The organism is Novosphingobium sp. AAP83 (assembly GCF_001295795.1).
Taxonomy (GTDB): domain Bacteria; phylum Pseudomonadota; class Alphaproteobacteria; order Sphingomonadales; family Sphingomonadaceae; genus Novosphingobium.
This window is the reverse complement of sequence record NZ_LJHY01000016.1, coordinates 510,115-564,969: the sequence shown is the minus strand read 5'-3', so window position 1 is coordinate 564,969 and position 54,855 is coordinate 510,115. Positions and strand designations below refer to the sequence as shown.

General features: G+C 59.7%; 64 protein-coding genes and 1 other RNA gene (1 of these 65 only partly in view). 40 read left to right on the top strand and 25 right to left on the bottom strand.

Features of this window, described 5'->3' with window-relative positions; translation table 11 throughout:
- The 4 genes from rnpA to yihA form a co-directional block, all read left to right on the top strand.
- A protein-coding gene (rnpA, locus tag IP81_RS09560) for a ribonuclease P protein component (protein WP_054107722.1) crosses the window boundary here: on the top strand, positions 1-324 show its 3' portion. The gene continues 69 nt to the left of window position 1, outside the view; 324 of the gene's 393 nt are visible here — the last part of the coding sequence; the start codon falls outside the window, past its left edge; the stop codon is at positions 322-324.
- Positions 321-530 (top strand): membrane protein insertion efficiency factor YidD, encoded by a 210-nt coding sequence (gene yidD, locus IP81_RS19635; RefSeq protein WP_231626310.1) that lies wholly within the window; start codon positions 321-323, stop codon positions 528-530. The genes rnpA and yidD overlap by 4 nt, the downstream gene beginning before the upstream one ends.
- A gap of 66 nt (positions 531-596) precedes the next feature.
- Entirely contained in the window at positions 597-2,393 is a 1,797-nt protein-coding gene (gene yidC / locus IP81_RS09555; RefSeq protein ID WP_054107721.1) for a membrane protein insertase YidC, read from the top strand.
- Positions 2,390-3,064, top strand: a complete 675-nt coding sequence (gene yihA / locus IP81_RS09550) for a ribosome biogenesis GTP-binding protein YihA/YsxC (protein WP_231626307.1) — start codon at positions 2,390-2,392, stop codon at positions 3,062-3,064. The genes yidC and yihA overlap by 4 nt, the downstream gene beginning before the upstream one ends.
- 123 nt (positions 3,065-3,187) lie before the next feature.
- On the opposite strand, the gene ssrA is transcribed toward yihA, so the two are convergent.
- Together ssrA and mscL are read right to left on the bottom strand one after the other, a co-directional pair.
- Positions 3,188-3,556, bottom strand: a transfer-messenger RNA (tmRNA) gene (ssrA, locus tag IP81_RS19630).
- A gap of 44 nt (positions 3,557-3,600) precedes the next feature.
- Positions 3,601-4,044, bottom strand: coding sequence for a large conductance mechanosensitive channel protein MscL (gene mscL / locus IP81_RS09545; RefSeq protein ID WP_054107720.1), 444 nt, complete (start codon positions 4,042-4,044; stop codon positions 3,601-3,603).
- Between the two features lie 177 nt (positions 4,045-4,221).
- Here mscL and IP81_RS09540 point away from each other — a divergent pair, with 177 nt between their 5' ends.
- The 5 genes from IP81_RS09540 to IP81_RS09520 are packed head-to-tail and all read left to right on the top strand — an operon-like array spanning position 4,222 to position 7,742.
- Complete coding sequence (locus tag IP81_RS09540) at positions 4,222-4,863, top strand: LemA family protein (protein ID WP_054107719.1); 642 nt, start codon at positions 4,222-4,224, stop codon at positions 4,861-4,863.
- A gap of 1 nt (position 4,864) precedes the next feature.
- Positions 4,865-5,677, top strand: a complete 813-nt coding sequence (locus IP81_RS20890; RefSeq protein ID WP_054107718.1) for a YgcG family protein — start codon at positions 4,865-4,867, stop codon at positions 5,675-5,677.
- 12 nt (positions 5,678-5,689) lie between these two features.
- Complete coding sequence (locus tag IP81_RS09530) at positions 5,690-6,370, top strand: TPM domain-containing protein (RefSeq protein WP_054107717.1); 681 nt, start codon at positions 5,690-5,692, stop codon at positions 6,368-6,370.
- A 13-nt stretch (positions 6,371-6,383) separates the two neighbouring features.
- Positions 6,384-6,926, top strand: coding sequence for an NUDIX hydrolase (locus IP81_RS09525; RefSeq protein WP_054107716.1), 543 nt, complete (start codon positions 6,384-6,386; stop codon positions 6,924-6,926).
- 36 nt (positions 6,927-6,962) lie between these two features.
- The gene (locus IP81_RS09520) at positions 6,963-7,742 is read left to right on the top strand and encodes an SDR family oxidoreductase (RefSeq protein WP_054107715.1); all 780 of its coding nucleotides are present in this window, start codon (positions 6,963-6,965) and stop codon (positions 7,740-7,742) included.
- Between the two features lie 16 nt (positions 7,743-7,758).
- Here the strand turns inward: IP81_RS09520 and IP81_RS09515 are convergent, their stop codons facing one another.
- From IP81_RS09515 to IP81_RS09500, 4 genes are all read right to left on the bottom strand, one after another.
- The gene (locus IP81_RS09515; protein ID WP_054107714.1) at positions 7,759-7,995 is read right to left on the bottom strand and encodes a hypothetical protein; all 237 of its coding nucleotides are present in this window, start codon (positions 7,993-7,995) and stop codon (positions 7,759-7,761) included.
- Between the two features lie 137 nt (positions 7,996-8,132).
- Entirely contained in the window at positions 8,133-9,398 is a 1,266-nt protein-coding gene (locus IP81_RS09510) for an N-succinylarginine dihydrolase (protein ID WP_054107713.1), read from the bottom strand.
- A 42-nt stretch (positions 9,399-9,440) separates the two neighbouring features.
- The gene (locus tag IP81_RS09505) at positions 9,441-10,475 is read right to left on the bottom strand and encodes an arginine N-succinyltransferase (RefSeq protein ID WP_054107712.1); all 1,035 of its coding nucleotides are present in this window, start codon (positions 10,473-10,475) and stop codon (positions 9,441-9,443) included.
- Entirely contained in the window at positions 10,475-11,680 is a 1,206-nt protein-coding gene (locus IP81_RS09500) for a hydrolase (protein WP_054107711.1), read from the bottom strand. Before IP81_RS09500 ends, IP81_RS09505 begins: the two co-directional genes overlap by 1 nt.
- A gap of 204 nt (positions 11,681-11,884) precedes the next feature.
- Here IP81_RS09500 and IP81_RS09495 point away from each other — a divergent pair, with 204 nt between their 5' ends.
- On the top strand, positions 11,885-14,014 hold the full coding sequence (locus IP81_RS09495) for a malate synthase G (RefSeq protein ID WP_054107780.1): 2,130 nt from the start codon (positions 11,885-11,887) through the stop codon (positions 14,012-14,014).
- Between the two features lie 105 nt (positions 14,015-14,119).
- Here the strand turns inward: IP81_RS09495 and rsmA are convergent, their stop codons facing one another.
- The 4 genes from rsmA to IP81_RS09475 all read right to left on the bottom strand — a co-directional run bounded on the left by rsmA (position 14,120) and on the right by IP81_RS09475 (position 19,767).
- A complete protein-coding gene (gene rsmA / locus IP81_RS09490) occupies positions 14,120-14,944 on the bottom strand; it encodes a 16S rRNA (adenine(1518)-N(6)/adenine(1519)-N(6))-dimethyltransferase RsmA (protein ID WP_054107710.1) in 825 nt (274 codons plus the stop codon).
- Positions 14,941-15,942: a 4-hydroxythreonine-4-phosphate dehydrogenase PdxA gene (pdxA, locus tag IP81_RS09485; protein ID WP_054107709.1), complete on the bottom strand. Its 1,002-nt coding sequence runs from the start codon at positions 15,940-15,942 to the stop codon at positions 14,941-14,943. The genes rsmA and pdxA overlap by 4 nt, the downstream gene beginning before the upstream one ends.
- A 38-nt stretch (positions 15,943-15,980) precedes the next feature.
- The gene (locus IP81_RS09480) at positions 15,981-17,321 is read right to left on the bottom strand and encodes a peptidylprolyl isomerase (protein ID WP_054107779.1); all 1,341 of its coding nucleotides are present in this window, start codon (positions 17,319-17,321) and stop codon (positions 15,981-15,983) included.
- Between the two features lie 130 nt (positions 17,322-17,451).
- A complete protein-coding gene (locus IP81_RS09475; protein WP_054107708.1) occupies positions 17,452-19,767 on the bottom strand; it encodes an LPS-assembly protein LptD in 2,316 nt (771 codons plus the stop codon).
- Positions 19,768-19,872: 105 nt separating this feature from the next.
- On the opposite strand from IP81_RS09475, the gene IP81_RS09470 reads away from it, so the two are divergent.
- From IP81_RS09470 to IP81_RS09450, 6 genes are all read left to right on the top strand, one after another.
- On the top strand, positions 19,873-21,330 hold the full coding sequence (locus tag IP81_RS09470) for a leucyl aminopeptidase (RefSeq protein ID WP_054107707.1): 1,458 nt from the start codon (positions 19,873-19,875) through the stop codon (positions 21,328-21,330).
- Positions 21,331-21,345: 15 nt separating this feature from the next.
- Positions 21,346-21,489: a DUF2256 domain-containing protein gene (locus tag IP81_RS19625; protein ID WP_082356063.1), complete on the top strand. Its 144-nt coding sequence runs from the start codon at positions 21,346-21,348 to the stop codon at positions 21,487-21,489.
- Positions 21,489-21,920 (top strand): DNA polymerase III subunit chi, encoded by a 432-nt coding sequence (locus IP81_RS09465; protein WP_054107706.1) that lies wholly within the window; start codon positions 21,489-21,491, stop codon positions 21,918-21,920. Before IP81_RS19625 ends, IP81_RS09465 begins: the two co-directional genes overlap by 1 nt.
- A gap of 97 nt (positions 21,921-22,017) precedes the next feature.
- Positions 22,018-22,440 (top strand): nucleoside-diphosphate kinase, encoded by a 423-nt coding sequence (ndk, locus tag IP81_RS09460; RefSeq protein WP_054107705.1) that lies wholly within the window; start codon positions 22,018-22,020, stop codon positions 22,438-22,440.
- 216 nt (positions 22,441-22,656) lie between these two features.
- On the top strand, positions 22,657-24,984 hold the full coding sequence (locus IP81_RS09455) for a TonB-dependent receptor (RefSeq protein ID WP_054107704.1): 2,328 nt from the start codon (positions 22,657-22,659) through the stop codon (positions 24,982-24,984).
- A 100-nt stretch (positions 24,985-25,084) separates the two neighbouring features.
- Positions 25,085-25,342 carry a hypothetical protein gene (locus IP81_RS09450; protein WP_054107703.1) on the top strand — a complete coding sequence of 86 codons (258 nt, stop codon included), beginning with the start codon at positions 25,085-25,087 and terminating at the stop codon, positions 25,340-25,342.
- On the opposite strand, the gene purN is transcribed toward IP81_RS09450, so the two are convergent.
- Positions 25,333-25,923 carry a phosphoribosylglycinamide formyltransferase gene (purN, locus tag IP81_RS09445; protein ID WP_054107702.1) on the bottom strand — a complete coding sequence of 197 codons (591 nt, stop codon included), beginning with the start codon at positions 25,921-25,923 and terminating at the stop codon, positions 25,333-25,335. The two genes, IP81_RS09450 and purN, sit on opposite strands and share 10 nt — an antisense overlap.
- Positions 25,916-27,022: a phosphoribosylformylglycinamidine cyclo-ligase gene (purM, locus tag IP81_RS09440; protein ID WP_054107701.1), complete on the bottom strand. Its 1,107-nt coding sequence runs from the start codon at positions 27,020-27,022 to the stop codon at positions 25,916-25,918. Before purM ends, purN begins: the two co-directional genes overlap by 8 nt.
- Positions 27,023-27,185: 163 nt before the next feature.
- Here purM and IP81_RS09435 point away from each other — a divergent pair, with 163 nt between their 5' ends.
- Genes IP81_RS09435 through IP81_RS09420 form a run of 4 tightly spaced genes read left to right on the top strand, consistent with a single transcriptional unit; the run spans position 27,186 to position 30,162 of the window.
- Positions 27,186-28,403, top strand: coding sequence for a heavy-metal-associated domain-containing protein (locus tag IP81_RS09435; protein WP_231626325.1), 1,218 nt, complete (start codon positions 27,186-27,188; stop codon positions 28,401-28,403).
- Between the two features lie 33 nt (positions 28,404-28,436).
- The gene (locus IP81_RS09430) at positions 28,437-29,048 is read left to right on the top strand and encodes a DnaA ATPase domain-containing protein (protein WP_054107700.1); all 612 of its coding nucleotides are present in this window, start codon (positions 28,437-28,439) and stop codon (positions 29,046-29,048) included.
- Positions 29,049-29,074: 26 nt separating this feature from the next.
- Entirely contained in the window at positions 29,075-29,794 is a 720-nt protein-coding gene (gene epsC / locus IP81_RS09425) for a serine O-acetyltransferase EpsC (RefSeq protein WP_054107699.1), read from the top strand.
- Between the two features lie 35 nt (positions 29,795-29,829).
- On the top strand, positions 29,830-30,162 hold the full coding sequence (locus IP81_RS09420) for a DUF2794 domain-containing protein (RefSeq protein ID WP_082356074.1): 333 nt from the start codon (positions 29,830-29,832) through the stop codon (positions 30,160-30,162).
- Here the strand turns inward: IP81_RS09420 and IP81_RS09415 are convergent.
- Genes IP81_RS09415 through pyrE form a run of 10 tightly spaced genes read right to left on the bottom strand, consistent with a single transcriptional unit; the run spans position 30,159 to position 37,609 of the window.
- Entirely contained in the window at positions 30,159-30,581 is a 423-nt protein-coding gene (locus IP81_RS09415; protein ID WP_054107698.1) for a PaaI family thioesterase, read from the bottom strand. The two genes, IP81_RS09420 and IP81_RS09415, sit on opposite strands and share 4 nt — an antisense overlap.
- On the bottom strand, positions 30,578-31,081 hold the full coding sequence (locus IP81_RS09410; RefSeq protein WP_054107697.1) for a PaaI family thioesterase: 504 nt from the start codon (positions 31,079-31,081) through the stop codon (positions 30,578-30,580). The genes IP81_RS09415 and IP81_RS09410 overlap by 4 nt, the downstream gene beginning before the upstream one ends.
- 58 nt (positions 31,082-31,139) lie before the next feature.
- Positions 31,140-31,607, bottom strand: a complete 468-nt coding sequence (ruvX, locus tag IP81_RS09405) for a Holliday junction resolvase RuvX (RefSeq protein ID WP_054107696.1) — start codon at positions 31,605-31,607, stop codon at positions 31,140-31,142.
- Positions 31,604-32,722, bottom strand: coding sequence for a DUF3089 domain-containing protein (locus tag IP81_RS09400; RefSeq protein ID WP_054107695.1), 1,119 nt, complete (start codon positions 32,720-32,722; stop codon positions 31,604-31,606). The genes ruvX and IP81_RS09400 overlap by 4 nt, the downstream gene beginning before the upstream one ends.
- Before the next feature lie 16 nt (positions 32,723-32,738).
- Positions 32,739-33,812 (bottom strand): AI-2E family transporter, encoded by a 1,074-nt coding sequence (locus IP81_RS09395; RefSeq protein WP_054107694.1) that lies wholly within the window; start codon positions 33,810-33,812, stop codon positions 32,739-32,741.
- Between the two features lie 6 nt (positions 33,813-33,818).
- Complete coding sequence (gene lepB, locus IP81_RS09390) at positions 33,819-34,733, bottom strand: signal peptidase I (protein ID WP_369800727.1); 915 nt, start codon at positions 34,731-34,733, stop codon at positions 33,819-33,821.
- Positions 34,730-35,149 carry a holo-ACP synthase gene (gene acpS, locus IP81_RS09385; protein ID WP_054107693.1) on the bottom strand — a complete coding sequence of 140 codons (420 nt, stop codon included), beginning with the start codon at positions 35,147-35,149 and terminating at the stop codon, positions 34,730-34,732. The genes lepB and acpS overlap by 4 nt, the downstream gene beginning before the upstream one ends.
- A gap of 10 nt (positions 35,150-35,159) precedes the next feature.
- The gene (locus IP81_RS09380) at positions 35,160-35,912 is read right to left on the bottom strand and encodes a pyridoxine 5'-phosphate synthase (RefSeq protein ID WP_054107692.1); all 753 of its coding nucleotides are present in this window, start codon (positions 35,910-35,912) and stop codon (positions 35,160-35,162) included.
- Positions 35,909-37,021, bottom strand: coding sequence for a serine hydrolase (locus IP81_RS09375; protein ID WP_054107691.1), 1,113 nt, complete (start codon positions 37,019-37,021; stop codon positions 35,909-35,911). Before IP81_RS09375 ends, IP81_RS09380 begins: the two co-directional genes overlap by 4 nt.
- Positions 37,022-37,027: 6 nt before the next feature.
- Entirely contained in the window at positions 37,028-37,609 is a 582-nt protein-coding gene (gene pyrE, locus IP81_RS09370; protein ID WP_054107775.1) for an orotate phosphoribosyltransferase, read from the bottom strand.
- Positions 37,610-37,876: 267 nt separating this feature from the next.
- On the opposite strand from pyrE, the gene coxB reads away from it, so the two are divergent.
- The 16 genes from coxB (at position 37,877) to IP81_RS09295 (ending at position 50,117) form a co-directional block, all read left to right on the top strand.
- The gene (gene coxB / locus IP81_RS09365) at positions 37,877-38,905 is read left to right on the top strand and encodes a cytochrome c oxidase subunit II (protein WP_054107690.1); all 1,029 of its coding nucleotides are present in this window, start codon (positions 37,877-37,879) and stop codon (positions 38,903-38,905) included.
- A 30-nt stretch (positions 38,906-38,935) separates the two neighbouring features.
- Positions 38,936-40,627 (top strand): cytochrome c oxidase subunit I, encoded by a 1,692-nt coding sequence (gene ctaD / locus IP81_RS09360; RefSeq protein WP_054107689.1) that lies wholly within the window; start codon positions 38,936-38,938, stop codon positions 40,625-40,627.
- Positions 40,628-40,808: 181 nt separating this feature from the next.
- Entirely contained in the window at positions 40,809-41,723 is a 915-nt protein-coding gene (locus tag IP81_RS09355; protein ID WP_054107688.1) for a heme o synthase, read from the top strand.
- Positions 41,723-41,893: a hypothetical protein gene (locus IP81_RS20885; RefSeq protein ID WP_197274580.1), complete on the top strand. Its 171-nt coding sequence runs from the start codon at positions 41,723-41,725 to the stop codon at positions 41,891-41,893. The genes IP81_RS09355 and IP81_RS20885 overlap by 1 nt, the downstream gene beginning before the upstream one ends.
- Position 41,894: 1 nt before the next feature.
- The gene (locus tag IP81_RS09350) at positions 41,895-42,524 is read left to right on the top strand and encodes a cytochrome c oxidase assembly protein (protein WP_054107687.1); all 630 of its coding nucleotides are present in this window, start codon (positions 41,895-41,897) and stop codon (positions 42,522-42,524) included.
- Positions 42,525-42,605: 81 nt separating this feature from the next.
- Complete coding sequence (locus tag IP81_RS09345; protein WP_054107686.1) at positions 42,606-43,427, top strand: cytochrome c oxidase subunit 3; 822 nt, start codon at positions 42,606-42,608, stop codon at positions 43,425-43,427.
- The gene (locus tag IP81_RS09340; protein ID WP_054107685.1) at positions 43,427-43,798 is read left to right on the top strand and encodes a DUF983 domain-containing protein; all 372 of its coding nucleotides are present in this window, start codon (positions 43,427-43,429) and stop codon (positions 43,796-43,798) included. The genes IP81_RS09345 and IP81_RS09340 overlap by 1 nt, the downstream gene beginning before the upstream one ends.
- Positions 43,798-44,367 (top strand): SURF1 family cytochrome oxidase biogenesis protein, encoded by a 570-nt coding sequence (locus IP81_RS09335; protein WP_054107774.1) that lies wholly within the window; start codon positions 43,798-43,800, stop codon positions 44,365-44,367. The genes IP81_RS09340 and IP81_RS09335 overlap by 1 nt, the downstream gene beginning before the upstream one ends.
- 104 nt (positions 44,368-44,471) lie before the next feature.
- Entirely contained in the window at positions 44,472-45,878 is a 1,407-nt protein-coding gene (gene thrC, locus IP81_RS09330; protein ID WP_054107684.1) for a threonine synthase, read from the top strand.
- A 5-nt stretch (positions 45,879-45,883) separates the two neighbouring features.
- Complete coding sequence (locus tag IP81_RS09325; RefSeq protein WP_054107683.1) at positions 45,884-46,771, top strand: class I SAM-dependent methyltransferase; 888 nt, start codon at positions 45,884-45,886, stop codon at positions 46,769-46,771.
- On the top strand, positions 46,768-47,280 hold the full coding sequence (locus IP81_RS09320) for a hypothetical protein (RefSeq protein ID WP_231626277.1): 513 nt from the start codon (positions 46,768-46,770) through the stop codon (positions 47,278-47,280). The genes IP81_RS09325 and IP81_RS09320 overlap by 4 nt, the downstream gene beginning before the upstream one ends.
- Positions 47,277-47,651 (top strand): dihydroneopterin aldolase, encoded by a 375-nt coding sequence (locus IP81_RS09315; RefSeq protein WP_054107682.1) that lies wholly within the window; start codon positions 47,277-47,279, stop codon positions 47,649-47,651. Before IP81_RS09320 ends, IP81_RS09315 begins: the two co-directional genes overlap by 4 nt.
- The gene (locus IP81_RS09310) at positions 47,651-48,415 is read left to right on the top strand and encodes an SDR family oxidoreductase (RefSeq protein WP_054107681.1); all 765 of its coding nucleotides are present in this window, start codon (positions 47,651-47,653) and stop codon (positions 48,413-48,415) included. Before IP81_RS09315 ends, IP81_RS09310 begins: the two co-directional genes overlap by 1 nt.
- Positions 48,416-48,417: 2 nt before the next feature.
- Entirely contained in the window at positions 48,418-49,431 is a 1,014-nt protein-coding gene (moaA, locus tag IP81_RS09305) for a GTP 3',8-cyclase MoaA (RefSeq protein WP_369800729.1), read from the top strand.
- A 4-nt stretch (positions 49,432-49,435) separates the two neighbouring features.
- Positions 49,436-49,672, top strand: coding sequence for a MoaD/ThiS family protein (locus IP81_RS09300; protein WP_054107679.1), 237 nt, complete (start codon positions 49,436-49,438; stop codon positions 49,670-49,672).
- A gap of 1 nt (position 49,673) precedes the next feature.
- Positions 49,674-50,117 (top strand): molybdenum cofactor biosynthesis protein MoaE, encoded by a 444-nt coding sequence (locus tag IP81_RS09295; protein ID WP_054107678.1) that lies wholly within the window; start codon positions 49,674-49,676, stop codon positions 50,115-50,117.
- On the opposite strand, the gene IP81_RS09290 is transcribed toward IP81_RS09295, so the two are convergent.
- On the bottom strand, positions 50,118-50,654 hold the full coding sequence (locus IP81_RS09290; RefSeq protein WP_054107677.1) for a hypothetical protein: 537 nt from the start codon (positions 50,652-50,654) through the stop codon (positions 50,118-50,120).
- 272 nt (positions 50,655-50,926) lie between these two features.
- Between IP81_RS09290 and rplU the strand changes: the two genes are divergently transcribed.
- The 3 genes from rplU to IP81_RS09275 all read left to right on the top strand — a co-directional run bounded on the left by rplU (position 50,927) and on the right by IP81_RS09275 (position 52,327).
- Positions 50,927-51,223 (top strand): 50S ribosomal protein L21, encoded by a 297-nt coding sequence (gene rplU / locus IP81_RS09285; protein ID WP_054107676.1) that lies wholly within the window; start codon positions 50,927-50,929, stop codon positions 51,221-51,223.
- A gap of 24 nt (positions 51,224-51,247) precedes the next feature.
- The gene (rpmA, locus tag IP81_RS09280; protein ID WP_054107675.1) at positions 51,248-51,517 is read left to right on the top strand and encodes a 50S ribosomal protein L27; all 270 of its coding nucleotides are present in this window, start codon (positions 51,248-51,250) and stop codon (positions 51,515-51,517) included.
- Positions 51,518-51,751: 234 nt separating this feature from the next.
- Positions 51,752-52,327: a GNAT family N-acetyltransferase gene (locus IP81_RS09275; RefSeq protein ID WP_054107674.1), complete on the top strand. Its 576-nt coding sequence runs from the start codon at positions 51,752-51,754 to the stop codon at positions 52,325-52,327.
- 308 nt (positions 52,328-52,635) lie between these two features.
- On the opposite strand, the gene IP81_RS09270 is transcribed toward IP81_RS09275, so the two are convergent.
- Positions 52,636-53,520: a metal-dependent hydrolase gene (locus IP81_RS09270; RefSeq protein WP_054107772.1), complete on the bottom strand. Its 885-nt coding sequence runs from the start codon at positions 53,518-53,520 to the stop codon at positions 52,636-52,638.
- Between the two features lie 37 nt (positions 53,521-53,557).
- On the opposite strand from IP81_RS09270, the gene IP81_RS09265 reads away from it, so the two are divergent.
- Positions 53,558-54,145: a TetR/AcrR family transcriptional regulator gene (locus IP81_RS09265; RefSeq protein ID WP_054107673.1), complete on the top strand. Its 588-nt coding sequence runs from the start codon at positions 53,558-53,560 to the stop codon at positions 54,143-54,145.
- Here IP81_RS09265 and IP81_RS09260 read toward each other — a convergent pair.
- Complete coding sequence (locus IP81_RS09260; RefSeq protein WP_054107672.1) at positions 54,129-54,854, bottom strand: folate-binding protein YgfZ; 726 nt, start codon at positions 54,852-54,854, stop codon at positions 54,129-54,131. The genes IP81_RS09265 and IP81_RS09260 overlap by 17 nt on opposite strands.
- Position 54,855 lies beyond the last annotated feature (1 nt).

Sequence of the window (54,855 nt, the reverse complement as noted above, 5' to 3'; positions counted from 1 at the left end):
AGGCCCGGGTTCGTGCTGTTGGTGAACCGCGATATAGTGCCTTCCGCCGAAGCTGATCTGCGCTTCGGGGTAACCGTCACCAAAAAGATCGGCAACGCGGTTGTCCGCAACCGCATGAAGCGTCGCTTCCGCGCGCTGTTGCGCGAAGCGCTGCCCGCCTCGGGCATGCGCGGCGCCGATCATGTGTTGATCGGCCGCGAAGGCGGGGTCGAGCGCGATTTTGCTACTTTGCGTGATGAATTGGCTGTGGCCCTCACCCGCGCGGCAGAGGGCAAGGGCGACCCGCCGCGCAGACGCGCATCGAACTTCAAGCCGCGCAAGTGAAACGCCTGCTCATCCTGATTGCGCGTGGCTGGCAGCTGGGGCCATCGCGGATCTTGCCACCGTCGTGCCGTTACAGTCCTTCCTGCTCGCAGTACGCGATCGATGCGGTTGAAAAGCACGGCGCGATTAAGGGTGGCTGGATTTCGGCTAAGCGGCTATTGCGCTGCCATCCGTGGGGTGGGCACGGCTACGATCCGGTTCCGTAGGCCTCTCCCCTGACGAGAAATTACAGGCTGCCTTGCGCGGCATTTGACTGACAGGACGCGAACACGGTGCAGAATCAGCGTAACATTATTCTGGCCGTGGTGCTCACCGGCCTGCTGCTGCTCGGTTGGGAATCGGCCATGCGCTGGTTCTATCCGCAAGCGGGCAAGCGCCCTGCGGCTGTGGCTACTGCACCTGCCGATCCTGCGAATCCTGCCAAGCCAAGCCGCGAAGGTGGCCTGCTCAATCCCGCAGACGTCGCGCTGGAAAAGAAAGACTTGCGCGCCGAATTGGCCGCCGGTCACCGCGTTGTCATTGATGCGCCGGGCCTCAAGGGATCGATCAACCTCAAGGGTGCGCTGCTAGATGACGTGTCGATGGCCCGCCACCGCGAAACGGTCGACAGGGCAAGTGCGCCGGTGCGGCTGTTCTCGCCCGCAGGTACGCCTGCGCAACACTTCGCGCAGATCGGCTGGGTGGGTGAAGGCGTCGCGGCCCCTGATGCCAAAACGACGTGGACCGCCGAGGGCGCAAAGCTGACCCCGCAAACGCCGGTCACTCTACGCTGGAGCAACACCACCGGACAGACCTATTCGATCCGCTACGCCATCGATGCGGATTACATGATCACCACAACGCAAAGCGTGGCCAACGCCAGCACTGCACCAGTGGTTGTGCGTCCGTTTGCACTGGTCAACCGGACCGAAAAAACGTCGAGCATCGATACGTGGCAGCTTCATTCCGGCCCGATTGGCGCGTTCGACGGTTCGGTGAACTTTGAAAATAATTACTCGACTGTCTCCGAAGCACCCGGTGCCGCCATCCCGCTTAAAGGACTGGCCAACTGGATCGGCTTTACCGACATTTACTGGATGTCGGGGCTCATCCCCGATGCCAATGCCAAAGCGGAATCGGCTTTCCGTGCGCTTGGCAACGGCATTTTCCGCGCTGATCTGATTTACCCTTCGGTCTCGGTCGCTCCGGGCAAAGTGCAATCGCAGAATGTGCGCATCTTTGCAGGCGCCAAGGAAAACGCGGTCCTTGAAAAGTACGAAGCCGCAGGCGTTACCAACTTCAGCTATTCGATCGATTGGGGCTGGTTCTCATGGTTCGAAAAGCCAATCTTCTGGCTGCTTGATTCGATCTTCAACAAGGTCGGCAACTTTGGCCTTGCTATCATCCTGCTCACGCTGGTTGTTCGTGGTGTGATGTTTCCGATTGCGCAACGTCAGTTCGCCTCGATGGCCGCCATGCGTGCGCTCCAGCCCAAGATGAAGGCGCTGCAAGAGCGCTACAAGGACGACAAGCAGACGCAGCAACAGAAGATCATGGAATTGTACAAGGAAGAAAAGGTCAACCCACTTGCGGGCTGCCTGCCGATCTTCCTGCAAATTCCGGTATTTTTCGCGCTTTATAAAGTGCTGACGCTGACCATCGAAATGCGCCATCAGCCCTTTGTGCTTTGGATCAAGGATCTCTCCGCGCCAGATCCTGCGCACGTGCTCAACCTCTTCGGCCTGCTACCGTTTGATCCGCCAAGCTTCTTGGCCATCGGCATTCTGGCGATCTTGCTCGGCATTACGATGTGGCTGCAATTCAAACTGCAACCGGTCGCGATGGATCCGGCGCAACAGCAGATCTTTGCGTTCATGCCCTGGATCATGATGTTCGTGATGGCGCCATTTGCAGCAGGTTTGCTGCTCTACTGGATCACCTCGAACCTGTTGACCATTGCCCAGCAAAAGTACCTTTACAGCAAGCACCCGCAATTAAAGGCGCAAGTTGACAAGGACCAGACGGACGTCACCCGCGCCGTCACCCGCGAACAGAAGGCTGCTTCCACCCGGAAGCCGAAAACACCTTGAACCCAGAAGATATCCGAGCAGAAGCGGTTGACGCCGCCGTTAAGGCTGAACTGATAGAACGCGCGCGCCTGCTTTTTGCAGGGCGCATCGAATTCCTGAAGTCCGCGCCCGCGCTGCACTTCCTGCCCGATCCCGACGTGCCAGAGGTGGCCTTCGCTGGCCGCTCGAACGTCGGCAAATCGTCGCTGCTTAATGCGCTGACGGGCCGCAAGTCCATCGCGCGAACCTCGGTCACGCCGGGCCGCACGCAAGAGCTCAACTTCTTCGAAGTGGGCGATCCCACGCTGTTGCGTCTGGTCGATATGCCGGGCTATGGCTTTGCCAAAGCACCGCCCAAAGTGGTGGAGCAGTGGCGCAAGCTGGTGCGCGATTTCCTGCGCGGCCGCGTCGTGCTCAAGCGCGCGCTGCTGTTGATCGATGCCCGTCACGGTATCAAGGATGTCGATACCGAGATGATGAAGATGCTCGATGAGGCAGCGGTCGGCTATCGCGTCGTGCTGACCAAGGCCGACAAGATCAAGGCCAGTGAACTCGATCAGGTCTACACAGAAACCCTCGCCGCCGCGCGCAAACGTACCGCCGCCTATCCTGAAGTGCTGGTCACCTCGTCGGAAAAGAAAATGGGCATCGAAGAGTTGCGCGCTGCGGTTCTGGCTGACAGCGAAATCTGACTTCTCTCTCTCCAGCCAGATGGTTGGGGAGGGCAGTCAACACCCGCAAAATCACAGGACAGGGGCGATCAGCGATTGAGGGGCAATAGGGCGATTCTGTTGCTAGGCTCGCCCCCAGCCCCCGGTTTCCGATTCTGTTACCCGGTTCGGTCCGAACCGTGCTCACGCTTTATAACTTCAGGGCGTTAGCCCCTAGAATTATGCTGCGAGAGCAAGTGCTTCGTTGTCGTTGGCACTTGTGAGTTGTGAGCCTATAACAGGTTACTCAGCCTGGGCAAAAACAGCGCTTTTCAACACACGTCGATCCTAGTTCGGCCCCATCAACACCCTTGCGACAACAAGGCCAGATTCGATAAAGAACCTGTAGTGATGGTGGAGCCGCCGGGTACCGCCCCCGGGTCCGCTGTGCCTATTGCACGCCGCAGTTTATCACCATAGCCGGTCGAAACCGGCAGAAACTCATATAGGGTGCTTGTGCCAAATGAAAAGGGGCAGGATGTCTCCCGCCCCTTTAATGCCGTTTTTCTGGGTTTGCCCTAGCCCTTGGACTTCAGCGCATCCCTGATTTCCGCCAGCAGTTCGATCTCGCTTGGGCCGGCAGGAGCGGCTGGCGCTTCTTCAGCAGGCTTGGCGATGACCTTGTTCGCGGCCTTGACGATCAGGAACACGACGAATGCGAGAATCACAAAGTTAACGATCTGGGTGATGAAATCGCCATAGCCAATCATCGCGACGCCTGCTGCCTTCAAGTCGGCATAACTGGCGGCATCGCCTTTGAAATCGGCAGGCAAGTCACTCAATTGAATGAATAAGTTAGTGAAATCTTTCCCGCCAGTAATAAAGCCGATCACTGGCATGATCATGCTTTCCGTAAGCGAGGTGACTACTTTTCCAAAAGCTGCACCAATAATCACACCAACTGCAAGATCCAGAACATTTCCGCGTGAAATGAAGGTCTTGAATTCACCAAGCATTCCCATAATTCCCCCTTGGCTTGTTAACCATATTCCGGAACCTTTGTTGCCCTTTGATAGCGATGACAGCAAGCCTCAATCGGTTGCAAAACCGAGACACTCTTGAAGTGCCGTCCGCTTGCGCTATCTCAGGGGAGACAAAGGGACCGTGCGTGCGGTCCCATCCTAAGGGGTACGATGCCGATGGCCGCTATTCGCTTCAGCTCAATCGCGTTTGCAACTGTTGCCGCAGCCAGCCTTGCAGGTTGCGGGATCAATTCGGTCCCAACAGCCGAGGAAGAGGCCAAGGCCCGCTGGGCTGATGTGGAAAGCTCGTATCAGCGCCGCGCCGATTTGATTCCGAATCTGGTTTCCACCGCCAAGGGCGCTGCCGCTTCGGAAACCACGATCCTGACCAACGTGACCAACGCGCGCGCGGCAGCCACCTCGATCAACATCACGACCGATGATTTGTCGAACCCGGCCGAATTCGAAAAATTCCAGAATGCGCAGAACCAGTTGACCCAAGCGCTGGGCCAATTGCGGACTGTGGTGGAAAACTATCCGCAATTGCAGAGCCAGGCGCGTTTTGCCGATCTGATGGTCCAGCTGGAAGGTACTGAAAACCGCATCAACGTGGCGCGCACGCGCTATAACGAAGCAGTGCAGTCCTATAACACCACGATCCGCACGTTCCCCGATGCCATTGGGGCAAAGCTGATCCATGGTGCCAAGCCGATGGTGCCGTTCAAGGCTGCTGCGGGTTCCGAAGTTGCACCTACGGTGAATTTCGATATGAGCGCACCGGCACCTGCCAACCCTGCTCCGGCAGCTTCGGGCAATTGATATGACCGCCCAATTGCGGGCATTCTTTCGTGTGTGCGCGGTGCTGCTGCTGGTCTTTGCAGGAACAGCACACGCCGCCATGCCGCCCAAACCTGCTGGTCCGGTGCTGGATCAGGCGAACATCATTCCCGATGATCAGGAAGCCGCGCTTGCGCAGCGCTTGTCAGCTTATAACGCACAGACCGGGCGCGCGATTGTCGTGGCGACCATCGCTTCGCTCGATGGCGATGATGTGGCAAGCTATGCCAACGCCTTGTTTCGCACATGGGGGATAGGCGGCGCAAAAACCGATCAGGGTCTACTGTTCCTGATAGCTCCGAATGATCGCCGCGTGCGGATTGAAGTGGGTTACGGGCTGGAAGAGTTCATGCCCGACGTGTTGGCCGGGCGGATTATTGCCACGGCAGTCACGCCGCGTTTCAAGGCGGGCGATTATCCCGGCGGGATCAATGCGGGGGTTGAGCAGATACTGACGCAACTCAACCGAAATCCGGCAGACGCCAAAGCCGTTGCGGAAGCGGCGGCGGCATCACAGCGCCAAAGCGGCGACAGCGCAGGGGGCACGATTGGCAGCGCGATCTTCTGGATCGTGCTGATCATCGTTGCCATTGCCATCTTCGGACGGCGCAATCGTGGCTATGGCCAGCGAAGCAGCGGGATCGATCCGGGCATTGTCCTTTGGGGCTTGAGCGAGATTGCCCGATCTGCCTCGCACGGCGGTGGCGGATGGGGCGGCGGGGGCGATTCCGGTGGAGGCTTTGGCGGATTTGGCGGTGGCGATTCCGGTGGCGGTGGTGCCTCCGGTGACTGGTAAGCGGGACTGGTGATGGCGAAACCTACAATGACAGACGCCGATCACAAGCTGGTGTCCGATGCGGTCGCAGCTGCCGAAATGAACAGCGCGGGCGAGATCGTCACTATCGTCACGCCCCGGTCTGACACGTACCGTGATGTCGCACTCGTCTGGGCTGCGCTCACCGCCTTCGCGGCCTTGTGCGCGCTCGAAATAGGATCGGGCTTTTTCCTTCCCCGGATCGAACATCTATTTGGTCTATGGGCGTTCGAATGGACGCCACGCGCGGTGCTGGGCCTTGCGCTTAGTGTGGCGACGATCAAGTTCACCGCGATGTACTTGCTGATGCGGTTCACACCGCTGGGCCTTTGGTTCACGCCGCGCCGTGTGCGCAACGCCCGCGTTCGCGAACGTGCGCTTACCTGCTTTCGCGTTGGCGCAGAAAGCCGCACGGCGGGAGGCACCGGCGTGTTGATCTATCTCAGCCTTGCCGAACATCGCGCTGAAATCATCGCTGATGCAGCCATCGCGTCGAAAGTTTCGCCCGACACATGGGGCCATGCGATGAAGGCGATGCTTGATCCGCTCCGCCAAGGCCAGATGGCGCAAGGCATGGCAGCGGCTGTGGGCGAAGTAGGCAAAGTCCTTGTCGAACATTTCCCGCGCAGCGAAGATGACGTTAACGAACTACCTGATAGGCTGATTGAAGTCTGAATCCGGAGATATCATGAGCCTTGAAGAAGAGTACCGCGACCAGCCTGAAGAAGTGCGCTGGGAGGGCCGCTATATCGCAGCCAAAACGCGCGGACGCTGGGAATATGTCGGCCGCGCGCGCAACATCCGGGCAGCCGTGATCCTTGCGATTGACGATGGCCATGTGCTGTTGGTCGAGCAGTTCCGCGTGCCATTGGGCCGCCCTTGCATCGAATTGCCTGCCGGATTGATCGGTGACGAGGCGGGATCGGAGAACGAGGACGCTGCCATCGCAGCGGCGCGCGAACTGGAAGAGGAAACCGGCTATCGTCCGGGCCGTGTGGAATCACTTGGAGAATTCTATTCCTCGCCCGGCATGGTGACCGAGGCTTTCACGCTGTTCCGCGCGCTCGATCTGGAAAAGGTATCGGACGGTGGCGGGCTGGAGGGCGAGGGCATTACCGTGCACCGCGTGGCCTTGACCGAGATCGTCAGCTTCATCGCGGGCAAGCGCGCTGAGGGTTATGCCATCGATACGCGGATGTTGTTGCTGCTCTCGCCTAGCATCTTGGGCTGATTTCAGGCATGTAAAACTAGAAACTGGAGAGCATCAATGGGCAGAGTAACCGGTAAAAAGGCCCTTATCACAGGCGCTGCCCAGGGTCTTGGTGCGGCTCATGCGTGGATGCTAGCGCGTGAGGGCGCCAAAGTACTGTTGACAGACATAAACGGCATTGGCGCATTGGCTACGGCTGCTGCAATTGACGCCGAAATTGGCACAGGCACAGCCTTTGCCATGCGCCATGATGTGACCAGCCCCGATGATTGGGACAAGGCGCTGGCCATGGCGGCCGAAAAGTTCGGCGGGCTATCGGTGCTGGTCAACAATGCGGGGGTCGGCGTGCGGGGCAACATCGAAACCTGCACGTTGGAGGAATGGCATCGCGGTTTTGCCATAAACGTCGATTCTGTGTTTCTTGGCTGCCAGAAAGCATTGCCATTGCTACGGGACAATCAACCCGCCTCGATCATCAACATCAGTTCCATTGCGGGCCTGATCGCTTCCGATTCTATGCCCGGGTACAATGCCAGCAAGGCCGCAGTATGGATGCTAACCAAATCGGTCGCGCTCTATTGCGCCAAACGTGGCTGGGATATCCGTTGCAACTCGGTCCACCCGACCTTCGTTGATACCCCGATCCTTGATGATATCAGCGCCAATGCGAACCTTGAAAAGTCGGTGGTGATGGGCAAGTTGGCGCGGCAAGTGCCGTTGGGCCGTCTGGGTGTGCCCGATGATATCGCGGCGGGCGTGCTATATCTGGCCAGCGACGAGAGCCGGTTTATGACCGGGGCCGAGCTGAAATTGGACGGCGGAATTTCGGCGATGTGATGGATGTCGCTGGCGGTTATCGAGCAATGGGCATGGCGGCTTCGCGTTCCATGCGCACGGCATCCAAGATCTTTGCCCCGCCGATAAAGACCGCGCCGGTTGCAGCAGCGAACAGTAGCTTGCCGCCCAAGCCGGGATACTGAGTGAGATAGGCTTGGCCGCGTTCGACGGCACCCAAGGACAGTGCGTAGATGATCGCAAACGCCTCAAAGCGGGTTTTGATAGTGAACAGGCGGGCGATCTTGTTTAGCATCCGGGGTACTTATCCTCTATTGCCGACCAGCTTAGCAATCATCGTGCCAGACGCTATTTTGCTGCCTTGTTGTCCGTTAAACTTTCATTCACTGTAAATTGCAGCGACAGGGGTGTCTATGAAGTTTGCCTGATTGATCAGGAAAGCTGTTCAAGACCCAGCAAGTCCAGCAAAGCAGCGCGGGCCGCGATAACCGTTTTGGCCAAAGATTGTGCGCCAATATCTGCGGGATCAATCTGTTCAGGCCATTGTATTGCAACGATTCTCTCGATCAGCGCGACTTTGGCTTCATCGAGCATAAAGCGTGGATCGACAGTAGCAGGATCGGCGACGACGCGCAGGCGCAAACAGGCAGGGCCACCGCCATTGGCCATTGATTGGCGCACGTCGACGGGTAGCACACGGCGTATCGGGCCGTTGGACGCGAGCATTCCATCAAGCCAGCCACGCACAGAGGGCGTCTCCCACGCTTCGAGCGGGATCACGAGGCCCACTTCGCCGGTGGGCAGCGTTAGCAATTGGGCGTTGAACAAATAGCTTTTGATCGCATCGGCAAGGCTAATGGCGCTTGCGGGCACGACGACGATTTCGGCTTCGGGCAACCTTGTGCGGATTGCCGCATATGTGCCATCGGGATCGGCAAAGGCCTGTTCGTGGGTGAACAGTACGCGCTCGTTTGCCACGGCGACAACATCGTTATGGAAAGCGCCCGCCGCGATGGCTTCAGGCGCTTGTTCGATAAACAGGCAGCGTTCGGGGTTCAGGCCGTGCAGGCGGGCGACAGCGCGGCTTGCCTGTTCGTGCTGGCGCGCGGGGAATGCGCCGCCGGTTTTGCCATAGACGAACAGTTCGAGGCCGGGGGCATCGTGGGCTGTGGTCATGCGCATGTGATTGGCCGCGCCTTCATCGCCAAAGCAGGCGGGCACGGCGTCATGCACCGTAAAGTGCGCGGCACTGGCAAAGGCGAGGCGCAACTGGCGCACCGTATCGGGCCATTCCTGCGAGCGGTGGGGCATGGTGACAAGGTTGGCGGCGGTCAGATGGCAGCGCCCGTCGGCGGTATCGGGCGCGGGGCTGACCGTGGCGGCGTTGGCGGTCCACATTGATGAGGCAGACCAAGCGGAAGCGCGCAAACGGCGCTGGGCGGGATCGGTTTCATCCACGGCGTTCAGGCCCAAAGCGCCAAGCAACACCGGATTGGGGCGGGGCAGCGGCGCAAACAACCCTTGCGCAAGGCCCAACCCAAGGTTGTGGCGCATCTTGGCGATACCCTGTAGGGCGGCTGCGCGCGGATAGGAGACTTCGCCTGCATGGCTGGCCGAGGCCAGATTTCCAAGGCTGAGGCCAGCGTAGTTGTGGCTTGGCCCAACAAGGCCGTCGAAGTTGATTTCAACGAGGGGCATCGAGTGTGTCCTGATATTGCATCGAAGAACGGGGTAGGGAGGCTACCTGGTGACGTGCCAGACCATATCGCCCGCCGAAACCTTGAGCGCCGCTGCCGCCATCGGATCGATCAACAAGCCGTCGGGCGTAACTGCCACTCGGGCAAACGTGCAGCGGTAATCGGCTAGGCGTCCGGTGGCGACCAGCGCCTGCACCATACCATTGCCTTCAGCCGGGCGGACTTGCGAAATTTTAGTAGCTTGCGCTTCGCAGATCGAGCGGACGCGGTCGGTCTTGGCGGTCATGGTGGGGCCACCGTCGAAGATGTCGACATAGCCTTCATAGGCAAAGCCTTCTTCTTCCAGCATGCGCATGGCGGCGCGGCCTGATGGGTGGGGCAGGCCGATAGCGGTGCGTGCGGTTTCAGGGAGCATCGCAATATAGATGGGATGTTTGGGCATCAGATCAGCGATGAACTGGTTGCCGTTGATCGCGTTGAAATAGTCCGCTTCCTGAAAGCTCATCCCGAAAAAGCGCCCGGCCACGCCGTCCCAGAATGGCGATCCGCCGCGCTCGTCGATCGCACCACGCAGCTCGGCCAAAATCTTTTCGGCAAAGCGCTGGCGGTGCATGGCGATGAACAGATAGCGGCTGCGCGCCAGCAGCATGCCAAGCCCGCCCGCCCGTTCCGACGGGTGGAGAAACAGCCCGCCAACCTCGCTTGACCCTTCAAGATCGGTAACAAGGCCTAGCATTTCGGCGCGGAAGGTGCGGTTCAGTTCCTTGGAATGCTGGGTGAGCGTGGCTTTGCGATAGGAATAGAACGGCCATTGCCGCCCAACGCTGGTAAAAATCTGGCAGGTGCCGCGCACTTCACCCGTTGCGCTGTCTTCGAGCACCAGTACGAACAATTCGTCCTTCAGATTTTGTGGATCGCCCGCCTCGCTGTTGGCGTAGGCCTGAGACGCGCGGTCCAGCTTGGCGGTGAGCGATTTGCGATCTGCGGGCAGATTGGTGAAGCCACCACCGGTCAGCTTGGCCATCTCATACAGCGGTTGAAGATCACTGGCGCGCGCGGCGCGGATACGGAACGTCATCAGCTTCCCCCGGATAGCCGGTGCAGAACCAGCGCCGATAGCGCGGCGCGTTCTGCCAAAGACGGCACGATCAGATATTCCTGATCCGAATGAATGGCCCCGCCGCGCACGCCCATCGTATCGACGACAGGCACCCCGCATGCGGCGATATTGTTGCCATCGCAGACCCCGCCCGAGGCTTGCCAGCGGATCGGCTGGCCCAGCGCCTGCCCACAATCGCGCACGAGGTGGAACAAAGCTTCTGCCTGCGGGGTAAGCGGTTTGGGCGGGCGGGAGACGCCGCCGTGGAGGTGGATGGAAACGTCGTGCAGCTTTTCGATTACGCGCACAGCTTCGCGCAGCGCTGCTGCAAAGGTGTGAGCCTGTTCCGGCAGGCGCGGGCGCATGTTGAAGCGCAGCACTGCGCGGTCGGGCACGACATTGTTGGCGCTACCGCCATCAATCCTGGCTGGGTTTACCGAGAGGCCCGGTTCCTCCAGCGCCTTCAGCCGCAGCGCCAGATCGGCAGCGGCAAGGATTGCGTTGCGCCCGTCTTGCGGGTTGCGTCCGGCATGGGCGGAGCGGCCGGTGATGATCGCGCTGTAATTCCCGCTGCCGGGCCGTTCACCCGCCAAAGTGCCATCGGGCAGGGCAGAGGGCTCATACGTGAGCGCGGCAGCCTTCCCGCTAGCCAGTTCGGCGATAAGCGGGGCCGATGACAGGCTGCCGGTTTCCTCGTCAGCATTGATCAGCACATCATAGCCCACCGATGCTGCGGCGGGGCTGGCTTCAAACGCGGTAAGCGCAGCGAGGATCACCGCGATCCCGCCCTTCATATCCGCCACACCGGGGCCGTTCAGTGTTTCGGTATCGAGCCATGTCAGTGTCTGGAATGGGTGCGAGGGTGGAAACACCGTGTCCATATGTCCAGTCAGCAGATAGCGCCGCGTTGCATCAGGGCGGATCGACAGGACCAGATGCGCACCATTGGCGCTTTCGACCTCTTGCCCATCGGCGGCGATGGCGGTGGCGGGCGCAGGCTCGATTCTGCGCACGGTGCCCGGTAAAATTGCAAATGCTTCGGCCAACAGGTCCCACTGGCGGGCAAGGCCGGTCAGGTTGCCGGTGCCGGTATTGATCGCGCACCATTGCTCAACCTGCGCTAGCATCGCTGCGGCATCAATTGTGCCTATCAGGTCTAGTTCGGTGGCGGAAATCTGTTGCATGTGTAACCGTGGTAGCGCTTCGCAGGGGCGTGGTGAAGTCCTTGTTATGTGGCTTGCGCGGCGTGGGCACGGCATGACGTTGACGTGATTGCAAAATGCAATGCAATAAGGCATAAGCTGGTTAGTTCCTCCCCAGGTCCAAAAGATTCGACGCGTTGCTTTATCAGGCGTGGACGTTGCAATAAGCGAATGGAAATGGGTGAAATGAACGAACGTATTGAGCGTAGCGGCCTTAAAGTTGACGCCGAACTTAGCCAGTTTATCGATAGCGAAGTGCTTGGGCCGCTTGGGCTGGATGCAAATGCGTTCTGGCAGGGCTTTGCTGTGCTGGCAGGCAGGTTTGCACCCGAAAACCGCGCCCTTTTGGCCAAGCGCGATGCGCTTCAGGCTTTGGTTGATGCTTGGCATCGTGATCGCAAAGGCAAATCCATCGATCTGGGTGAATACCGCGCGTTTCTGACTGAAATCGGCTATCTGGTGGCTGAACCTGAAGCATTCACTATCGGCACGCAAAACGTCGATCCGGAAATCGCGACGATGGCAGGGCCGCAATTGGTTGTGCCGGTGCTGAATGACCGTTTTGTGCTGAACGCTGCCAATGCGCGGTGGGGCAGCCTTTATGATGCGTGGTATGGCACCGATGCGCTCGATGCTCCTGCTGCACGGCCCGGCGGCTATGATGCCGATCGCGGCGCGGCGGTGGTTCGCGCAGGCCGCGTGTTCCTTGATCAGACCTTCCCGCTTTCGGGGATGAGCTGGAACGACTGGGACGGTGACGGCGTGCCACCGCTGGCCGATGCCAGACAGTTTGCGGGCCACAAGCCGGGCAGCGTGCTGTTGCGCAACAATGGCCTTCATGCCGAAGTGGTGCTTGATCGTACGCATCCGGTGGGCAAGGCCGATAAGGCAGGCATCGCCGACATCGTGCTGGAATCAGCGCTGACCGCGATTGTCGATCTGGAAGATTCGGTTGCGGCGGTTGATGCCGAGGACAAGCTGCTGGCCTATCGCAACTGGCTGGGCCTGATGCGCGGCGATCTTGAGGCGCGCTTCCAGAAGGGCGGCCAGACGATGAGCCGTAAACTGGAGGCGGACCGCACATGGACCGCGCCTGATGGTGGGACGCTGACCCTGCCGGGGCGCAGCCTGTTGTTTGTGCGCAATGTCGGCCATTTGATGACCAACCCGGCCATCCTGCTGGCAGACGGCTGCGAGATCCCGGAAGGTATTATGGACGCGGTCATCACTTCGGCCATCGGAATGCACGATGTGAAGGGACTGGGGCCTTTGCGCAACAGCCGCGCGGGCAGCATCTACATCGTCAAACCCAAGATGCACGGGCCGGAAGAAGCTGCTTTCACCAACGATCTGTTTGATGCGGTCGAGGAATTGCTGGGGCTTGAGCGCCACACCGTGAAGGTGGGCGTGATGGACGAAGAGCGCCGCACTTCGGCCAATCTGGCTGCTTGCATCGCAGCCGTGCGTGACCGCATCGTGTTCATCAACACCGGCTTCCTTGACCGGACGGGTGATGAAATCCACACATCGATGCAGGCAGGCGCGATGATCCGCAAGGGCGCGATCAAGGGCTCTGGCTGGATCGCGGCTTATGAAAAGCGCAATGTTTGCATCGGTCTGGCGCAGGGGCTTTCGGGCAAGGCGCAGATCGGCAAAGGTATGTGGGCCGCGCCCGACATGATGCACGACATGATGGAGCAGAAGATCGCGCATCCCCGCACCGGCGCGAACACGGCTTGGGTGCCATCGCCCACGGCGGCAACGCTGCACGCTATGCACTATCATCAAGTCAACGTGTTCAATCTGCGCACTGCGGTGGCGCAAGAGCTCACGCCGGATCTCGATGCGTTGCTGGCGATCCCGCTGGCTGGTAGCATTAACTGGTCGGAAGCCGAAGTGGCCGAGGAACTGGACAACAACGCGCAAGGGCTGCTTGGCTATGTCGTGCGCTGGATTGATCAGGGCGTGGGCTGTTCAAAGGTGCCGGATATCAACGATGTGGGTCTGATGGAAGACCGTGCAACGCTGCGCATTTCCAGCCAGCACATGGCGAATTGGCTGCTGCATGGCGTGGCTACCAACGCGCAAGTGATGGACAGCCTGAAGCGTATGGCGACCAAAGTTGATGCACAGAACGCGGGCGATCCGCTCTATGAACCGATGGCCGGAAATTGGGAGGAAAGCTTCGCCTTCCGCGCGGCGTGTGATCTGGTGTTCAATGGCATCGAACAGCCCAACGGCTATACCGAACCGCTGCTGCACGCATGGCGTTTGAAGAAGAAGGCGGCGCAGGCGAAAGAGGCTGAACTGGCCTAAGCTTTTGACCTGAGAAACCCAGCCCCCAGTCATGTCGAGCGAAGCCGAGACACTTGGACGTGAGGTGTCTCGATTTCGCTCGACATGAATCGGGGGCTGGGGACGTTACTTTGTCAGCACCCGCGCGATGCTGACGAACTCTGCCACGTCCAAAGTTTCCGCGCGGCGCTGGCTATCAATGCCCAGCACTTCCAGCGCATCAATCGCACCCGGCAGGCCCTTCAGCGATTGACGCAGCATTTTGCGGCGTTGGCCGAAGGCTGCTTCGGTCACGCGTTCGAGCATGCGGGCCGAAACGCCTTCAGGCATTGCGGCCGGCTCTACATGGATGATGGCGGACATAACTTTGGGCGGCGGGGTGAAGGCGCTGCGGTGCACTTTCATCGCGATCCGCGGGACAGAGCGCCACTGCGCCAGCACGGCCAAGCGACCATAAGCATCTGATCCGGGGGCGGCGATGATGCGTTCGGCCACTTCCTGCTGGAACATCAGAGTCAGCGATTTCCACTGCGGCGGCCACGATTGGCCCGAAAGCCAGCCAGTGAACAGCATCGTACCGACATTGTAGGGCAGGTTCGCCGCTACATGCCACGGCCCGTTAAACAGCGTTTCCGGCGCGATCTTGGTGGCATCGCCCTGAATAACGGTCAATTGATCGGGAAAGGCTTCGGACAATTCGGCGAGCGCGGGCATGCAGCGCTTATCCATTTCAATCGCTGTTACGTTTGCGCCCGCGCGCAGCAAGGCGCGTGTCAGGCCACCGGGGCCGGGGCCGACTTCAAGGACGTTCTCGCCCTTCAGCTTGCCCGGAACCGTGGCAATACGGCTGAGCAATTGCTCGTCAAACAGGAAATTCTGGCCGAGCGCCTTGGTGGCGATCAACCCGTGGCGGTTTACGATGTCGCGTAAGGGCGGGAGGTTATCGGTCATAGTCCTGCTCTCCGCAGCGCGCATTCGCCTGCCATGCGCAGCGCGGCGACCGTCGGCCCCACGCGCGCGGTGCCCGTTCCGGCGATCGCAAATGCGGTGCCGTGATCGGGCGAAGTGCGGATGATCGGCAGGCCCAGCGTGACGTTGACGCCTTCATCGAAATCCAAGGCTTTCATCGGGATCAGCGCCTGATCGTGATACATGCAGATTGCCACGTCATAAGTTTTGCGGGCCTCTGCATGAAACATCGTGTCAGGCGGAAGCGGGCCGAAGGCGTTGATGCCAGCTTCGCGCAGCAGCGCAACAGCAGGCGCGACAATATCGGCGTCTTCGCGGCCCATCCGGCCATCTTCGCCCGCATGAGGATTTAGGCCTGCCACAGCAAGGCGCGGGTTGGCGATGCCGTAATCGCGGGTAAGCGCGGCGGCGGTGATCGCAGCGCGGTTGCGGATCAGTTCGGTGCTCAGCAAATCGGGTACAGCGCGCAGCGCCACGTGAACGGTAATCGGCACGACCCGCAAGCTTGGCCCTGCCAGCATCATCACCGCGTTTTCGGGCGATATGCCACAGGCTTGCGCAACATATTCGGTTTGGCCGGGGTAATCAAAGCCGATGCGTGCCAAGCGGCTTTTGGCGATGGGGCCGGTGATGAGCGCCGATGCCGCGCCCGAACGGACAAGGCCGGTGGCCGATGATAAAGCATCCAGCGCCAGCGTCGCGCCCGCGTCACACGGCTCACCGGGGGTGTAATCCAGATCGCCGATATCCAGCACCGGAAGGGCATCGGCGAAACACCCGGCCACTTCATCGGGCGATTTGACCGCACAGATCGGTATATTCAACCCACGGCGGCGCGCAGCGGCTTCGACCAAACGGGCTGACCCGACTACGAAAAAGTGCGGCAAACTCTCTGCTGCGCGCAGACACCAAGCGGCTGCGGCCAGCTCTGGGCCGATGCCTGCGGGATCACCGATGGAGAGCGCAAGGGGAAGCGTCATGCGCCTCCCCTAAACGCTTGGGTGCCGCTTGGCGACAATCAGTTGTATTCAATCACCGCATCGCGACGAAGATCGCGCAAATAGGTTTGTGCACGCTTGTTCACGCGGTCATCCTCGATTTGCGACATCAGTTCGTCAAAGCTTGGGCCGCTGGCGACTTGCGGATCATCGCGGCCGCACAGCATCAACACGCGTACACCCTCTTCGATGGAGCCGAATGGAGGCGTAGTCTGGCCGAGTGGCAGGGCGAGCAGGGTATCTTGCAGCGCGCCCGGCAGATCGCGAGCCTTGATCTGATCGTTGGCAACAACCGATGCGCCGATCTTGGTAGCCTGCGTTTCGGCATCGCCGCAGCCCTTGATCGTCTTGACCATGGCGGCAAATTCAGCAGCCTTTTTGCCCGCGGCGTCGCTGCTGAGGCCCTTGGGGAATTCGATCGAGATCTGCTTGAGGCTGAGCAGCGCATCGCGTGGATCGGCCGTAAGCACCTGACGCTTATCAATCAGATAGAGGATTGAAAAACCGCCGCGGATTTCAACCGGACCTGCCAATTGCCCGGGGGCCATGCCAATGGCCGTTGCGCCCAGTTCAGGGGGAAGTTGGGCCAAACGGATCCAGCCAAGATCGCCGCCAACCGCAGCGGTTGAAGCTTCGGAATACTGGCGTGCATAAGCCACAAAGCTGCCGCCTTCTTTCAGCTGTTCGACAATCTTTTCAGCGTTGGCAAAGACTTGTGCTTTGTTAACGTCGCTGGCGGCAAGGAAGATTTCGCCGATGCGGTATTCCTCGGTGCCCTTTGAAGCCTGCAAACGCTGCATCATTTCAGTCACTTCGCCTTCCGCCACATTGACGAATGGCTGGACGTTGCGGCGGAGCAGGTTCTGCCATGCCAATTCGCCCCGGATCTGGCGCTTCAGCGAGGCAGAAGATGAGCCAACGCGGGTGAGGTACTTTTCCATCGCTTCAGGCGATTGACCAAAGTTCTGGGACGCAACGCGGTCATAAGTCGCGTCAACCTGCGCATCATCGACCGGCGCATCAGCGGCCTTCGCCTCTTGAATTTGCAAGGTTTCATCGATCAGGTTGCGCAAAACCTGCATGCGCAAACGGTCAAGTTCTTCGCCATCGACTTTGTTACCATTGGCCGAAACGATCAGGGCCAAGCGGTGTTCAACATCGGTGCCGGTGACGATTTCGCCATTGATGATGGCGGTCGCGCGGCGGACGTTAGGATCATTTTTGCCGAACATCACCGGGTTGGCAGGGATGTTCAGCGGCGAATTCGCGCCTTGCGCCAATACCGGGGTGATAGCCACAGCCGCTATGCCAAAGGCGAGAGCGGCGGTGCCAATCGTGCGGGTGATCTTCAGTTTGGACATCATAATCAGGGTAATCGTCCTGTCGAACTGGCGCTTCAACGGCGGCCTTCTGATACTCTCGGGTTTGTGACCGCACGCGGCTTAACCCAAGATGAGTGGCGCATTGGGCGCAAAAGGGCAAGATGGCGCGCTATTTCACCCCGAGGTTCTTGAGGGAAAGTGAAATCTGGAACGAGTTGCCGCGCACAGCATCGCCAATGTTCACATAATCGCGCCGCCATGTGAATGACAAATCGAGGCAATCATCGGTCCAAGCCACGCCCAACCGGTGGCGCAACATCTGGTATCCATCAGAAGATCCGGTCGGGTCCTCATCACGGTTCGTCAGGTTGACGATGGTTGATCCAAACACCGAAAATGTGCGCGTTATTGGCGTGCGGGCGGCAAAGCGCAGTTCTTCACGGTCTTGCAAATCTTCAAAGCTGCTGGCGATGTTGCGGTTCAGCTTGAGGTAGCCCGCTTCCAGATAGCGGCGATGATTGCCCAGCGTGACGTCAGCTTCATTGCGCCGAAGGGCAAAGCTGTCCTTATCCAGCCGGTAACGATGCGTCAGTTTGACGATATCCCCAAAGCGCACGGTGGTGCGGCCCACAAAATCGGATGTTCGGCGGCTGAGGCCGGTACCTTCGGGCAGGAGCGAGTTCTGGTTGGACAAGCGATAGCTTTGGCCCAGCGTGGTCGTCACGCGCAGGCCGGGACGCTGGAAGCTCCAGTCAAAGCCATAGGTAAAGCGCACGCCGTCTTCGATCCGGTCGTTCCCCGGAAAGCGGTTGAGCGCGAAAAGGTTCGTGTCTTCCAGATCGACCGAGCGTGAATCTTCGTTCGGAATTTCGAAGTTGCGCACGCCGGGGGTGGCTACCACCTGAAAACGCGGGGTCAGCACTTGCGCGCCGCCAAACAGGCCGCCGACGAACGGCCACTTCACATCCAACGCCGCAGTGGCGATGCCGCGCGTTTGCCAGCCGGGTAGCCCGCGATAGGTTGGTGTAGCGGTGAATTCGTTGTCGGAACTGTGATAGACATCGCCGCGCACAAGGCCGGTCAGCGTTACTTCCTGACCCAAACCGGTGATCGTGCGAAAATCCCATTGTGCGCGGGCGAAGGCACGCTGGCTGTCTTGTCCCGCAGTTCGCACGATGGCGAGACTGTTGGCCTGCAATTCGAACTTGCCAGGTAAGCCCTCGATGGTCAGGCGGCGGCGGTAATCGATCGCGGGCAGGGCCAGCGGTACTAATCCTTGCGGATCGTTGACGCGCACGGTTTGGGTGGCCCAGCCTGCGATGCTGAAATAGCTGTCTTTATCGATCCGCTCTATATTCAGCGAAGAGCGCAAACGGTCATCGCGGCTGATGTCATAACGGCGCAGGAACGTGCGGTCAGACGCAAGGCGGCCATAACCGGTTAGGCTCCATTCGGGCGAGAACTGGAGCTTGCCGTTCGCCTCGATATAACCGCGCCATGATTGCTGGCCGGTGGGCGTGGTGTTGATCGGTGCGCCAAGCGGGATCAGCCCGCTTCGCGTGGCATACCCGGTGATTTGGAACGCGCCCAGATTGGTCAGGTGACGATACTTGGCGGTCAACATCGGCAGCGAGCCGGTGTAGAACGTGCCTGTTACGGCCAGATCGCGATTGTCGGCGATACGCCAGTACCATGTCTCGCTGATTTCTGCTCCGTTGGCTGCGCCCAGCCGAAAATCGGGGATCAGCAAGCCGCTTTCCGCGCGGAAATCTGATGTGTGACCAAGCCCCGGCAGCGGCAGGATCGGGATGCCGAACATGCGCAGCGTTGCGCCAAAGTATTTGACGCGCTTTTCCTTGGCATCGAAAAATACGCGGGCGGCGGTGACTTCCCAACTGGGCTTTTTGGCGCAGCCTTTGCCATCTTCGACCGAACAGCCCGAATAGGCCACTTGATCGAGCGTTATGTTGCCTTCGGCATCGCGCGCGCCACTTTCTGCCGCCAACCTGCCACCTGCGCGAAGCACGATCAGCAAATCTTCAATCGCGCCTGCTTTGAACGTGTCGGTCAATTCGACCTTGTCGGTATAGACGATGTTGCCATCCACATCGACGAAGCGGATGTTGCCGGTGGCCATAATCTGACCGGTCTTGCGATCCCAAACCACGTTATCAGCACGCACCGTCTGATCGACATGGCGCAGAACCACACCGCCGTTTGCTGTGACCAGTTCCTGTTCGCTATCGTAGCGTACTTTATCAGCTTCGAACCGGATCAGGTCTTGCGTTGCTGATTCGCTTGCGGGTGAGGCCGCCTTGACTGGCACTGTGGCACTAGGGGCAGGGCTCTCTTGCGCGGATGCCGGTGAGGCCAATAGCGCCGCAAACACGAGCGCGGGCGCGGGCCAAAGGGCTATTCGCGTTGCGTGCGCAGAACGCAAGCGTCGATCAAAGGCTTGCGGCTGCTGCCGCCGGGCGGGTTGCATGCGCTTGCCTATCGCACCAGTGCACCTTAACTGCAATTACACAAATGCCGCTTTGGCCAAGGTTTGCGTCAAAGTGTGTCGTCTTTTTCGACAGGAGTGCCCTTGATGAACGTCGTTTTCCGTACCAGCGATGCCACATTGCCCCGCCTCGTGGCACGGTTGGTTGCAAAAGATGCGCTGCCTGCTGATCTTGATGCGGTATTGCGCGAAGGTGCAGGCGCGGCGCGGTTTTCCGGCAAAACGGGCCAAGTGTTCGAAGCTTTTGTCAGTGGCGATGCCGGTATGGTGCGGCTGGCACTGACCGGAATCGGCAAGGCGAGTGGGGCCGACAAGCTGTCAGCGCTGGAAAAAGCAGGCGCGGCTTTGACCGCAAAGTACCTGACTTCGGGAGAAACTTCGCTGGCGATTGATTTTGCCGGATCTGGCCTTTCGGGCACCGAAGCGGCTGCTTTGCTGCTTGGCGCGCGGCTGCGCAGTTGGCGGCATGATGTCTATCGCACGAAGTTGACCGATGAGCAGAAGGTATCGCTTACCGAAGTGATCGCTGTTAGCGCACCCGAAGGCACGGCTGCTGCCTGGGAGATCGAAAGCGCGGTTGCAGAAGGCGTTGAATTCACGCGTGAACTCGTCGCCGAACCCGCCAATATCATTTATCCCGAAAGCTTCGTTGAACGCGTTAAGGCGCGGCTTGAAGGCATGGGCGTTGAAATTCTGGTGCTGGGCCTTGCCGAAATGACCGCGCTCGGCATGGGCGCTTTGCTAGGCGTGGCACAAGGCTCGGTGCGCGAACCCAAGCTTCTGGCGATGCGCTGGAAGGGTGCAGACGTCGACAAGCCCACTGCATTTGTCGGCAAGGGCGTGACCTTCGATACCGGGGGCATCTCGATCAAGCCTGCGGCCGGCATGGAAGACATGAAGTGGGACATGGGCGGTGCGGGTGCCGTGGCGGGCACGATGCTCACCCTCGCGCGGCGCAAGGCCAAGGCCGACATCATCGGCGTCTGCGGGCTGGTGGAAAACATGCCCGATGGCAATGCGCAGCGCCCCGGAGACGTGGTCACATCAATGTCGGGCCAGACGATCGAGGTTATCAATACTGACGCTGAAGGTCGTCTGGTACTTTGCGATGCGCTCACCTGGGTGCAAAAGGAATATGCGCCCGCAACGATCATCGATCTTGCCACGCTGACCGGCGCGATCATCGTTTCACTCGGTAGCGAGTATGGCGGCATGTTTGCCAATGATGATGCATTGGCGGCCAGCCTTGATGCTGCGGGCAAGACGTGCGGTGACAAGCTGTGGCGCTTCCCGATTGGCCCTGCCTACGACAAGCTGATCGACAGCCCCATTGCCGATATGAAGAACGTCGGCCCGCGCTATGGCGGATCGATCACAGCGGCGCAGTTCATCCAGCGCTTTGTCGATAAGGGCGTGGCGTGGGCGCATCTGGACATCGCCGGTATGGTCTGGGCGGATAAGCCCGGGCAGACGTGGGACAAGGGCGCGACCGGGTATGGCGTGCGCTTGCTCGATCAATACGTCCGCGACGTGTTGGAGGCCTGATCGCCCGTGCCCAAAATGCGGCGCAAATCCGATCTGCCGACGAAGATTTGCGCCGGTTGTGGCTTGCCGTTTGCTTGGCGCAAAAAGTGGGAGCGCGATTGGGACAATGTGAAGTTTTGTTCTGACCGGTGCCGCAGCGGAAAAGGGAAAATGGCCTGATGCGCGTCGATTTCTACCAATTGACCAAGGACTCTGCCGAACAGGTGTTGCCGCAGATTGCGCGCAATACGCTGAAAGCGGGTGAGCGGTTACTGGTGGTTTCAGACGACGCCGCGCAACTGAAGCGCACCAGCGAGGCATTGTGGACGCGCCTGCCTGATACGTTTCTCGCCAATGGCCATGCGGCTGATCCCCATGCCGATCGCCAGCCGATCCTGCTTTCGTCGGAAGTTGCGCCCGCCAACGGTGCAAAGTTCATGGCGTTGGCCGATGGCGTATGGCGCGATGGCGATTTTGCGCGCGTATTCCTCCTCTTTCCGCCCGATCGCATTGATGACGCAAGAGGTTGCTGGCGTATGCTAGGGCAGCGCGAGGGCGTGGAGCGCCGATATTGGCGGCAGGACGGCGGCAAGTGGGTCGAGGGGCCTTGAGGCTGCTGTCTCGTTTCAAACGCCGCATCTTGCACCGCAGCACAAAGACCGCTAGGGGCGCGGCCAACGAAATTCCACACATCGCAAGGAACATCCCATGGCGGTTACCCGCACTTTCTCGATCATCAAGCCTGACGCAACGCGTCGCAACCTGACCGGCGCAGTCGTCAAGATGCTGGAAGAAGCGGGCCTGCGCGTCGTTGCTTCCAAGCGCATCCACATGAGCCGCGCACAGGCAGAAGGCTTCTATGCCGTTCACAGCGAGCGTCCTTTCTTCAACGATCTGGTTGAATTCATGATCTCCGGCCCGGTGGTTGTGCAGGTGCTGGAAGGCGAGAACGCGATGCAGCGCAACCGCGACATCATGGGCGCCACGAACCCTGCCAATGCCGAACCCGGCACGATCCGCAAGGAACTGGCCGAATCCATCGAAGCCAATACCGTTCACGGTTCGGACTCGGATGAAAACGCTGCGATCGAAATCGCGTATTTCTTCAAGCCAGAAGAGATTGTCGGCTGATCGTTTCGTCGATCTAACGTGCAAAAGGGCTGGAGCAGCGATGCTCCGGCCCTTTTTTCTTGTGTGAATGAATGTTGCTTGTTTGCAACGCTATATTAAAATAATTGTTATAGGCTAGAACCGAATTTGTATGGACGGCCTGTCAATGCCATGACCCAGCTGTTCCATTACGAGAACGTGCGGCCCCCACTTCGGGTCTAATCAGAGAGGATACCTGTGAGCACCAACCGTGCATCTGCGCGCCTTTTTTCGCGTGCCAGCATCATCGCAGCGGCAGCCTTTGCCATAGCTCATCCCGCCTTCGCCCAAGAGGCGACTGAAACCGCCGATAACGGCAACGAAATCATTGTGACCGCGCAAAAACGCGCGCAGTCGCTGTCAGACGTTTCGCTTTCTGTGTCCGCTGTCGGCACTGAACAGCTTGCAGCCAATAACACCGTAACGCTTGAAGGCCTGCAAGCCCTGGTGCCCTCGATAAGCTTCGGCAACGATTTCAACTTCGCCAAGCTGTTCATTCGCGGGATTGGCTTGTCGAGCTCGTTGGCAGGGGTTGATCCTTCGGTTGCGCTTCACGTTGATGGCGTCGTGGTTTCGCTCGCACAAGCACAGCTTGGATCGATGTTCGATCTCCAGCGCGTTGAAGTGCTGCGCGGCCCCCAGGGCACGCTTTATGGCCGTAATGCCACGGGTGGCGCAGTCAACCTGATCACGGCCAAGCCAACCGATACGCTGGACGGTTATATCCGCCAGTCGTTTGGCGGCGATGCCCTGCTGATCCAGACTGATGCCGCCATTGGTGGTCCCATTGCCGAGGGCGTTCGTGGCCGTCTTGCAGTGCAGCGCATCAAGCGTGACGGTTTTGGCGTCAACGAATTCACCGGCAACGAGATCGACAACCTGAACCAGTGGTCGGGCCGTGCGCATCTAGAATTTCTGCCTTCGGATTCGGTGAATATTCTGCTGACCGGTGAATACCACAGCGAAGACGACCGTTCGTTGGCGATCAAGTTTCGCGAAGTTTCGTTCCCCGGCGTTCTGAACGATGCGGTTGCGCAAAATGACGGGTTGAGCGCGCTCGGCCAGCGCCGGAACGCCGATGGCAGCCAGGCGAGCTTCTCGACCAATCCACGAAACATCAACACGAACTTTGACCCAATCAATGACCGTGAGCAGTGGGCGTTGACTGCGGCGATCACCGTGGACGCCAGCGATTCGCTGACGTTCAAATCGCTGACCAGCTACCGTGCATTTGACGCCATCTTCTTCCACGATTTCGATATGTCGTCGTATCTTGGTTATGCTCTGGCACAGACCAACGCGTTGCAGAGCAGCGCTAATCACTGGCAGCCTGTGTTCCAGCACCAGTTCAGCCAGGAACTGCAAGCGAACGTCGATACCGACAAGTTCCACGGCGTGTTCGGCCTGTTCTATCTCGACGAAAACGTGCGGACCGAGAACCACATCGGCCTTGATGTGCTGACTAACACCGATCCGTTCCGCATCCAGTTCGATGGCCAGCTTGATATCAAGGCCTATGCGGCATTCGCAAACATGACCTACGACTTGTCCGACAAGCTCTCGGTCAAGGGTGGCGCGCGCTACAGCTGGGAAGAACGCCGTCTGCGCAACCAGACGGGCCTTGGCGCCCCTGCTCTGAACCGGCTGGTGCTTGATCCGCTGCAGTGGGATGCCACCAAGAGCTGGGACGATTTCTCGCCATCGCTTGGCCTTGAATTCCGTCCCAACGATGATCTGATGGTGTACGGTAACTGGTCGCGCGGCTTCAAGAGCGGCACAGCTGAAATCGGCTCAACCCGCCGCCTGTCGCCAACTCAGCCACTACCATTCGTCAATCCTGAAAAGGTTGAGGCGTTCGAAGTGGGCGCAAAGTATGCTGCCGGTGGCCTCAGCGCTAACCTTGCCGTGTTCTTCCAGCGTTTGAAGGATGGCCAGTTTTCGCTGACCCGCCCGATCCCGGCACCGCCGTTTTTCACCAGCACTTTGACCAACGCTGCTGTCTCTGAAGCCTACGGCGCTGAATTCGATCTGCTGTATCGCGCAGGTGCATTCACGCTGTCTGCTTCGGTGAACTATCTCCATTCGGAATTCACCAGCTTTACAGCATCCGATCCGCTTGATCCGCGATTGTTTGCGCCGGGCGCAAATGAAGCGCTTTTGGTCAAGGACTTGTCAGGCAATGCCACGCGCATGAGCCCCAAGTGGAGCATCAATGTCGCCCCGACCTACGATATCGACGTCAGCAATGGCGGAACGGTACGTTTGGGCACCAACGTTGCCTATCGCAGCAAGCAGTTCCACACCGAATTCAACGATGATCGCATGGCGCAGGATGGCTATATCCAGCTTGATGCTAACGTGATGTACCGCCATCCCGGTGACCGTTTCTCGGCCAACTTCTGGATGCGCAATATCACCAACGAGCTGGTCTACGCCGGCAGCTTCGCGATTTCGACCAGCCGCGCAATCGGTGGCACGCTGATGCCGCCACGCACCTATGGCCTAACGCTCGGCTACGAATTCTAATCTACTCCGCCCTTGCGTCGCGGGGAAGGGAATCTCAAGGGCCGCCGGTTTGATCCGGCGGCCCTTTTTGTTATGGGGTCGGCCCAAGGGAGATTCGATCATGCAAGGTATGGGTGCTGGCGCTGGTGGCGAAGATTGCCCCTTCGCGTTCAATTTTGATGCGGCCACGTTCAAGGTTGGTGATGTGGTCAGCTATCGCGTGGTCGGCAACCCTACATTCCAAGACATGCCGTTCGTTGGGGAACTGGTTGAGGTTCACGACGATTTTGTCGTGCTTTTGCCCGATTCCAGCAATCCTGATTTGCGCTATCGCGGCACGCGCGAAACCCGCCCTGAGGTTAGCGCCGATCAGATATAAGCGGTTTGCAGCCTGATCACATGCGCAGCCAGCACGCGCGAATAAAGCTGGTGTTCGGCAATCAGCACACGGGCGGCCAGCGTGTCGCCCGTATCGCCCGGAATGATCGCAACCGGCGTTTGCCCAAGCACCGGGCCATCATCGAGTTCGGCCGTAACAAGGTGGACGGTGCAGCCGCCATGCGGATCACCTGCTTCAATCGCGCGATCATGGGTGTGCAGGCCCTTGTATTTGGGCAGGAGCGAAGGGTGGATGTTCAGCATCCGGCCTTCCCACCTGCTCACAAATTCGGGGCTGAGGATGCGCATATAACCGGCCAGCGCAATCACCCGCGCGCCCGATTGCAGCACTTGAGCCTCCATTAGCGCATCGTGCTCGGTGCGCGGTATGCCCTTGTGCGGCAGACAGAACGTGGCGACGCCCTCGGCCTGCGCCAGTTTCAAACCGGACGCATCGGGATTGTTGGAAAGAACAAGCACGATCTCGTAAGGGCAATCGGCCGCACGGCTGGCATAGAGCAGCGCGGCCATATTGGTTCCGCTGCCTGATACGAATACGGCGACAGGCGTGCGTTCAGCCAAGATGAACAGCTTCCCAAGGCGCGCGGGCTGACCACGTTTCCGTGCTGCCGGTAACCGTGCAGCCCTTTTCGCCTGCAACGATCTCGCCAATGCGGAAGACTTCTTCGCCTGCTGCGGCAAGGTCTGCCGCCAAGGCATCTGCTGTGTCGGGCGAAACCGCCAGCACCATGCCGATGCCGCAGTTGAACGTGCGCGCCATTTCCTCGGGCTCGATATGCCCTTGCGCTTGAAGGAACGCCATCAGGCGGCTCTGTTCCCAGCTATCGGCGTTGATGCTGGCGTGTAGGCCACGGGGCAGCACACGCGGCACGTTTTCGAGCAAGCCGCCGCCGGTGATGTGGGCCAGCGCATTGATCCGGCCAGAGCGGATGAACGGCAGCAACGTCTTCACATAAATGCGAGTCGGCTCGATCAGATAGTCGATCAACAGGCGTTCGTTATCGAACAGGGCGGGGCGGTCCAGTTTCCAGCCTTTGTCAGCGGCCAGACGGCGCACCAGCGAATAACCGTTGGAATGGACGCCTGATGAGGCAAGGCCGAGCAACACGTCGCCAGCAGCCACACGGTCGCCGGTCAATTGCTCGCCACGTTCAACTGCGCCGACGCAGAAGCCCGCAAGGTCATAATCGCCATCGGCATACATGCCCGGCATTTCAGCCGTTTCGCCCCCGATCAGCGCACATCCGGCCATCTTGCAGCCTTCGGCAATGCCCGCAACAACGCGCTCCGCTACGCCATTATCAAGGCGTCCCGTTGCAAAATAATCGAGGAAGAACAGCGGTTCAGCGCCTTGGACGATGAGGTCGTTGACGCACATGGCCACCAGATCGATGCCGATCTGGTCATGCCGGTCATGATCAATCGCCAGCTTCACTTTGGTGCCAACGCCATCGTTGCCCGCCACCAGCAACGGGTCTTTATATCCTGCCGCCTTCAGGTCGAAGAACCCGCCGAAACCGCCGAGTTCCGCATCTGCGCCTGGGCGCGCGGTGGACTTCGCAAGGGGGCCGATGGCTTTCACCAATGCGTTGCCAGCGGCAATGTTCACGCCGGCTTGGGCGTAGCTGTAGCTTTCGGGCTTTTTGTCTTGATCGCTCATGGTACGCGCGCCTAGCGCTTTCCTGCTTGGATTTCCACTTGCCTTTGGGCAAAAGCGCTCGGACAAGCCGCCTTGTCCCCAAGATCGCGGTCATTCTGGTTCTGGAGTTCCCTTGGTCGCATTGCGCCTGCCTTTCGTAAACGCTTGGAATCGTAAAGCTTTGATGCTTGGTCTGGCCCTGCTTACAGGGCTGGGCGGAGTAGCTTTGCTTGCGCAGATCGAAGGTGATCGCGGGATTCCGCCGATTGCCAGCAATGGCGATTTCGAGATTCGCGGGCTGGAAGTGAACGTCAGCGGCGATAATGCTGAAGATGCGCGCACCAAAGGCTGGCGCGAAGCAGCACGCAAAGGCTGGGTTAAGCTGTGGGAATCCAACGGCAGTGGGGGCGCGGCCCCCGGCATTGATGATTCGACGCTTGAATCCATGATCTCGGCGATTGTGGTTGAACAAGAGCAGATCGGCCCACGCCGCTATATCGCGCGACTTGGCGTGATTTTTGACCGCACGCGCGCCAGCGAGCGCTTGGGGATGACCGGCGCCCGTGCACGCTCGGCGCCGATGCTGGTCATTCCGGTGCTCTATCAGGGTGGCGTGGCAACAGTCTTTGAAACGCGCAATCCGTGGCAAAAGGCATGGGCGGAATACCGCACCGGCAACAGCGCCATTGATTACGTGCGCCCCGCAGGTTCTGGCTCTGATTCGCTGCTGCTGACTGCCGGGCAGCTTGATCGCCGCAGTCGCAACTGGTGGCGGGTGATTCTCGATGAATTTGGCGCGGCTGATGTGGTCATGCCCTTGGCGCGGCTGGAGCGGGAATATCCCGGAGGCCCGGTGCGGGGCACGTTCACCGCGAGGCTTGGCCCGGATAACCTGTTCCTTGGCAGCTTTACGCTGACCGCGCGCAACGAGGCCGAAGTGCCCAAGATGCTCGAACAGGCGATCGGCAAGATGGACCGGATGTTCAGCGATGCTTTGGCAAACGGGCTATTGCGTCCTGATCCTACGTTGAATATCGCGCCGCAGGTTGATCCGGCATTGATCGACCAGTTGATTGCCGCTGAAGGCCCCGCGCGCTCGGATTCAGGCACGCAGGCAGGCCCTGACGCTGGCCCAACTGTTGCGGCCACGACTGCGGCTGTGGTGACATCGACCATCATTGTCCAGTTTGCCACGCCTGATGGTGCGGCGTTTGATGCCGGGATTGGCGCTTTGCGGGGCCTGTCCGGCGTGAAAAGTGCGATCACGACATCCACTGCAATCGGAGGAACCTCTGTCATGCGTGTGACCTATGCGGGCGAGATTGACGCCTTGGCAGCAGCGCTCAAGGCGCAGGGGTGGCGGGTGAGCGCGGGTGCCGATGCGCTTTCGATCCGCAAGTAACCAATTTCTGATTTCAAGCATATAACTGCCCAGATGTCGCAGATTGCCCTTCCGTTGGTTACCGCGCGCGGTGCCGAGACTGTTGTGCTCGGCCCATCGCTTGTGCCCGTGATCGAGGCGCTGCAAACGGCGGAACGCTGGCCGTTTCGCACGGCAATTCTGGCAGGCCCTGCGCGTTCGGGCAAAAGTCTGCTCGCGCGCTGGTTTGCCGAAAGCGGCGCGGGCGAGGCGATTGACGATGCGGATACTTGCCCCGAGCATGATCTGTTCCACCGCTGGAACCGCGCACAGGCTGATGACCGCCCGCTGCTGCTGGTGAGCAATCGCGCGCCGGGAGCTTGGGAGATTGCGCTTCCTGATCTGGCATCGCGGCTGGGCGCGGCGCTTCTGATCGAAATCGGCGCGCCCGATGATGATCTGGCTGCGGGCCTGATTGCCGAACATGCTACACGGCGCGGGCTGAATTTGAACGATCAGGTCTTGGCATATCTGCTGCCACGGCTTGAGCGCAGCCACGCCGGAATCGAGTCACTTATTGAAACAATTGACCGGCTGTCTCTTGAGCGTAAAGCACCCGTCACCATATCCCTTGTGCGCGACGCTTTGGCCGAGCGTTCCGGGGAATTCCAACCGCGCTTGCTTTAAGCGGTTGAAAGAGAGAGAACTGGGGCATGTTTAACGGCCTTATCGCATATCTGGATTCGATCCGCTCACGCGATCCCGCACCGCGTTCGCGTTGGGAAATCCTGCTCTATCCCGGGCTTTTGGCTGTGGGGTTGCACCGCATTGCGCATTGGTTGTTTGAAGCGAAGCTCTTTTTCCTTGCCCGCGCCGTCAACCACTTTTCACGCTTCGCCACCGCCATCGATATTCATCCCGGTGCCAAAATCGGCAAACACCTGTTTATCGACCACGGCTTTACCGTGATCGGTGAAACGGCGGAAATAGGCGATAATGTTACTATTTATCAGTGCGTTACACTGGGTGGCACCAATCCGGCCAATGGCGTTCCCGGTAAACGTCATCCCACCTTATGTGATAACGCCATCATCGGTTCAGGCGCACAGATTCTTGGCCCTATCACCGTCGGCCCGCGTGCGCGCGTTGGTGCAAACGCTGTGGTCACCGATGACGTGCCCGAAGGCGCCACGATGATCGGACTGAAAGCGCGCTCGACGCTGGTTCCGGCAGAAACGTGGCTCAAGGAATTCATCCCCTATGGCACGCCCTGCAAAGAGCCATGCGAGCCGCAAGGTGGCAACCGCGTAGATGATCTCGAAGCCGAAGTGGCAACGCTTAAGGCACAGGTCGCTGCACTGATCGCCAAACATACGGCTGAGGATGACCCAACGCCCGCACCACCGCCATCCAGCCGGAGGACGCGCAGCTGAGCGTGAGCAGCTCTGATCCGGGCACGCCGGGCACGATCCTGCCGTTCCCCCATGCGCGCCTGCCATCACAGGTAGCGTTTGACCGCCCCGAACTGATGCGCATCCTTGATCTCTACGGCCGCAGGGTCGCCGCCGGGTTCTGGCGCGATTATGCGATGGACTTCGGCAAGGACGCCGCCAGCTTCGCCGCCTTCAAACGCACCGCTGAACGCCCTACCGCGCGTATCGAAAAGCGTCCGTCCTTGCGCGGTAAACAAGGTATGTGGGCACTGTACGGTGAGGCTGGCCAAGTGCTCAAGCGCGGGCACGATCTCGCAGGGGTGCTATCCCCTCTGGAACGGCGGCTGATGAAGGTGGTGGAGGATTAAGCGACTTTCGGCTTGAGCAGAAAGTTCATCCAGCTGCTGGCCAAGGGTTTGTCGCGGTCGGTCTGCCAGGCTTCGGCACGGACATTTGCGATGCGGCGTCCAGCGCGGATCACCTGGCCGATGGCAAAGGTTTGCACCATCACGCCGCCGCGCAAATACTCGATCGATACGTTGACCGGCTTGATCCGCGTGGCCTTACCTTCATCCCCCAAATCGGCACGCAGGGCGATGATCGAGGCGATTTCGAGCAAGCCGCCAATTGCGCCGCCATGGATAAAGCCGGGGCGACCCACCGTGCGGTCGGAGAAATCCATCGTCAGGATCGGTACGCCATCAATGATCTGATCGATCCGCATTCCCATGGTCACCGCATAGGGCGGGAGCAGGCTGCTCAGGCGCGTGTGCAGTGCATCGCTCATGTCGAAGCCTCTTGCGCGCGCGCCGATGTTTCTGGTTCCACCTGAATGAATATTCCCGCCACGTTGGCCACAGGGTCGTTGATGTCACCATCATGCGCGATACCCCGCACAAACGCCATGGAACGCTTGATCTGGTAACATTCGGCCCAAGCGATCAGGTCTTTGCCCGGCGTTGCCGCGCGCAGATAATCGACGCGCAAATCCAGCGTCACTTGCGGCTGGAATGTTCCGCGCTTGGCCCAGACAGACATTGACGTGGTGTTGTCGAGCAGGCTGATAATCGGCCCCGTTGCCAAAACGCCGGTTTCAATATCGCCCACCAGATCTTCACGCCATGGAATGGCCATCTCGAGCCAGTTGGGGCCGTGTTTGCGATATGTCATGCCGATAAAGCCGCTATGGCTTTGCAGCGATACCATGCGATCGAAATGCGACGGATCAAACGGCATGCCCGGCGCAAGGGTGAAGCGTTCGCTGGTATTTTCAGATGGAGTGGCCATTGCGGTGCAGTGCCGGTCCGGTGCATGAATTTCAAGTGTTTTAGGTGAACGGTTAATTCTAGAACGCGCTTCCCGCTAGCGCATCAATAGCCCCTTGCAGGATCAGCGCGGCGGCATGCGAATCGATCCGTTCAGCCCGTTTGGCGCGGCTGAAATCCTGTTCGATCATCGCGCGCTCGGCTGCTTGCGTGGTCCAGCGTTCGTCCCACATCAGAATGGGCAGACCCAAATCTTCCAGATTGCGCGCCATCGCCCGCGCGCCTTGTGATCGCGGACTGCCTGATCCGTCCATGTTCAACGGCAGGCCGATCACCAGCCCTTTGACCTGTCGTTCGGCCACGAGCGCCTGCAATTGCGTCTTGTCAGCCGCAAACTTGGTGCGCCGGATGGTCTTGCCCGCTGTGGCAAAGCGCCAGAGCGGATCGCACAGCGCCAAGCCGATGGTCTTGGTGCCCGTATCGAGGCCCAGCAACACGCCGCCTTCAGGCAGGGCCGCGCGCATATCAATGACAGAATCGCAGATCATGGTTGGCGCAATGCTTCCCAAGCCTGCGTGCGCCGCGCCACATCAGCGCGAAGGTTAATCCAGAATAGCGGGATGTCATAGATGTGGTAATTGTTGCCGGGCAACACATATGGCCCCAGTTCCGGCGGGTCACCCAGCATGAGCAGGCCGGTCGTGTCATCGCAACGCGCTGGCACGGCTTTGGGAATGATTTCCCCGCTGGGGGCATCGTTAGAAGGGCGAAGTGTGCCCAGATTTGCCGATGCCGGAGCACTGCCGCCGGTGCGCCCGGTCAACGGATTGGTGCAAAGCACGGCTTGCGTGCCCTTTGCCTTGCCATCCAGTGCCGGGCGTGCACGATAGGCATCAAGTATCATCGCCGGGTCTGCCGGTTCTGCAAAGCTGCTCCATGACATGATGCACCCTTTTTGATCGGGGGCATTGCAAGATGGCAGGCCCATGACCGGAAGATCGTGTTCCACCGAAATGGGCCAGCCAATCGGGTACGCTGCCACAACGCGCGCAGCCAAGGGTTTGCCCGCAATACGATCTTTCAACAGATGCATAAGGTGCAACGCGCCCTGGCTATGCCCCGCTAGCACAATCGGTGCATCTTGTGGCGCCGCCGCAAGGAACGCATCAAACGCCACCAGCACATCGGCATAGGCCACATCCTGCGCCTGCTGGGCTTCGGGCTGGTCTGTCAGGAAAGTGCCAAACGCAGCCTGGCGATAGCGTGGTGCCCAAACTTGCGCCTGCCCGTTAAAGGCCGAAGCCATGGCGTTGACGAAGTAATCGGCGCGGCGCGCGCTATCGGGTTCGGTGACAGGAGCATTCCAGAAAGCGCGGGCAAGGTAGGATGATGGGTGGATGAAGAAGACAGCGGCCTTGCCTTGCTGGCGCGCGACACCTTGCGGTGCCCATTGCGCAGGGTCCTTCGCGCCGATATCGGGCCGTGAAATCCACATTGCCCGATTGGCATAAGCGCCAGTCGGCAAGGGCTCTTGCTTTTGAAATACCACTTGCGGCACAAAGGCATAGCGCGTCAGCTCGGTTGACCAGACGCGCAACACAAACAGCACTGCCAAGGCCAAAGCGATCAGGATCGCGACGAGATACAGGAACTTGCGCGCCACAGTTTGGCCCCCTTGATCAATCCGTGACGCGATTGGCGTCGTTGCGTGCGGCTTGCCGTTCTAGCGCGATCTTGATCATCGCGACAATCGGATCAGCCAGCATCAGCCCCAAAATTCCAAACAGCAGACCAAATACCAACTGCGCGCCCAGTACCAGCGCGGGGGCCAAGTCTGCCGTGCGCTTGGCTACCATCGGCACGATAATGTTACCATCCACGGATTGCACGATTATATAGACTGCGATGCAATAAAGCCCCATTTCCGTACCGCCGGAAAAGCCCACGATAACCATGAGCAGTCCCGAAATTGGCGCGCCAATGTTGGGCAGAAAGGCAAGCAAACCGGTCAACAGCCCTAGCAGTGCGGCCATGGGCACGCCCCACCAGGCCAGCATCGCCCATGTCGCCACACCTTCAACCGTCATGCCCAGCAAGCGCCCGAACAGCAACATGCGCAAGGCGCGGCCCATCCGCACGGCCATGCCTTCAAAGTGATCGCGGCTCTCTTCAGGCAGCATCCACGCAAAGCCGCGCCGGTACAGATCGGGTTCGATCACAAAGTAGATCGACAGGATAAAGATAAGGAAGGCGGTGGTGAAGCCGCCAAACAAGCCGCCCAGTGCGCTGGTCACTTGCCCCACACTGCCCAGCACCTGGCCTGCCACTTGCTGCAAGTTGAAGTCCTGCATCGAAAAGCCGTGGCTTGCGGCCCAGACCATCAACCGGCCAAGTTGCGCCTCGACAAGCGCCGGAAATTCAGCAGCTTGGGCAGCGATCTGGCCGCCTGCAAATGTTACCAGCCAGACAAAAAAGGACAGCGCCCCCAGCAATACCATCGTGATACGCACGCCGCGCGGCAGAAAAGGCGCAACCCTTGCGATCAGCCGCTGTCCGCCATCAATCATCGCGGCAAAGACGATGCCGCCGATAATCACCATGATCGGCTGCGCAAGGATCACAACGAGAGCGAACAGCCCGGCAACGCTCAGCCACACAGCGGCCTTTTTGGCCTCGCGCTTGATCAGGCCGTCGGAAATATCGCTGGGGCCAGCGTGCGCCCCTGTATGCAATGTGGTTTCAGGCTGATCCATTCCGGTTCAACGCTCTGCAGGGACAGGGACAGGGGCAGGGGGACGGCGCAGTTCGGGGCGCAATCTGTTCCAAGCGCGCCCGCCGCGCAAAGCCGACCACCACGTGAGCGGATTCCATGATTCGCTGCCGTCGAGCGAGAATGTGATGAATTCGGCGCGACCGCCGACATTGGCCAATGGTACCGGCCCGCCCAATCCGCGCTCTTCAATCGAAGCGCGGCTATCGGCAGAGTGATCGCGGTTGTCGCCCATCAAGAACACATGGCCTTCGGGAACGCGTGTTTCGGGGTAATTGTCGAGCACCTGATCCGTGTGATCGATAATCACATAGCTGGCTCCATTGGGCAGGATTTCGCGGAAAGCGGGAAGCTCATAGACTTCGCGCCCATCGGCCAGCCGCGTGCGATATCGCTCGAATACGTCGTAACACGGCGCGTCATCGCAGGAAATTTGCGGATCGGCGGGGATTTGTACCGGCGGCTCCACCTGTTGCGGCACAAGCTTGCCATTGAGGATGATCTGACCGTGAATCACCGCAATCCGGTCTCCCGGCAATGCGATCACCCGCTTGATGTAATCCTCGTCGCGATCCGGCGGGACTGCGATCACCACATCGCCATATTGCGGCGTGGCGGGAAGAATCCGCCTGTCGCCGCGCGGTAGCACGTGGAACGATGCCGAGACCCACGACCAGCCATAGGGGTATTTTGATACGATCAACCGGTCGCCCACCAGCAGGTTGGGCATCATCGAGATCGAAGGGATGTAAAACGGTTTGGCAATGAAGCTGTGGAACAGAACCACAGCCACCAGCATCGCCAAAAGCCCGCGAATTTCTCCCCACCAGTCAATCCCGCTTTCAGGCGGTGGTGGAGGAGGGGACAAGTCTTCCGTGGGCGGCAGGGCGTCAGGTTCGGTCAAGATGTCACTATTCCGGCAAGAGGGCGGGCCTCAATCACCACGAAAGCCTGCGCCCAGGGGTGATCATCGGTCAGCGTAAGGTGGACGAAGGCTTCATGGCCTTCAGGCGTGATCGCGGCAAGCCGGGCTGCTGCGCCGCCGGAGAGTGCCAGCGTCGGCGCACCCGACTTTGCGTTGACCACGCCGATGTTTTTCATGAACACGCCTGCCTTGAACCCTGTTCCAACCGCCTTCGAAAAAGCTTCCTTGGCGGCAAAGCGTTTGGCCAGTGTGCCCGCTTTGGTAAACGGGCGACGCTCTGCCTTGGCTTTCTCCACCTCGGTAAACACGCGGTTGAGAAAGCGTTCGCCAAATCGATCAAGCGAGTTCTGGATACGCTCAATGTTGCAGAGGTCTGATCCGATGGCGATGATCATGCAGGCGAACTCACCGCGCCTCGTCCATCAGATCGCGCATCCGCCGCACGGCTGATTCCAGCCCGACAAAGATGGCCTCGCCGATCAGATAGTGGCCGATGTTCAATTCGGCCAGTTGCGGAATCGCAGCAATCGGCTGGACGTTTTCATAGGTCAAGCCATGGCCTGCATGGGGCTCGATGCCATTAACCGCTGCCAGCGCCGCCATATCGGCAATGCGCTTGAGTTCGACGGCAACCTGCTCACCTTCGGCATGGGCATATTCACCAGTGTGCAGTTCCACCACCGGTACGCCCAGCTTCAGCGCGGCTTCGATCTGGCGCGGTTCCGGCGCGATGAACAGGCTGACGCGGATGCCAGCATCGGTCAGGCGCGAAACGATGGGCGCAAGCCGGTTGTGCAAGCCAGCCGCATCCAGCCCACCCTCGGTCGTGCGCTCCTCGCGGCGTTCGGGCACAATGCAGGCCGCATGGGGCATATGGCGCAGCGCGATCTCGACCATCTCGTCGGTCGCCGCCATTTCAAGGTTCAAGGGCAGATTGGTCGCCGCCTGAATGCGCGCCAAGTCCTCATCGCGAATGTGACGGCGATCCTCACGCAAGTGCGCGGTGATGCCATCGCCGCCCACGCTGGCGACAATTTCTGCTGCGCGCACCGGATCGGGATGATCCCCGCCGCGTGCGTTGCGGATGGTGGCGACGTGATCGATATTCACGCCCAGCCTTAGACTATGGGGCCTGAGGGGATGTTGGGGCTGGTTCAACGCGGAGTTCCTGTCGTACACAAGGCGGCACGGATCACATCATGGGTAATGCCTGCCTGTTGCCAGATTTCGCCATAGGCAGCCTCGGCTTCGGCCCGGTTCGAAGTCATAATGATCACCATATCCAGATCGGGCAAAATGATATTGCGCATTACCACGCCGCCAATAAAGCCGCGCCGCTCGACAATGCGGACAGGCGTATCGCCGCAATCCTTGAGCGGCACGCTGAACGACCATTGGCCCAAAGCCGCATAGCCATATTGGGGCTTGCCGTCCCACATCACGTTGCGCTGGGCCTCGGGCAGCAGTTTGCCTGTCATCAGAGCGCGATCGAAGGCAAGCAGATCGTATGTCGTGCCGTATAAAGCGCCAGCACCGCCGAAATTCTCAAGCCGGAATGCTGATGTCTCCTGCTTGCCGCCGGCATAGCCCGCCACTGTGGGTTCGGCGCGGGGGAACAGGCCGACGCTTTTGAGGCCGAGCGGTTGTGCGATCCGCTCGGCAATCAAGGTGGCGTAAGATTTGCCGCTGGTTGCCTCGATCACCGCGGTCATCATGATGAAATCGCAGTCACCGTAAAAGAACTCGGATCCCGGTTCACGGGCAGTTGGCCCTTCACACCATGTCCGCCCGGTTTCGGGGCTGCTGAGGTCTACCATGTAGAAGGTTGGCCAATCGTCCCTGCCGATGGGGCCTTCTGAGGTGCGCGGCAGGCCCGAGACGTGCTGCATCAGCATCCGCGCAGTGATGCGGCGGGCGTAGGGCGCCTTGCTGTCCGGAAGGTAGCGGTTGATGGGCGCGTCAAGATCGAGCCGACCAGCGGTGACTTCCTGCATCGCAATGGTGGCGGTCACTTGCTTGGTCACCGACGCCCAGCGCCACACCGCGCCTAGCTGGTGAGGGGTATTGCCACCAGGAGCGATTGTGCCGACCGTGCTTTCGAACACCATATGATCACCGCGCGCGATCAGGATTGTGCCGGGCGCGGTTTCAGGGTTGAGCGCTGCGGTGACGGCGGCAGTATTCAGTATCTGCGGCACGGCAGGCTGTGCGCCTGCCGAAACGCCTCCCAGCGTCAGCGCCGCCGCATAGCCAAGGAGCCTGCTCATTTGTGCCTATTCCTTCCGGCTGCCGGGCTTGACGGCCGTGCTCGCGGCCAGTTCCGGTGGCAGTTCATCAGGCGCATAAGTGGGGAAATTGAGCGCAACCAGCGGGAAGAACGGTACGCCCAGATCGACCGCGCCAGCGGAACGGTCGATCAATGACGCAGCCGCGATCACTTCGCCCCCTGCCGCTTCGATGGCGGCAATAGCCTCGCGGCTGGACAGACCGGTGGTGACCACATCTTCGACCATCAGCACTTTATCGCCAGGGTTCAGCGTAAAGCCACGGCGCAATTCAAACGTGCCAGTGGGACGTTCGACAAACATTGCGTCAACGCCCAGCGCGCGGCCCATCTCGTGCCCGATGATCACGCCACCCATCGCGGGGGCGACAACCTTTTGAATTTGCTGACGGATTTCGCGCGGGATCTTTTGGGCAATCGCCACAGCAAGCCGCGATGCCCGCATCGGGTCCATCAGCACGCGGGCGCATTGCAGATAGTGCGCGCTGTGCCGGCCTGACGAAAGCAGGAAGTGTCCTTCAAGCAAGGCTTGGCTGGCACGGAATTCGGAAAGGATCTCGTCTTCGAGCATGAAACACCTGAAGGTCATGAAAGTGCGTGCGCAAATGGCGCTTGCGAAGGTTTGCGGCAACTCTTTTCGACACGCTTGTCCGTTGGCCAAAAGGACACTGCCCGAATGGGTGTGCGCTTGCGCGGAAAAAAAGGCATCCAACCGCTTGAGGCTTATGACAACCGCGCGTATAGGGCGGATCATTCTAGGGACCAGATGAGGCGTGAAAGCGTCTTTTCTATGCAGCGCGCAAGCGTTCGCAAACAGGGAAAAGCGGAAACTTAGACGATGAGTCTTGCTGATACCGCCCGCACCATGGGCAAAGCAATTAGGACCCTTGGCGTTGTCGCCGCACTGACGCTGGGAACGCAGGCAATTGCCGCTGCACCTGTCGCACCAGTTGCTGCTGTCGCGCCAATGGTTACCGCTCCTGATTCGGGAGCACCTGCTGCCGACGCAGTTGCCGTGACCGTTGATAAAGGGTACTACGTTCCCATGAAGCCGACGCCCGGCAAGGGCCAGCCGGTTGCCAATGGGTGGACTTTCCAGGACCAGTATGCCGATACCGGCAAAGAAGCGCTGTGGATGCACGATGTCCTGCTGATGCCGGTGATCGTCATCATCTCGCTGCTGGTGCTCGGCCTATTGCTGGTCGTGATGGCCAAGTTCAATAAGCGCGCAAATCCTGTTGCTTCGAAAACCAGCCATAACACGCTGATCGAAGTAATCTGGACGCTGGTTCCGGTGTTGATCCTTGTGGTCATCGCGGTCCCCTCGATCCGCCTTCTGGCGCATCAGTATGATCCTGCGCCCAAGGGCGCAGTCACTGTTAAGGTGACGGGCTACCAGTGGTACTGGGGTTACACTTACCCCGACAACGGCGGGTTCGAAGTTGTTTCGAACATGTTGTCGCACGAAGATGCCCTCAAGAATGGCGAGCCTTCGCAGCTTGCAGTTGATAACCGCATGGTTGTTCCTGTGGGCGAACCGATCCGCATCCAGACTATTGGTTCGGATGTGATCCACGCTTTTGCGGTGCCTTCGCTCTGGTTCAAGCTTGACGCTGTTCCCGGCCGCATCAACGAAAAAGTGCTGATCATCAATGAGCCCGGCGTTTATTATGGCCAGTGCTCCGAATTGTGCGGCGCTCGCCATGGCTATATGCCAATCGCGGTCGAAGCGCTGCCACGCGATAAGTTTGAGGCTTGGGTGAAAACTCAACCCGGCGGTACGGTTGGTCCTGCGGCGAAAACCGCTGCGGCACCTGCTGCCCCCGCCCCGGTTGCTGATTCTGCTCCTGCAGCACCAGCGGCCTGACGCTAGGTTCATGGACAAGGTTTGACCGAAATGGCCACCATACCCGCAAACGAAGGCTTCGATGCGCACGATCATGCGCACGACCACGATCATGATCACAAGCCGGGCTTCTTCGCTCGGTGGTTCATGTCAACCAACCACAAAGATATCGGTACACTCTACCTGATTTTCGCGATTTTCGCAGGGATCATCGGTGGTGCCGTTTCCGGCATGATGCGTGCTGAACTGGCCTATCCCGGTATCCAGTATCTCGGGTATTTCGCTGAATTGCTCGGCACAGCCAATCCAAGCTTTGACGAGCAACTCCACTTGTGGAACGTGCTGATCACCGCGCACGGCCTGATCATGGTGTTCTTCATGGTCATGCCGGCGATCATCGGCGGCTTTGGCAACTGGTTCGTCCCGCTCATGATCGGCGCGCCAGACATGGCCTTCCCGCGCATGAACAACGTGTCCTTCTGGCTCACATTCGTCGGCTTCTGCTCGCTGATGTTCTCGGCATTCATGCCGGGCGGTACGGGGCAGGGCGCCGGTACGGGCTGGACGGTTTACGCACCGCTTTCCACTTCAGGCTCGGTCGGTCCTGCTGTCGACTTCGCGATCTTCTCGCTCCACCTGTCGGGCGCTGGCTCGATCCTGGGTGCGGTAAACTTCATTACCACCATCTTCAACATGCGTGCGCCGGGGATGACTCTGCACAAGATGCCGCTGTTCGTGTGGTCGGTGTTGGTTACCGCGTTCCTCTTGCTGCTCGCTCTGCCAGTTCTGGCTGCTGCCATCACCATGCTGCTGACCGACCGCAACTTTGGCACCACCTTCTTCGATCCAGCAGGCGGCGGTGACCCTGTACTGTATCAGCACTTGTTCTGGTTCTTCGGTCACCCCGAAGTTTACATCATGATCTTGCCGGGCTTCGGCATCATCAGCCAGATCATCTCGACCTTCTCGAAGAAGCCCGTGTTCGGTTACCTCGGCATGGCTTACGCAATGGTCGCCATCGGCGTGGTCGGTTTCATCGTGTGGGCACACCACATGTACACCACCGGTCTCGACGTAAACACCAAGATGTACTTCACCGCGGCCACTATGGTGATCGCAGTGCCCACCGGCATCAAGATCTTCTCGTGGATTGCGACGATGTGGGGCGGTAGCCTTGAATTCAAATCGCCAATGGTTTGGGCAATGGGCTTCATCTTCCTGTTCACGGTGGGCGGCGTCACCGGCGTTGTGCTTGCCAATGGCGGTATCGACGATAACCTGCACGACACCTACTACGTGGTTGCCCACTTCCACTACGTGCTGTCGCTGGGTGCCGTGTTCTCGCTCTTCGCCGGGTTCTTCTACTGGTTCCCAAAGATGAGCGGCCGGATGCACAGCGAGTTCCTCTCGCACTTGCAGTTCTGGGTGTTCTTCGTCGGCGTGAACCTGATCTTCTTCCCGATGCACTTCCTCGGCGTTCAGGGCATGCCACGTCGCTATCCTGACTACGCTGAAGCCTTTGCGCACTGGAACTGGGTTGCCTCGATTGGCTATGTGATCATGGCCGCCTCGATCGCGATATTCTTCATCAACATGGCTTATGCTTATCTCGCCGGTAAGAAGGCTCCTGCCAATTACTGGGGGGAAGGCGCAACTACGCTGGAGTGGACGTTGTCCTCGCCGCCGCCGTTCCATCAGTTTGAAACCCTTCCCGTGATCGACGATGCTGCGCACGCACACTGAGCTTGATCGCGAACCAGAAAACAGGCCTCCGGGGAAACCCGGGGGCCTTTTTCGTTGGTGACCCGGGCGCCCTCCGGAGTAGGTCGTCCGTTCGCAAAACCGCCAAAACCTGCCCTCAATTCACACCCTGTCCCGTTTCGCTTTCCTCTCGCATCAAGCGCGCGTATAGGCGCGACCAACCATGGAATCAGGACAAACCCTCCCGCTCCCCGCCGATTGGCGCGATTTTTTCGCGCTGACCAAGCCGCGCGTCATGACGCTGGTGATCTTCACCGGTATCTGCGGACTGCTTGCCGCGCCCGGCACCATTCACCCCGTGATCGCCTTTACGGCGATCTTGTGCATCGCAGTGGGCGCTGGTGGCGCTGCTGCGTTGAACCAGTGGTGGGAGGCTGACCTTGACGCCGGAATGAAGCGCACCGCTGCGCGCCCTGTGCCAGCGGGCCGGATGGATCGCACATCGGCGCGCGATTTCGGTTTTGCGCTTTCGGGCGGTTCGGTGTTTACGATGGGCCTTGGCGTTGGTTGGCTGGCCGCTGCCATTCTTGCCTTTTCAATCTTCTACTATGCGTGGATATACACTGTCTGGTTGAAGCCGCGCACCCCGCAGAACATCGTAATCGGTGGCGGAGCAGGGGCCTTTCCGCCGCTGATCGGCTGGATCGCGGTCACCGGCGACATTACGCTGATGCCGGTTCTGCTGTTCCTGATCATCTTCATGTGGACGCCGCCACACTTCTGGGCACTCGCGCTGTTCGTGCAGATCGATTATGCAAAGGTCGGTATTCCAATGATGCCGGTCGTCGCTGGAGAGCGCTCAACCCGTCACCAGATCGCAGCTTACGCTGTTGCGCTTTTGCCGGTTACGCTGGCCCCTTGGTGGATCGGCGGAGCAGGTGTAATTTACGGCGTAACCGCTTTGGTTTTGGGCCTCGTGTTCGCCGCGCTTTCGATCAAGGTTGGCTTGCGGGTTTCGGTTCCGAGCGATGGCATGAAGCCCGAAAAACAATTGTTCAAATTCTCGATACTCTATCTTTTCGTTCTTTTTGGCATGTTGGTGATTGACCGGCTTGCCACGGTGCAAGGCTGGCAGTGATGATTGAACCCCGGAAGCTCGAACCCATGACGCCTGAGCAAACAGAGCTCTATCGTCAGCGTCAGCGCAGCCGCAACAAAGTGCTCGGCATCGTACTGATCTCGTTTGCCATCTTGTTCTTCGCCATCTCGATCGTGAAAATCACCGCGCAGACGGGCGGAGCCGGATAAGATGGTCGTTCGCGTTATTGCTGACCCTCGCAAGAACCGCCGCGTTGCAATGGTGGCGGCAACAGGCGCGCTGACGATGCTTGGGCTCGGTTACGCCTCGGTGCCACTCTATCGCCTGTTCTGTCAGGTCACAGGATACGGAGGCACGACGCAACGCGCAGATGCGCTCACTGCGTCGGGTGTCAAAATCGCCGGAAAAGCTATCACGGTGCGCTTTGATGCCAATGTCGCGCAAACGCTGCCGTGGGAGTTCAAGCCCGAACAGATCAAGCAAGACCTGCGACTGGGCGAGCGCAAGATCGCGACATATCGCGCGCGTAACCTGTCTGGCCGGACTATCACCGGCACCGCGATGTTCAACGTCTCGCCCGAACAGGCAGGCAAATATTTCAACAAAATTCAATGCTTCTGCTTTACCGAACAAAAACTGCTGGCAGGCGCGGATGTGCGTATGCCCGTGATCTATTACGTGGATCCGGCGATCCTTGATGATCCTTCGGCAAAGAACATCGAAGAGATCACGCTCAGCTACACCTTTACCGAAACTGCCGAGAGTGCGGCTGCGGCGCTGGAGAAGCCCATCGCACTATCGATGGAAAAGCCTCTGGACCCGGCGCGAGTGCGGCGATAAAGGCCACTTAAACCTGCGTTCCGAACATCACGTTTGGACCACACTTATTTGACCAGACCTGACTGGGGGATTTCGACGATCATGGCCGGCGCAAAGAACCACGATTATCACATTCTGCCGCCCGACATCTGGCCGATTGTAGGCGCATTTTCTGCGCTGACGATGGCCACGGGTGGTGTCTTGTGGATGCACAAGATGGCAGGTGGCACCGCAACTTTCTACCTCGGCCTGCTGGGCGTTATCGTCACGTTTTTCTCGTGGTGGGGCAAGGTCATTAAGGAAGCGCATGCTGGCGATCACACGCCGGTCGTGCAACTTCATCAGCGCTACGGCATGATACTGTTCATCGCTTCGGAAGTGATGTTCTTCGTCGGCTGGTTCTGGGCCTTCTTCGATTTCTCGCTGTTCCCTTCGGAGCTGGCCGAATCGGTTGCCGGTCAATGGCCACCAAAGGCGATCGAAGCGGTCATGGACCCGTTCGATCTGCCTTTGCTGAACACGCTGATCTTGCTCTGCTCGGGCACTACACTCACCTGGGCGCACCACGCGCTGATCCATGGTGATCGCGATGGCCTCAAGAAGGGTCTGTGGGCGACCATCATCCTCGGCCTCGTGTTTTCTGCCATTCAGGCTTACGAATACTCAGCCGCGCCTTTTGCGTTCGGTGTGAACACATTCGGTTCGTCGTTCTACATGGCAACAGGATTCCACGGTTTCCACGTGATCGTCGGCACGATTTTCCTGATCGTCTGCCTGATCCGCGCTTACAAGGGCCACTTCACCCCGCGCCAGCACTTCGGCTTTGAAGCTGCCGCATGGTACTGGCACTTTGTTGACGTGGTGTGGTTGTTCTTGTTTGTCGCCATCTATGTATGGGGCAGCTGGGGCTATCCGGTCCACTGATGGCAAACGGCGAAAGCCAGAAGACGAAGGGGCAGCCGGGCATCACCCAGGCTGCCCTTTTCGGTTTGTGCCCCTGCTGCGGGGCTAAGGGCCTATGGGGCGGCCCGGCGACCCTTGCGGACATTTGCCGTGCTTGCGGGCAAGACTTCGGGCGCCATGAACCCAAGGGCCGTGGCCTTTACATCGTCGTCCTGCCGGTCACCGTACTGCTGATCTTCGTTGCGCTGAAACTGGATGAGGTGATGCAATTGCCCGTGTGGGTGCTGGTGCCGCTATGGGGAAGTGTCGTACCGCTTACCGTGATTGGCGCGCTGCGCTTTGCCAAAGCCATTGTCCTGATGGCGCGGCTGCAAAAAGAAGGTCTGCTGTGATGCGCCGCGTGCCGGTTTTGCCTACGATCATCGTGCTGTGTGCCGTTGGCGTAATGATCCGCCTGAGCCTGTGGCAGGTTGAACGGATGCACGAAAAAGACGCGATGATGGCACGCTATACCACCGCGCAGGCATCTTCGGCGCAGATGCCTTTCCCAAGTGACCCTGCCGGGGTTGAAGCGGCGCTCTATCACCGCACGTCGATAGATTGCCTTTCCACAGCCAATCCCACCTCCAGATCAGGCCGCAATGCCAAGGGTGATGCGGGCATTGCGCAGATCGTAACCTGCAAATCCGCGACAGGCGCCAATGTAGAGGTCGTCCTCGGCCTCGCCCAGACGCCAGCCATTGTGGCTTGGTCTGGCGGCACGGTAACCGGATGGATCGCGCCCGGCCCCAAACTCGTTGCTGATCCCCCTCTTGCGGGCCTTGCCGCCAACGCCCGCCCCGATCCCAACGACATTGCCAACAACCACTTGGCCTATGCGGTGCAGTGGATATTCTTCGCACTGGTCGCATTGGTGATCTATGCCATTGCCCTGCGCAAACGCTGGCGCGAGCGTAAATAGGCGCGAACGCGCTCCCTGCCTGACACGGACGGAAGGGAGCATATTGCGCGCATGAGCCCAGAATCCTTGCCACAAGCGCGCGTGATCGCTAACCGGCCTTTCCCATGAAGTACGTCAGCACCCGGGGGCAGGCACCCTCTCTCGATTTCCAGGGCGTTACGCTCGCAGGCCTCGCTTCCGATGGCGGTCTTTACGTGCCCGAAGTGTGGCCGCAATTCACCGCAGACGAGATCGCAGGCATGGCGGGGTTGCCCTATGCGCAACTGGCGCAAAAGATCATGCTGCCCTTCGTCGGCGATTGCCTGACGAGCGAACGCCTGCTCGAACTTTGCGAGAAGGCCTATGGCCGCTTTGCCCATGCTGCCGTGGTGCCGCTCAAGCAGCTTGATGAAACCCAGTGGGTGCTTGAACTGTTCCACGGCCCGACGCTGGCGTTCAAGGACGTTGCGCTGCAATTGCTCGGCCTGCTGTTCGAAGAATTCCTTGCACGTGGCGATGATCACCTGACCATCGTCGGTGCCACCTCGGGCGATACCGGCTCTGCTGCGATTGATGCCGTGGCTGGCCGTGCCAAGGTCGATATCTTCATGCTGCATCCGCATGGCCGCGTGTCCGATGTGCAGCGCCGCCAGATGACCACGGTCATCGCGCCCAACGTCTATAACATCGCGATTGATGGCAGCTTCGATGATGCGCAAGCCACGGTAAAGCGCATGTTCAATGATGCCGCAATCACCGGCCGCTTCGGCATTGCTGCGGTCAATTCGATCAACTGGGCGCGATTGATGGCGCAAGTGGTGTATTATTTCTACGCCGCACTGCAATTGGGAGCCCCCGGACGCAAGGTTGCGTTTTCGGTGCCCACCGGCAACTTCGGCGATGTGTTTGCCGGCTACGTCGCAGCCAAAATGGGTTTGCCGATTGAGCGCCTGATCGTGGCGACCAACGTTAACGACATCCTCCACCGCGCATTGTCGACCGGCGATTATTCGGCCAGCACCGTCACGGCCACAGCGGCGCCATCGATGGATATTCAGGTCTCATCTAACTTCGAACGCCTGCTTTTTGATGGCTGCGGACGCGATGGCGCGGCCTTGGCCGAACAGATGCGCACTTTCGAGGCGACCAAAGCCGTTCAGCTCACCAACGCGCAGCGCGAATCGTCTGCCGCGCTGTTCAGTTCCGAACGGGCTGATGCGGGCGATATGGCAAACGCCATGCGCTGGGCCTATGAGATGTGCGGCGAAGTGCTTGATCCGCACACCGCCATCGCGCTTCACGCCGCGCGCGTTGCCACAAACATTCCCGCAGGCGTGCCTATCGTCACGCTGGCTACCGCTCACCCCGCCAAGTTTGTTGACGCGGTTGAGCGCGCCACCGGCCTGCGTCCCGGCTTGCCCGCCCGCGTGGGTGACCTGTTTGACCGTGAAGAGCGCTGCGATCACCTGACCGGCGGCTATGATGAAATCGCGGCATACGTCACCTCGCGCGCCACGGCGCGGAACGGCTAAGCCGGATGGCCACGCTTGATATCCAGCCAAAGCTGATGATCGGTGAGGGCTGGGACGACTTTGCCCTGCTCGATTCGGGCAATGGGCGCAAGCTGGAGCGTTATGGCAAATATCGCTTCGTCCGCCCCGAAGCGCAGGCGTTATGGAGCCCCAACGTGCCCGAATGGCCCGCCGATGCGGAATTCGTGCCCGGATCGGACGAGGACGGTGGCGGTCGCTGGCAGTACAACGGCCCGGTCCCGCGCGATGGCTGGGAACTGGGGCGCGGCGATGTGCGCTTCCAAGCGTCCTGCACACCCTTCCGCCATCTTGGCTTCTTTCCCGATATGGCCCCGGTGTGGGATTGGATGGGCGAGCAGTTGGCGGGCAAGAGCGAGGCTTCGACGCTCAACTTGTTCGGCTATACCGGCGTCGGCACATTGTCGCTCAGCCAATATGGCCCCGTGACTCACGTCGATGCTTCGAAGAAGTCGGTCGCCCAGGCCCGCGTCAATGCCGAGCAATCGGGCATGGCGGACCGTCCGGTGCGCTGGATCGTTGATGATGCGGCCAAGTTTGCCGCGCGCGAAGTGCGCCGCACCAAGCGCTATGACGGCATCATCCTCGACCCGCCGAAATTCGGGCGTGGCCCTGATGGCGAAGTGTGGCGCTTGGAAGAGAACTTGCCGAACCTGATCGCCGATTGCGCGCAACTGCTTGATGCCGATAGCCGCTTCCTGTTTCTGACGGTCTATGCCGTGCGCATGTCCTCGCTCGCCATCGCCGGACTGCTGGCCGAGGCGCTGAAGCACTTGCCCGGCACCATCGAACACGGCGACTTGTCGATTCGGGAAGAAGGCTCGCATGAGCGCTTGCTGCCGACGGCAATCTTCGCGCGCTGGAAAAACTCATGATGAAGTCCGATCTCACGATAAAGACCCTCCCAGAGATAGAGAGGTGGATACATCGCCATGAGGAAAGAGGACTGACGTCAGAACCCCTCTACATTATGCTTTTGGAAGAGCGTATCCGCCGCGCTCAAGCACAGCAGAAATTAAACTTCAACAAATCGCTTGCGCATTTGAAGAGAACAGCAATTGCTCAAGAGTGCACTACTTATGGAGCACTTGCGATATCAAGCGGTGTGGAATGGTCTAAAGCTCGTCATCAGATGAACGGACTTAACGGACATCTCGACCGTTTGCTCGACATTTGCTTCTTAGAAAAACTACCTCTTCTTACGGCAATCTGCGTTAACCAAGGCAACGTTGCTACCGGTGAGCTGGGTGAGGATGCGCTAAAGGGTTTCAGCACAGGCGCACGGCGACTAGGCCTTCAGGTAACCGATGTACTCGATTTTCATCATTTCTGTCGCGAGGAATGTTGGAGATGGGGACGGGAAAATGCGAGTGCTTATCTATGACTGACACCCTGATCCTCGAAGTCGCCAATCTTGAAACCGATGTCCTGACCGGGATCTATTCGGAGGAGACGGGCCGTCCGCAACCCTTGCGCATTTCGATGCGTGTGGGCCTTAAAGTGCAGGATCGCTACACGCCTGATTGCCCGCTCAGCGCCAGCAAGAATTACATGGACCTGAAATTTGCGGCGAGCACAGGCTTGCCCGAGGGGGTGCATTTCAAGCTGATCGAAGCTGTGGCAGACCACATCTGCGAAACACTGTTCTTGCAGGATGACCGGATTATGTGGGCCGAAGTGAAAATCGTGAAGTTGGCGATCAGTGAGAACGGCGAAGAAATCGGGATCACCCTCACGCGTCAGCGTCGCGCCTGATGGCTGAAATGCGTCCGCTGGCGCTTGTTACTGGCGGTTGGAAGCGCATTGGCGGTGCCATCGCTCGCAAGCTGGCGGCAGAGGGCTGGGACCTTGCGCTGCATGCCCACCGCGCCAGTACGTTCGATGCCGAATTCAAGGCGCAGCTCGAATGGCTTGGGGCTGCGGTTTATCCCCTCGCAGGCGATCTTAATGACCCGGCATTTCCGCCGCATTTGATGGATGAAGTGGCAACGCTTGCGGGCCGTTCCCCCGATCTGCTGGTGAATTGCGCCTCGCTGTTCCACGATGATCGTGCCGATACGATTACCAGCGTAGAGCTGGAGCAGCACTTTCGCGTCAATATGTTTGCGCCGCTCTTGCTCACCCGCGCTTTTGCCGAGGCTTTGGGTGAGCGTAGCGGCAGCGTGGTCAATATCCTCGATCAGCGGGTGATGAACCCGGTGCCTGACCAGATCAGCTATACCTTGTCCAAGCAGGCGCTGCATGCCTCGGTGCGCACATTGGCGAGGGCGATGGCCCCGCGCGTGCGAATTAATGGTGTCGCCCCCGGCCTGATCCTGCCCACGTCTGATTATGACGCGGCGCAATGGCAGCGTCTGGAAGACATTATGCCACTCAAGCGCTTGCCCGGAGCCGATGAAATCGCCGATGCCGTGCACTACTTGGCACAGGCCCGTTCGGTCACGGGACAGACTATTTTCGTCGATGCGGGCGCAAACCTTGAATCGTACCCGCGAGACTTCGTATACATGGAGAAGTGAGCATCACCTCTCCCACCGCCAATGCGCCGCTGATTGACCGTTTTGCGCGGCGAATCACCTATCTGCGCCTGTCGGTGACAGACCGCTGTGACCTCCGCTGCGCCTATTGCATGCCCGAACGCATGGAGTTTCTGCCCCGCGCTGAAGTTCTGACGCTTGAAGAAATGCACCGCCTCGCGCTGGCCTTCATCGAACGCGGTGTGCGCAAAATCCGGCTGACTGGTGGTGAGCCGCTGGTCCGGCGCGATATGATCCAATTGGTGCAGGCCTTGGGCCGCACGCTGGGGGACGGGCTGGATGAACTGACGCTAACCACCAACGGCACCCGTCTTGCCGAATTTGCCGATGATCTGGCAGGGGCAGGCGTGAAACGCATCAACGTCTCGCTCGATACGCTGGACCGCGCTGCTTTCGCCAAGCTGTCGCGCCGCGATATGTTGCCGCAAGTGCTTGAAGGCATTGCCGCAGCCAAGGCTGCGGGCCTTAAGATCAAGATTAACGCGGTTGCGCTGAAGGACATTAACGAGGCCACACTGCCTGACCTGATCCAATGGGCGCACGGTGAAGGGCATGATGTAACGCTCATCGAAGTCATGCCTTTGGGCGAAGTCGAAGGTGATCGCTTCGATCATTACCTGCCACTCGACGCGGTGCGCCGCGATCTGGAACAGCGCTGGACCCTAACCCCCAGCGATGCGCGTTCCGGTGGACCTGCGCGCTATGTCGATATTGCGCAAACCGGCGGTCGGCTTGGCTTTATTACGCCACTTACCGGAAACTTCTGCGAAGGTTGCAACCGCATCCGTGTGACGGCCACTGGCCAGCTTTATATGTGCCTTGGCGGGGAGGGCCGGGTTGATCTGCGCGCCGCGCTGCGGTCAGACAATCCGGACGAACAGCTTGCCACCGCCTTTGCCCGCGCGATGGGCGAAAAGCAGGAGCGCCATTCGTTTGTGATCGACAAGCCCGGCGGCGCACCTGCCGTCTCGCGCCACATGTCGACCACCGGCGGCTGACCCCGTGCCCAAACTGATATTCCTGGGCCGGCTCGAAGACATCGCGGGCGCAGCCGAAATGACGGTTGCTCCAGGTCCGCTTGAACAGACGCTTGCCCTACTCGATCCAGCGCTGGCCGTGCAATTGCTGGGCGAGAAAGTGCGCATGGCGCTTAACGGCAGCTTGCTCACCGATATGGGCTGCATCGTGCTGGACGAGGGCGATGAACTGGCGTTTCTGCCTCCGGTCAGCGGTGGCTGACATGGCCGACGTTCGCTTGGCCGAATCGGCGCTCGACCCTGTGGCCGAGATTGCCGCGTTCAACGCTAAGCACGCCACCTCTGGCGGGATAGTAACCTTCCTTGGCCAAGTGCGTGAAGGTGGCGGTGTAGAGGCACTGGAGCTTAAACACTATGGCCCGATGACACTACCGGGCATGGTGGAACTGGCGCACGTCACACAGGCGCGCTGGCCGCTTGAGGGGCTATTGATCGTTCATCGCAGCGGTGTGATGCATCCCGGCGATCCGATCGTGCTCGTCGCCGCCGCCGCCCGCCATCGCCGCGATGCTTTCGAGGCTGCCGATTTCGCGATGGATCACCTCAAAAGCGAAAGCTGGTTCTGGAAGCGCGAGAAAACCGAAGCGGGCTGGCGCTGGATCGAACCGCGCGAACAAGACCATGACGATCTCGCCCGCTGGCGGTGACTAGCGGGAAATTTTGCCCAGCAGCGAATCGATCACGTCGGTTTGGCTTTCGATCAGCGCTTCGACCTGATTCTTGATTTCGCGCACGGCTTTGACATCCGCGTCTGTGCTGCCTGCGGCACGGTTGCTGGCCTCCACTTCCAGCCGGTCAAGATCTGCCAGCGTCATGCCAAGCGTAGAGCGCGCCGATTCGAGCCCTGCGATAGCCACTGATGCGGCTGACCATGCATCGCTGCCTCTGGCTGCGCCAGAAGCTGAACTTGCCGCACGTATGGCAGCAGGTTTCCTTGCGTCAAACACGTCGTAGGCGTCCCGCGCTGCGATACGCATTGCGCCAAGGCGACTGGCGAGGGCTTCAGACACGCCTGCCGGAATGCCGGGCTGCGCTGCTGCCTGATCGGCGCGCGCCGTGGCATAGGCCTGTTCTGCAGGGCGTGGTGCCAGAGACGGGAAGTCTGAACGCGGCGCGCAGCCGCCGACCAGCGCGGCCAGACCTGCCAGAGCAACGGGCGCGAAGAGATGGGGAGACCTTTTCATGGCGATGCCATAGCACGCGTTGGCATTCCTGCCAGAGACACATAAAGCAGGAGCAGCGGCCAATCCGCGCCAGCACTGCATTTTCAGCGCATCGTGACGGTCAGGTGGCATTGACATAGGGCAGGGGTTGGATTATCCGCCCCCTTCTTTCCGGGACCCCACATTCTTGCGGGGAAACGGTATGTTGCCCGTTGTCAGCGATTCGCAGGCGTTGGGTGCCTCAAGTGGATCGCCATGGGCAACCTTGGCATTTTGAACGGATAGTAGAAACCATGTTCGCAATCGTGCGCACGGGCGGCAAGCAGTATCGGGTTGCCGCCGGAGACAAGATCGCGGTCGAAAAGCTGGCTGGTGAAGCCGGTGATACGATCACGTTGGGTGATATTCTTCTCGCCGGTGAAGGCGATACCGTCGCTGACGCATCTGCGATCACGGTTTCGGCCGAGATCATTGCGCAGGCGAAATCGGAAAAGGTGATCGTTTTCAAAAAGCGTCGCCGTCACAACTATCGTCGCAAGAACGGTCATCGCCAGCAGCTCACCCTGCTGCGCATTCTGTCCGTCGCCTAAGCGTACAGTTCGGAGTTATTCGATATGGCACATAAGAAAGCAGGCGGTTCTTCGCGCAACGGTCGCGACTCAGCAGGCCGCCGCCTTGGCGTTAAGAAGTTCGGCGGTCAGGAAGTGATCGGCGGCAACATCATTATCCGTCAGCGCGGCACCCGCGTGTATCCGGGTGTCAATGTCGGCATCGGCAAGGATCACACCTTGTTCGCATTGACCGAAGGCCGCGTCCGTTTCCACGGTGGCAAGCTCGACCGCAAATACGTTTCGGTCGACGTGATGGCGCAAGCAGCAGAATAACCGGATGGTCGTTCAAAGGGCCATCCTGATGGGGTGGCCCCGCCAATCGTTGCAGATTGGCCGATAGAGGGAGAGGGCCCTGCCCATCTCCCTCTTTTCATGTCTCCCTCAGGCTTCACCCGCGTTTCAAGCGCTCCATCGCGATATCGATTCGCTTGGGCGCAAGGCGCAACACGGCTGTCACTTCATGCGCCTAACGGCGCTGTGGAGGCGGGCCGGGTTTAGGAGACTGAGATGTTTATTCGCAGCGAACGGCTGTTCCTGCGGCCAGCTTGGCCGGAGGACTGGGCCGAACTTCACGCCTTGATCGATGATGAGGCCGTCGTGCGCAACCTTGCGCGCGCGCCTTGGCCTTATGGCCCGGATGAAGCCCGCAGCTTTGCCGCCAGCGCTCAAGGCACGCGTCACCCGCACTTCTTCGTCACCTTGCCCGGAGCCACCGGTGCGCACCTGATCGGCTGCGTCGGCTTGGTCGAGGAAGACGGCGAAACCGCGCTTGGCTATTGGATTGCCCGCCAGCACTGGAACAACGGTTACGCCACCGAAGCGGTCCGCGCCGTCTTGTCGCTCGCGCCTACGTTGGGCCATCGTCGGATCGTGGCGCAGCATTTCATCGATAATGCGGCATCGGCGCGGGTGCTGGCGAAAGTCGGTTTCTGCCCAACTGGCGAAGTCCGCCTGCTCCGCAGCGCTGCCCGTGTCACAGCCGAGCAAACGCTTACCCATGCCATCGATCTGCGCCAACCGGCGGATTGCGATGACCCCGAGGACGGCGGGTTCAACCCGATGCGAACCTTGCGCGCGGCGTAAGAGAACAGCCCCCTCTCGCAGGCGGGGGGGGGCACTCCGGCGCTCGAGAAATCCACACGCCATAGCGTTTCAGGTTTCACGCAGAGACGCAGAGAAGAAGTTAAGGCGCAGAGAAGTCAGCCTGGGCCGCAAGGCCCCCGAAAAATCAAACCTCGCACCAACCGGCTTGGCCAGACTTGAGAAACGGCTCCGCCGTCATTCCGCTTCCGCGTCTCTTCTTCTTCTCTGCGCCTCTGCGTAAAACCTGACATACCCGCAGGTGAATTTAGCCGTAGCGGGATGGGCACCGCGCTACGCCGCAAACCCAGTCAACCAGCTATCACCGCATCAGAAAATTCGCTATCCGTCTTTGCAATAAGGGCGCGGTCATCATGCTGCCACGGGTGGAACCCCGGCATGAAATAGCTCAGCCAAGCAGGAAATACGCGGCGCACCACGCCCGGCTTCCACAGCAGATAGGCCACCAAGCGCCATTTCCACTTCGCACCGGTCAGGCCATCCTGCGCCAGCAGGTCCAACGTATCTTCAACGCGATGTGTAAAGAAGTTCTTGGTCACGATCACCATCATCAGCGATTTGACCTTCCAGCGCTTCCACCGGCTCCAGCCTTTGGTTGCATGCAGCCAGGTGTCATAAGCGACGCCCTTGTGCTCGATCTCTTCCATCGCGTGCCAGCGCCACATCGCGGCGGCTTCCTGCTCGGCTCCGGCAAAGTGCGCAGGGTTGGCAAGAAATTCGTGCGCCATCATCGCCGTATAGTGTTCCAGCGCCATCGTGGCAGCCAGATTGACGATGACCGGGCGGTCCTTGGTCAGCGCCAGCATTTCTTCCACACGCTTGTCGATCTTGGCGATGTCATAGCCAGCAGCCTCGGCCATGCGGTTAAACGCCACATGTTCGCGCGTGTGATTGATTTCCTGTTTGATAAAGGCGCGGATTTCCGCCTCCAACTTGGGCGGTGCACCATCGCGGTGGGCCTTTACCGATTCGATAAAGAACGCTTCGCCCCGGGGGAAAGTGGCCGACAGCGCGTTGTGCCACGCAGTCGCCACCGGATCATTGTTCAGCCACCACCGGCCCGGAGGGGCATTGCGGCCAAAGCGCCGGTCCCGGATCGTGATCGTCAGATCAGCGGGCGTGGGCACTGTCTTGCCGGAAGCGGCGCTGCGCTCTAGTGCGGTAGCGGGGGTCATGGCTGTCATGAGCGATAATTTAGGCGTGCTTACACCAATGTCAATAAGAAAGCGACTCTCGCCCGAAGAAAGCCGCATGGCAGCACTTGAGGCGGCGCGCGGGCTTTTGGTGGAAACGGGGCCGCAGGCGGTTACGCTCAAGGCCGTGGGCGCGCGCATCGGACGCACACATGCAAACTTGTTGCATCACTTCGGTTCAGCCGCAGGCCTGCAAAAGGCGCTGGCAAAGCACCTTGCCGAAACGATCTGCGCTACGATTCGCGACGCAGTTATCGCGAGCCGTTCGGGTATTGGCAGCCCGCGCGATGTGGTAGACCTTACGTTCGATGCTTTCGGCAAAGAAGGCGCAGGCGCGCTGACTTCGTGGATGTTGCTATCGGGCAACGAGGACGCGCTCGATCCTATTGTCGATACGATCCACGATCTGGTGATTGATCTTGATGAATACGGTTCGGACACGCAGCGCAGCAACACGTTGGCGCTTGTGCTGATGGCGCTTGGTGATGCACTCATGGGTGGTCCCTTGGCGACCGCGCTTGAGCTGCCACGCGAAGCCGCGCGCGACCGTGCCGAAAAGATGCTGGTCGAAGGGCTGCAAGCCGCGCCCGTCAATCCGGAGGGGTAAGGTCCATCCACGCAGGGGCAAGATCGGCGGGAATATCCTCAACCCGCCGATGATCCACCGCCAACCCCAATTCGGGGTATCCCGTCCGTCGCCGCGATTCGTCTGACCGATCCAGCGGCACCACCAGCAACCGCCGATTCACTTTCTGCCGCCAATTCATCCGCGCGGTGTTTTCCTGCCCCACATAGCAGCCCTTTGTGAAGCTGACGCCGTTCAGGTCCACCGCGTTGCATTCCAGCCACAGCACATCGCCGAGCTCCGCCTGCCCCTCGGTCACGCCCAGCGACAGCCGGTGCGCGGTCCAAGCCTCATCTGCGGCCACGTCCGAATCGCTGGCCGGGGCAATCCAGCGCTGGCCGAGCGCGGAAAGGCGAGGGTCGGGCGTGCCGCCATCGCCGGGGTGACTCTCCCAATGCACCGCCAGATCATCGGCGCGCGCGATGCCGATCTTGCGGCGCAGCCGATACAGCGTCAGCCGCTTGGCCAAAGCATCGGCAGAACTGGCCTCACAATCCAGCAGCAATCCAGCGCCGTCCGGCCAGACCAGAAAATCGAATAGAACCTTGCCCTGTGGCGAAAGAAGCGCCGCCCATGCAGGCAGGGTGCCTTTTACATCATTGGTCACCAGTCCTTGCAGGAACGCGGCAACGTCTTCTGCGGGATCTTCGGGGGAAAGGCGGATCAGCGCGCGTGTGAAAAGACGTGTCATG

Coding starts and splice junctions, on each gene's coding strand:
- mscL (WP_054107720.1), bottom strand. CDS start 4,044: ATGGGAATGCTTGGTGAATTCAAGACCTTCATTTCACGCGGAAATGTT.
- IP81_RS09540 (WP_054107719.1), top strand. CDS start 4,222: ATGGCCGCTATTCGCTTCAGCTCAATCGCGTTTGCAACTGTTGCCGCA.
- IP81_RS20890 (WP_054107718.1), top strand. CDS start 4,865: ATGACCGCCCAATTGCGGGCATTCTTTCGTGTGTGCGCGGTGCTGCTG.
- IP81_RS09530 (WP_054107717.1), top strand. CDS start 5,690: ATGGCGAAACCTACAATGACAGACGCCGATCACAAGCTGGTGTCCGAT.
- IP81_RS09525 (WP_054107716.1), top strand. CDS start 6,384: ATGAGCCTTGAAGAAGAGTACCGCGACCAGCCTGAAGAAGTGCGCTGG.
- IP81_RS09520 (WP_054107715.1), top strand. CDS start 6,963: ATGGGCAGAGTAACCGGTAAAAAGGCCCTTATCACAGGCGCTGCCCAG.
- IP81_RS09515 (WP_054107714.1), bottom strand. CDS start 7,995: ATGCTAAACAAGATCGCCCGCCTGTTCACTATCAAAACCCGCTTTGAG.
- IP81_RS09510 (WP_054107713.1), bottom strand. CDS start 9,398: ATGCCCCTCGTTGAAATCAACTTCGACGGCCTTGTTGGGCCAAGCCAC.
- IP81_RS09505 (WP_054107712.1), bottom strand. CDS start 10,475: ATGACGTTCCGTATCCGCGCCGCGCGCGCCAGTGATCTTCAACCGCTG.
- IP81_RS09500 (WP_054107711.1), bottom strand. CDS start 11,680: ATGCAACAGATTTCCGCCACCGAACTAGACCTGATAGGCACAATTGAT.
- IP81_RS09495 (WP_054107780.1), top strand. CDS start 11,885: ATGAACGAACGTATTGAGCGTAGCGGCCTTAAAGTTGACGCCGAACTT.
- rsmA (WP_054107710.1), bottom strand. CDS start 14,944: ATGACCGATAACCTCCCGCCCTTACGCGACATCGTAAACCGCCACGGG.
- pdxA (WP_054107709.1), bottom strand. CDS start 15,942: ATGACGCTTCCCCTTGCGCTCTCCATCGGTGATCCCGCAGGCATCGGC.
- IP81_RS09480 (WP_054107779.1), bottom strand. CDS start 17,321: ATGTCCAAACTGAAGATCACCCGCACGATTGGCACCGCCGCTCTCGCC.
- IP81_RS09475 (WP_054107708.1), bottom strand. CDS start 19,767: ATGCAACCCGCCCGGCGGCAGCAGCCGCAAGCCTTTGATCGACGCTTG.
- IP81_RS09470 (WP_054107707.1), top strand. CDS start 19,873: ATGAACGTCGTTTTCCGTACCAGCGATGCCACATTGCCCCGCCTCGTG.
- IP81_RS19625 (WP_082356063.1), top strand. CDS start 21,346: ATGCGGCGCAAATCCGATCTGCCGACGAAGATTTGCGCCGGTTGTGGC.
- IP81_RS09465 (WP_054107706.1), top strand. CDS start 21,489: ATGCGCGTCGATTTCTACCAATTGACCAAGGACTCTGCCGAACAGGTG.
- ndk (WP_054107705.1), top strand. CDS start 22,018: ATGGCGGTTACCCGCACTTTCTCGATCATCAAGCCTGACGCAACGCGT.
- IP81_RS09450 (WP_054107703.1), top strand. CDS start 25,085: ATGCAAGGTATGGGTGCTGGCGCTGGTGGCGAAGATTGCCCCTTCGCG.
- purM (WP_054107701.1), bottom strand. CDS start 27,022: ATGAGCGATCAAGACAAAAAGCCCGAAAGCTACAGCTACGCCCAAGCC.
- IP81_RS09435 (WP_231626325.1), top strand. CDS start 27,186: ATGCTTGGTCTGGCCCTGCTTACAGGGCTGGGCGGAGTAGCTTTGCTT.
- IP81_RS09430 (WP_054107700.1), top strand. CDS start 28,437: ATGTCGCAGATTGCCCTTCCGTTGGTTACCGCGCGCGGTGCCGAGACT.
- epsC (WP_054107699.1), top strand. CDS start 29,075: ATGTTTAACGGCCTTATCGCATATCTGGATTCGATCCGCTCACGCGAT.
- IP81_RS09415 (WP_054107698.1), bottom strand. CDS start 30,581: ATGAGCGATGCACTGCACACGCGCCTGAGCAGCCTGCTCCCGCCCTAT.
- IP81_RS09410 (WP_054107697.1), bottom strand. CDS start 31,081: ATGGCCACTCCATCTGAAAATACCAGCGAACGCTTCACCCTTGCGCCG.
- ruvX (WP_054107696.1), bottom strand. CDS start 31,607: ATGATCTGCGATTCTGTCATTGATATGCGCGCGGCCCTGCCTGAAGGC.
- IP81_RS09395 (WP_054107694.1), bottom strand. CDS start 33,812: ATGGATCAGCCTGAAACCACATTGCATACAGGGGCGCACGCTGGCCCC.
- acpS (WP_054107693.1), bottom strand. CDS start 35,149: ATGATCATCGCCATCGGATCAGACCTCTGCAACATTGAGCGTATCCAG.
- IP81_RS09375 (WP_054107691.1), bottom strand. CDS start 37,021: ATGAGCAGGCTCCTTGGCTATGCGGCGGCGCTGACGCTGGGAGGCGTT.
- pyrE (WP_054107775.1), bottom strand. CDS start 37,609: ATGCTCGAAGACGAGATCCTTTCCGAATTCCGTGCCAGCCAAGCCTTG.
- coxB (WP_054107690.1), top strand. CDS start 37,877: ATGAGTCTTGCTGATACCGCCCGCACCATGGGCAAAGCAATTAGGACC.
- ctaD (WP_054107689.1), top strand. CDS start 38,936: ATGGCCACCATACCCGCAAACGAAGGCTTCGATGCGCACGATCATGCG.
- IP81_RS09355 (WP_054107688.1), top strand. CDS start 40,809: ATGGAATCAGGACAAACCCTCCCGCTCCCCGCCGATTGGCGCGATTTT.
- IP81_RS20885 (WP_197274580.1), top strand. CDS start 41,723: ATGATTGAACCCCGGAAGCTCGAACCCATGACGCCTGAGCAAACAGAG.
- IP81_RS09350 (WP_054107687.1), top strand. CDS start 41,895: ATGGTCGTTCGCGTTATTGCTGACCCTCGCAAGAACCGCCGCGTTGCA.
- IP81_RS09345 (WP_054107686.1), top strand. CDS start 42,606: ATGGCCGGCGCAAAGAACCACGATTATCACATTCTGCCGCCCGACATC.
- IP81_RS09340 (WP_054107685.1), top strand. CDS start 43,427: ATGGCAAACGGCGAAAGCCAGAAGACGAAGGGGCAGCCGGGCATCACC.
- IP81_RS09335 (WP_054107774.1), top strand. CDS start 43,798: ATGCGCCGCGTGCCGGTTTTGCCTACGATCATCGTGCTGTGTGCCGTT.
- thrC (WP_054107684.1), top strand. CDS start 44,472: ATGAAGTACGTCAGCACCCGGGGGCAGGCACCCTCTCTCGATTTCCAG.
- IP81_RS09325 (WP_054107683.1), top strand. CDS start 45,884: ATGGCCACGCTTGATATCCAGCCAAAGCTGATGATCGGTGAGGGCTGG.
- IP81_RS09320 (WP_231626277.1), top strand. CDS start 46,768: ATGATGAAGTCCGATCTCACGATAAAGACCCTCCCAGAGATAGAGAGG.
- IP81_RS09315 (WP_054107682.1), top strand. CDS start 47,277: ATGACTGACACCCTGATCCTCGAAGTCGCCAATCTTGAAACCGATGTC.
- IP81_RS09310 (WP_054107681.1), top strand. CDS start 47,651: ATGGCTGAAATGCGTCCGCTGGCGCTTGTTACTGGCGGTTGGAAGCGC.
- IP81_RS09295 (WP_054107678.1), top strand. CDS start 49,674: ATGGCCGACGTTCGCTTGGCCGAATCGGCGCTCGACCCTGTGGCCGAG.
- IP81_RS09290 (WP_054107677.1), bottom strand. CDS start 50,654: ATGAAAAGGTCTCCCCATCTCTTCGCGCCCGTTGCTCTGGCAGGTCTG.
- rplU (WP_054107676.1), top strand. CDS start 50,927: ATGTTCGCAATCGTGCGCACGGGCGGCAAGCAGTATCGGGTTGCCGCC.
- rpmA (WP_054107675.1), top strand. CDS start 51,248: ATGGCACATAAGAAAGCAGGCGGTTCTTCGCGCAACGGTCGCGACTCA.
- IP81_RS09275 (WP_054107674.1), top strand. CDS start 51,752: ATGTTTATTCGCAGCGAACGGCTGTTCCTGCGGCCAGCTTGGCCGGAG.
- IP81_RS09270 (WP_054107772.1), bottom strand. CDS start 53,520: ATGACCCCCGCTACCGCACTAGAGCGCAGCGCCGCTTCCGGCAAGACA.
- IP81_RS09265 (WP_054107673.1), top strand. CDS start 53,558: ATGTCAATAAGAAAGCGACTCTCGCCCGAAGAAAGCCGCATGGCAGCA.
- IP81_RS09260 (WP_054107672.1), bottom strand. CDS start 54,854: ATGACACGTCTTTTCACACGCGCGCTGATCCGCCTTTCCCCCGAAGAT.